Source organism: Gemmatimonadales bacterium (genome assembly GCA_036500345.1).
Taxonomy (GTDB): Bacteria; Gemmatimonadota; Gemmatimonadetes; order Gemmatimonadales; family GWC2-71-9; genus Palsa-1233.
Genome location: DASYCE010000007.1, coordinates 1 through 57,671, shown reverse-complemented (window position 1 = coordinate 57,671; position 57,671 = coordinate 1). Strand labels below are relative to the sequence as shown.

The following is a 57,671-nucleotide window of genomic DNA, read 5'->3' as shown; positions in this document are numbered from 1 at the left end:
CTTCCCGAGTTCCACGCCAGGTTGATCGAACGGATTGACGTCGTACCACACCCCGGCAAAGCCGGTGGCGGCCTGGAAGAACATCATCAGCTCCCCGACGTGCCAGGGATCGACCGTGTCGATCTGAAGAGTCCCGCTCATTCGGCCGCGCGACCGGAGTGCTTCCCGCGTCGCCTTGAGCTCGGCATCGAGGAGGGTGCCGATCGACTTCCCGGCCAGATACGCAAGCTCCTCGCCCATCGCGTCCCGGGCGGGAATTGGCAGCAGGCCAACGGTGTCGGCCACCCGGATGAAGGTGATCGTCTTGTCGAACGGCCCTTCGATGAAGAGCTGCACCTGCGAGTGCTGGTCGGTCGCTCCCACCGCCCCGACCGGCGTCGGGCCCCGGAATGCCTCCGTCCCTTCGCGGTCGAGCCGCTTGCCGAGACTCTCGGCCCAGAGCTGCCGATACCATTCGGAGAACTCCTTGAGCCGGTCGGAGTAGGGCATCACGACGTGCACGTTGGCGGCGCGGGTCTGCTGCGCATACCACTGCCATGCAGCAAATCGGGCCGCCTCGTTTGCCACGAACTCGGGATTGGCTGCGGAAGTCGCCGCCGACCTGGCGCCGGCCAGCAGCGCCGAAAGGTCCATGTCGAGCACGGCGGCCGGAACCAGCCCCACGGCTGTCAGCACCGAGAAGCGGCCGCCGACTCCCGGCGGCACGTCGAAGGCAATGATCGACTCGTCGCGCGCAATTGCCCGGAGCGCGCCCTTGGTCGGGTCGGTGGTGATGACGAGCTGCCGCCGCGCCTGATCATTTCCGACGGCATCCTCGAGCCACTTCCGGACGATCAGGTATTGCGCCAGCGTCTCGGCGGTGCCGCCGGACTTCGAGATCACGTTCACCAGCGTCCGCCGCGGATCGAAGCGACCCAGCGTCTCGCTGATGGTGACGGGATCGACGTTCTCCAGCACGGTCAGCGTCGGGATACCGTCACGTTCCGCCGTTGAACGCTCGTTCCACGCCGTCGGCTTGAGCGCGTTGACGAGCGCCTTCGCCCCGAGGGCCGAACCGCCGATGCCGAGGACAAGGAGGTGATCGAACTTTCCCTGGATCGTCTGCTTCCATTGGTCGAGTCGTGCCAGCAGATCGGCCTGATCTCCGAGCCCGAGGAATTCATAGTCACCCGACTTTCGGCGGCGTTCGACTTCCGCTGTCACGTCGGCGAATCGCGACGCCGTCTCGGCCCGAAGTTTGGGGTCGAGGCCGTGGACGTCGTCGAGCGCGTCGCGGAACATGTAGTTGTCATCGTAGGTCAGCATCGATCACCGATCTCCAGGGTCAGTCCGTCGTAGCCGGGTTCAATTCCCGCCGGGAGCCGTGCCAGCAGCTCGTGGTGCGCGGTTTCGTGCGTCAAGTGCGTCAGGAATGTCCGCTCCGCTCCAATCTCGCGCGCTGTTTCGATCGCCTCCTCGACCGACAGATGAGTCGGGTGCGGTCGCCACCAGAGCGCATTGAGGACCAGGACTCGCACCCCTCGCAGCTTCTCGATCGCGTCGCCTTCGATTCGCTTGGCATCCGTGACGTACCCGAGATTCCCGATCCGGTAGCCGAACACGGTGAGCCTGCCGTGTTCCAGCGCAATCGGCAGGACGGGGACGCCGGCGATCGTTACTTCGACACCGGCTTGCAGGACGTTGAGCGTCAGCCTCGGCTTGGACGTTCCGCGTTGCGGGACGACGCCGTCGTCAAAGATGTAGCGGAAGGAGCGATCAAGATGCGCCATCGTCGACGCCGGACCGTACAGCGGCAGCGCGCCCCCCTGCAACTGCGAGAACGATCGAAGATCGTCGATCCCGTGCACATGGTCGGCGTGTTCATGGGTATACAGGACGGCATCGATCCGCGGCACATCGGCCTGCAGCAACTGCAGCCGCAGCTCCGGCGGGGTGTCGATCAGCAGACGGACGTCATCGACTTCCACCAGTGCGCTCGTCCTCGTGCGGCGATCGCGGGGATCGTCGGACCGGCACACCGCACACCCGCACCCGATCTGGGGAACTCCCATCGAGGTCCCCGTTCCGAGCAGGGTGAGGCGCATGGGCTAGAGCGTCTCGACCTTGAGCAGGTTGGTCGTGCCGGGAATGTCGAATGGAACGCCACAGGTCACCACGATCCGCGAACCTTCGCGGGCGAGCCCGCGGGTGAGGATCTCGGTGCGGGCGATCGCCCACATCGGGTCGTAGTGCTTGAGGTGGGGCATCAGGACCGGGACGACTCCCCACGCGAGTCCCAGCTGCCGGAACGTCTCCGGCTCGGGGGTGAGCGCCAGGATCGGCACCTTCGGCCGGTAGGAGGAGACTGTCCGCGCCGTGAAGCCGCTCGACGTGAAGCAGACGATCGCCTGCGCGCCGAGCAGGTCCGCGGCAGCGGAGACCGCGACGGCGATCGCGTCCTCGGTCGGCGTTTCGCCTTCGGTGGTGCGGGCGAAATGTGGCGCGGGGATCTGCCAGCGGCGGCGCTCGCCTTCCGTGGGACGGTGACGATGCGCTTCGACCTCCCGGGCAATCCGATCCATCGCCAGCACCGCTTCGAGCGAGTACTGGCCCACCGCGGTCTCGGCCGAGAGCATCACGGCATCGGTGCCGTCGAGGATCGCGTTCGCCACGTCGGATGCCTCGGCGCGGGTCGGCCGCGGATTGTTCACCATCGACTCGAGCATCTGGGTCGCGGTGATCACCGGTTTTCCATGGCGATTGGCGCGCGCGATCAGCCGCTTCTGCACCAGCGGGACTGCCTCGAACGGCAACTCCACGCCGAGATCGCCGCGGGCGACCATCATCGCATCGCAGGATTCGAGGATCCCGTCCAGATTGGCCAGGGCAGTGTCCTTCTCGATCTTGGCGACGAGCTTGACGGTGCGGGGAATCAGCTTGCGGAGATCCTGCAGATCTTCCGGTCTCCGCACGAAGGAGACGCCGAGGAACTCGATCCCGAGGGCGACCACGCGTTCGACCTCTTCACGATCGTGCTCGGTGACCGCAGGTGCGCTGACCATCGAGCCGGGAAGGTTCATCCCCTTGTTCGACTTGACGGTCCCCCCATACCGGACCTTGCACTCGACTCGATCGCCGCGCACCGCGATGACGTCCACGGCGATCAGGCCGTCGTCCACGAGTATGCGCGATCCCGGAAGAACATCGTTGGCGAGCTCGGCATACGTGGTGGCGATTTCGTCTTCGCCGGCGAGTGCTTCGGGCGCAAACGAGAACACTTCGCCCGGCACCAGGATGCGCGGCGTCGCCAGCGTGCCGACCCGGATGCGTGGCCCGTGCAGGTCGATGAGGATTGCGGTTGGCGTCTGCCGCTGGTCGCGAACCGACTGGATCAGGCGAATCCAGCGCTCCCGGACCTCCGGTGTCCCGTGGGAGGCGTTGACCCGGATGATGTTCACGCCGGCGTCGAGTAGCGCGACGATTCGGTCCTCTGATTCCCACGCAGGACCAAGGGTGGCAACGATTTTAGTGCGGCGGACCTGCGTCAAAGGCATGAAATCGACTGGCTCCGAGGATCGGGTTCCAAAGGTATCCTGTTGGGGCCACGAGGGGCAGCTGCGGTGCGATTCTCTCCCCAGTCACCGCTCCACGTCACGGGGAGAGTGTGGAAGGTTTTTCCCACCCGCCATTTCGCCACGCAAGCCGCACCGCAGCTGGTTTTTGTGGTTTTTCCCCGCCCGTGAATCGACATTCGGTCCACACGAGAAGAAGTGGTCAAATGGTCCGCTTTTGGGACTCGCACATCTGTGGACGGGAAAACTCTTCCACATGTGGACGTGGTGAGAAGTTGGGGCCGAGGAGCGGAACTCCTTTCGGCATATGGGCATGGCGCCCCCGATGATTGTCCACTTGGCGCGCCGGTGCCAACTTTTCGGTCCACATTTCGTGCACACCATCGCCTGCTGTGGAAAACGACTGTCGTGACATTATACGCCTGATTTCATATCATTCCCGCCTGTGACCAACTCGAGGATTCCGCGTGTCGCTCACCCCTGATCCAGCCCAGATCGACCAACTGGCCTTTGACGCTGTCTTCGCGCCGGGTGATGCGCGGACCGGCGCCCGTTCAAAGCTGTGGGAACTCGGCCAGTCGGCTGGCGTACGCCCGGCATCGATCCATGATCTCTATCTCGCGCGCGGGCGCGGGGCGTGCGGCGGGTTCACTGTGCCGGCGATCAACGTCCGCGTCATGGCATACGACACTGCGCGCGCAGTCTTCCGCGCGGCTCGTGCCCGCGACGCCGGGGCCATCATTCTCGAAATCGCTCGTTCCGAGATTGCCTACACCGACCAGCGCCCGGCGGAGTACGTGGCGGTGATGCTGGCCGCGGCGTTGCGCGAAGGATTTCGCGGACCGCTCTTCATTCAGGGTGATCACTGCCAGGTCAACGCCAAGAAGTATCAGGCCGATCCCGAGGCCGAGGTGCGTGAGGTGAAGCATCTCATCGCCGAGGAGATCGCGGCCGGTTTCTTCAACATCGACGTCGACACCTCGACCCTCGTCGATCTGTCGTTCGCGACGCTGGACGAACAGCAGCGCGCCAATTACGAGCGCGCCGCCGAGATCACCAGGTACATCCGGTCGCACGAACCCGTGGGGGTCACCGTCTCGGTTGGCGCGGAGATCGGCGAGGTCGGGACCAAGAACTCGACGGTGGAAGAGCTGCACGCGTTCATGGATGGGTACAATCGAACACTGGCGGCGGGGGGCGGCGGAGAAGGGATCAGCAAGATCTCGGTCCAGACCGGCACGTCGCACGGCGGCGTCGTTCTCCCCGACGGGTCGATCGCCGCAGTCAAGCTCGATCTTGCAGCGCTCGAAGCGTTGTCGCGTTCGGCGCGCGACGACTATGGACTTGGGGGTGCCGTCCAGCACGGTGCATCGACGCTGCCCTCCAACGCCTTCGGCAACTTCCCGCGGATCGAGACTGCCGAGATCCATCTCGCGACCAATTTCCAGAACATCGTCTTCGACCATCCGGCACTGCCGGCCGAGTTGCGCCAGCGGATGTATGCCTGGCTTGATGTGAACGCGCAGGGCGAGCGGAAATCGGGCGACTCCGACGAGCAGTTCTATTACAAGGCGCGCAAGAAGGCGATCGGACCGTTCAAGCGGGAGATGTGGGAGTTGCCGGCCGCGATTCGTCAGCAGATTGGTGCCGATCTCGAAGCGACGTTCGGGTTTCTCTTCGATCAGTTGAAGGTGGGTGGAACGGCATCGGTGGTTCGCGACTTTGTCTCGGCGCCGGCCCTCCGGCACGATGCGCTGGTTCACGCGGGGGTCCAGGCCGAGGACGACCCCGACGCAGGCGAATAGACCGACAGCGAGGCGACACAATGCGAGAAGATCGTGATGTGACGGTGATCGAGACCGGCTCGGGATCCGGGTTCGGATGGTTCCTGGTGGGCGCCGCGCTTGGCGTGGGGTTGGGTGTCCTCTTCGCGCCGGCGGAGGGCGGCCGGACACGGCGCGACCTGGTGCGCCGCAGTCGCCGGTTCCGGGTGCGGGCCGGCGAGGCGCTGGAGGACATCAGCGACGGAATCCAGACCAAGGGGCGCAAGCTCAAGGAGTCGGTGGAAGACTTCGCCGACGAGGTCCTCGACGATGTGCGCGACGGAAAGCGCAAGGTCGAGCGCAACACCTCGCATGCCCGCGACGAGATGGAGCGTCGCCTGGCGGAAGCTCGTGCCCGGGCGCGCGCCGCGGTGGGCGGCGACGAACCCGACGAGGCCGACGACGAGTCTGAGTGAGCGGGCCCGGCGCTGATTCGGCGGGGCCGCCTGCTGGCGGCTCCGTGACCCCGGTCCCTCTCTCGCTGCACGCCCGTATCGCCGACACGCTCGAGCGCGCGAACCTTCCGCTCCTGGCATCGGCGCTGACCTTTGATGCCCTGCTCGCCATCATTCCGCTGGCGATCCTGCTGATCGCCTTTCTCGGCTATCTCGTCTCATCGAGCGCGGTGGATACCGCCTCGGCGGCCGATCTCATCGGACGCTTTCTGCCGCAGCATGGACATGGCTCGAATGCCGATCCATTCGTCCTCGTCGAGGGGCTCGTCGCCAAGCTGCAGGGGTATCGCAGCAAGCTCACCTGGTTTGCCATTCCGCTGTCGCTCTGGTTCAGCACCCGGGTGTTCGGCGCAGTCCGCGTCTGCCTGTCGCGGATCTTCCAGGTCCGGCAGCGGCCGGTGAAGGGTCACTTCGTCTGGAGCTACGTTGCCGGCTATCTCCTCGCCAAGGCGCAGGACACGGCCATGGTCCTGGTGGTGCTCGTGCTGGCGGTGGCCAACACGGTGACCACCACCGCGTTGACGATGACGGCAGCACGCGGCGTGCAGGTCGATCCTCGCTGGGGCTTCCTCCTCACCACCGGCGGCCGGCTGGCGGGGCAGGGGGTGGCATTCCTCTTCGGTATCGCGCTCTTCGTGCTGCTGTACCGGTACGCGTCGCCCAAGCGCCTGGCATGGCCGGGGGCGTTGCTCGCGTCGCTGGTCGGCACGGTCGGATTCGAGATCGCGAAGCGCCTCTACGGCCTCTATCTCGCGCACATCGCGCACGGCGGCCAGTTCTCGTTCGACGTCGACGTGGGCGCGGCGATGCTCTTCATCCTCTGGCTCTGGTACATGTCGCTTGTCTTCCTGATTGGCGCCGCGGTCGCGGACGTCTGGGATCACGCGCGGCAGGCGAAGCGGGTGGAAGGTGCGGTAGTCACACCGTGACGCCGATGGCTTGGCCGCGGAGTACCTTTGGCCGCATGCGGAATCTCATCCTCGCAGCGGCAGCATTCGGCACGATGGGGCTCAATCCGCTGCCGATGCGCGCCCAGCAGGCCGGCACATCGTATCTGCTCTTCGTCGCATCGCGCGCGACGGGGCTTATTTCGCTGGTCCGATTCACGCCGGCCGCAGGAAGGATCGAGCACAGGACGATGATGCGGCTCAATCCCGACGATCCGGTGGATCCGATCGCGATTGCGGCGATCCCGGATGGCCGCAGCTACTTCGTCCTCACCACCCATGCCTCGGGCCGCGGCGAAGTCGTGAAGGTATCGATTGCCACCGACAGTGCGCGCGGTGCCCAGATCTCCGACACCCTTCGTGGCGGAGAGCGCGTCGGCACGAATGCAGATGCCGTCGCACTCACGACGGACAGCAGCTACGCCTGGGTGATGAACGGCGGCGCCACGCCGAATCAGTCTCCGGCGTCGTCTTCGGTTTCCGTCGTCGACCTCACGTCGATGACCGAGGTGTCGCGGATCGCGACCTGCGCGGGCGGCCGCGGGTCGAAATTCAGCACCGATGGGAGTCGTCACTATTCGGTGTGCTCGCAGGGTGATTCGCTGGTTGAGATTGACCGCAAGTCGATGAAAGTCACGCGGAAGCTGGGAGTCGGCGCTGCCGGCGCGACGTGTGATCCGTCCTCGCTCGATCTCGCTGCCGCCGGCGCACGGGCGGTGATCGCTTGTGCACGGTCGGGCGAAGTCCTTGATGTCGACATCGGATCGTGGACGGTCGCGCGCCGGATCGCGGTCCCTTCGGCAGGATCGGCGATCGCCATCACGCCGGACGGTGCGACGGCGATTGTCGGCAGCAGCGACACGGTGGGCACCGGCAGCGCCACGATCGTCGATCTCCACGGCGGCACGATCGCCGGCACGATCGCGCTTCCCGGCACGCCCAACGGGATGGCGACGAGTCCCGACGGGCGATATCTGTTCGTCACGATGAACGGCAACAATCCGTCGCTTCCCAATGTGACGATGATCGACCTCGAGGCGCGAAAGGTCCTCGCGTCGATCTCGGTGGGAAACAGCGCCGACGCCATCACCTTCTGGAAGGTCTCGCTCCCGGCGAAATAGCCACCCCTTCCGCCGTCGATCGATCCACTATATTTGCGGTGCCCCAGGTCCGAAGGGCGCTGGCGCGCGAACCGCGTCAGGACCTCGCCGGTAGCAGCGCTAAGCGATGTCCGGTGTCGCTTCGGGGTGCCTGGGGCACTTTTCTTTTCCTCCCTGCGGGATCCGCACGTGACCATTGCTCTCGCCCGCCGTTACCGTCCGCGCCGCTTTGCCGATCTCGTGGTGCAGGATCACGTCGCGGCTGCGCTTCGCGGTGCAGTGGCGCGCAATCGCGTGGGCCATGGCTACCTGCTCACCGGACCGCGCGGCGTGGGGAAAACGACGGCCGCCCGCATCCTCGCGATGGCGCTCAATTGCGAAAATCGCGGTGCCGACGGCGAGCCATGCGGGCAATGCTCCTCGTGCCTCAAGATCTGGAACGGCTCCGCCGACCTCGACGTCGTCGAGATCGATGCCGCATCGAACCGCGGCGTCGACGACGCCCGCGACCTGCGCGAGCGCGCCATGTACGCGGCGTCGCAGGAAGGGCATCACAAGGTCTACATCGTCGACGAAGCGCACATGCTCACCCGCGAGGCGTGGAACGTTCTCCTCAAGATCCTCGAGGAGCCGCCTCCGGGGGTGGTTTTTGTCTTTGCCACGACCGAGCCGCAGAAGATCGCCAACACCGCAGCTCCCGTCCTGTCGCGGCTGCAGCGCTTCGACTTTCGACGTATCGGGCCGGCGGCGATTCACGACCGGCTCCGCCAGGTTCTCACGGCCGAACAGCTTGACGCCGAGGACGACGCCCTCCTGCTGATCGCCCGGCACGCCGACGGCGGTATGCGAGACGCCCTCTCGGTCCTCGATCAGTGCCTTTCGTTCGGAGAGGGTCCGCTTACGGCGGCCAGGGTGCGCCAGGCGCTCGGTCTGCTCGACGACGAATCGTACGGGGCGGTGCTGGGCGCCGTGGCCGCCCGCGATCCGGCCAGGATCTTCCAGATCATGGACCAGGTAGTCGATTCTGGCGCCGATCTCGCCGAGTTCGCCGGCGGCCTCGCCGAGATGCTCCGGGCGCTGGTGATGCGCCACTTCGGCGCCGAGCCTGAAGGGCTCGCAGAATCGACCAGGACCGTCCTGACCGAACTCGCCCCCGGGATCGCTGCCGAAGACGCCGTCAGGATGCTCAAGCTCCTCACCGAGGCGGAGGGGGCGATCAGGCGCAGTGCCAATCCGAGAATCGGGCTCGAGACGCTGATCCTCCGCTGGGCGATGATGGACCGTGCGGTAGACCTCCGCGAGCTCCTGGCCGGTGGAACCCCCTCTGGGGCAGCCCCGTCCAAGCCGATAACTGGTAAGGGGATGGGCGTTCCGGAGGCGCCACAAGCCGCTGCACCGGCTCCAGCGGCGGCTCGGGCGGCGACAGCACGGAAGGCGGCGCCGACTCCGCCGAAGCGAGTGGTCGAGGGGGGCGCAGGTCTCTCCGCCGAGGTTCTGGCGGCCGTCTGGGAAGAGGTCATTGCCACCGCCGGGCGGCAGAGCCCGCTCCTCGGCCAGGCGCTGTCGCACGCGACGCCGCAGGTGGTCGATGCCGGGACGCTCGGCCTCATGTTCGGGCCGGAGAGCGCGTTGTTCCAGGAGGGGATTGCACGGCAGCAGGCGACGGTGGAAACAATTGTGACGGCAGCACTGGGGTCGCCGGTGCGAATCGCAATCCAGGGCGCTGCGGCGCCCGCAGCCGCCGATGCGAAGCCGCGGCGGATGTCGGCGACCGACCTTCGGAACGAGCGGCTCACCGAGTTGCGACGCAAGGATCCGGCGCTGGATGCCGCAGCCGCAGCGTTAGATTTGGAACTGATTGACGATCAGTGATCGCCCGACGACGGAGGCGGCAGTTTTGGCAGATCCAACCAGGATTTCGCAGCGCGAGTCACGGCCGGACGCAGGCCGCGCTGATGCAGAACTTGCAGGGAAATTGGTGACGGCAGATGCAGGAGCGGGGCTGGTTCGCGCGACAGTCGACGGGCGTGGTGCGCTGCAATCGCTGGTGATTGCGCCAGAAGCGTTCAACGGGCGCGACGCCGATCTGCTGGCGGACCTGGTGATGGCGGCGATTGCGGAAGCGCAGCGCCGCCTCGATGACCACGGGTGAGCGCACTCGACGCGCTGATCACCGAATTCGCGCGGCTGCCGGGGGTGGGGCGAAAGACGGCGCAGCGCCTCGTCTACCACCTGCTGCAGCAGCCGACCGAGCGGATGTCGGCGCTCGCCGGCGCGATCGTCGCGGTGGCCGAGCGCGTCCATCCATGCTCGATCTGCGGCCAGCCGGCGGAAGAGGAAGTCTGCGCCATCTGCGCCGATCCACGTCGCGATGCCGGATTGATCTGTATCGTGGAAGAAGCCTCGGCCGTGGCGGTGGTTGAGCGATCGGCTGCCTTTCGCGGCCGGTACCTGGTCCTCGGCGGACGGTTGTCGCCACTCGATGGCGTGGGGCCGGATGCGCTGCGCATCGGATTGCTCGAAGCCCAGCTTGCCGGCGGAGCGGTACGCGAGGTGATCCTCGCCACGAACTCGTCGCTCGAAGGCGAAGCGACGGCGACATATCTCCAGCAGGTCCTGTCGGCGTATCCGGCAGTCCGGGTGTCGCGCCTCGCACGCGGGCTCCCGGTCGGAGGCGAACTGGAATACGTCGACGGAGTCACCCTGACCCACGCTCTCACCGCACGCGAGGAGCTGCGATGAATCGTCGTCCCCCTGCTGCAGCAATCTTTGCCGGAGCCGCGATCCTTGGCGTCGCCGGCGGCTGGCTGCTTGCGGGCGGATACGATCGGTCGCATCGCCACGATCTCTTCTCGACGCGGATGCACCGCCGGTTCGCAGCACTGGGATGGATCGAACGTCGGGGCGATCTCGAGCACGTGCCGCTGCTGCGCGACTATCTCGCGTGGGAACGGATCCCCGCGCTCAAGCAGCGGGCGCAGCGCGTGATCGACGCACTGGCGGCGACGGCATGACGGCACCGCGCGCGGCGTCGTGGTCATTCCGCGAAGAGGATTCGGTCCGGATTCGCGCCGTCCTGCTCGATTTTCTTCGCGACGCCTCGGCGCGGACTGCGCTCCTCGTCGACCGCGCCGGGCAGATGCTGATCACCGTCGGCGAACCGCCGTCATTCGATCCGACCGCGTTCGCGTCGCTCACGGCCGCAGACTTTTCGGCCAATGATCAGCTGGCGCGGCTGCTCGGTGAAGGAGATTTCGGCACCCTCTTCCATCAGGGTGAAAAAGAATCGCTGTATCTGGCAGACATTGCGCGTCGAGTGATCCTCGTCGTGCTCTTCGACAACCGCACCACCCTGGGGCTGGTGAAGCTCCGGATGCGCGCCGTCGTGGGCGACCTGACGGCGATCTTCACCGCGATGTTTACCCGTGAGACCGGCACGGCCGGTCACGTCGACGCGTCATTCGTCGGCGAAGCGGAAGACGAGCTCGATAAACTCTTCGGCACGACCTGAGAGGTTCGCCGGCATGTCCCTGGTCAACTATGCGTCGCGGGAAATCAACTGCAAGATCGTCTACTACGGCCCCGGCCTTGGTGGCAAGACCACCAATCTCGAGTACGTCTACGAGAAGGTCGCGCCGTCGTCGAAGGGGAAGCTGATCTCCCTCGCCACCGAAACCGAACGGACGCTCTTCTTCGATTTCCTGCCGGTCGACCTCGGCACGATCCGGGGATTCCGCACCCGATTCCACCTCTACACGGTGCCCGGCCAGGTGTACTACAACGCGTCGCGCAAGCTGATCCTCAAGGGGGTTGACGGCGTGGTGTTCGTCGCCGATTCGCAGATCGATCGTACTGAGGCCAACCTCGAGGCGATGCAGAACCTCTACGACAACATGACGCAGCACGGTTACGATCTCACCAGGCTCCCGTTCGTGATCCAGTACAACAAGCGCGACCTTCCCAACGCCGCGCCGATCGCGACGCTCGACGCCTCGCTCAACCCGGGGTGGCCGGTGGAAGACGGCGACCGCCAGAAGGTGACGCCTGATCCCTTCCGGCCCGGTGAGTATCTGGTGAAGGAAGTCGACGGAGTGTGGATCGAGCGCGTGCCCACGTTCGAAGCGGTCGCCGTCCGCGGCGAAGGGGTGTTCGATACGCTCAAGGCCGTCAGCAAGCTGGTACTCAAGTCGCTCGGATGAAGCGTCCGGCGTGGTGGACCCTTCCCAACATCCTGACCGTCGCCCGCATTGCCATCACGCCGGTCATCGCCTCGCTGCCGTTCATCAACGGGTACTGGCCGAAGCTGGCGTGTTTCGTCGTCTTCGTCGCGGCCGCCGTCACCGATGTCATCGACGGCCGTCTCGCCAGGCGGACCAATCAGGTCACTGATCTCGGCAAGATTCTCGATCCGATCGCCGACAAGCTCCTCCTCTTTGCCACGCTGGGGCCGATCTGGTGGATCTCGCGCGACCGCCAGGCGCTGTACGACATCCCGGTCTGGGGGAGCATTCCGCTCTGGGTCTGCCTGCTGCTGATCGGGCGTGAACTGGCGATGACCGTCTTCCGCGCGTGGGCGCAGGCGCGCGGCGTGGTGATTCCGGCGGGTCACGCCGGCAAGACCAAGGCGGTGCTGCAGAACGTCTTCATCGGCGGGACGCTCACCTGGTTTGCCTTTCGCGACGCCGTCCACCCCCTCGGCTGGGAACACTCACGCTTCGCGGCGTACTGGCACCAGTTCCACGGCGGGTTTGTGGCCGCCACGCTGGGGATCGCGCTCACGCTCACGATCTATTCGTTCGTCGACTATCTCGTCGAGTACCGCCGCCTCTTCACGCTGGGGATCTGAGTGGCCGCTGGCGAGCGGATCGAACTCGTCACCATCGGCACCGAGCTCCTCCTCGGGTTTACCGTCGCCACCAACGCTGCGTTCATCGGCCAGCGACTCGCCGAAGCCGGCGTCGCCATCTCCCGCCACCTGACCATCGCCGACCTCCCCGCCGAAATCCGCGCCGCAGTCGATGAGGGTCTGACCCGCACCGGTGCCGTCATCACCACCGGCGGTCTCGGTCCCACCCGCGACGACATGTCGAAGCAGATCGTCGCCGACCTCCTCGGCCTTCCGCTCGAATTCCGCGACGATGTCTGGGAAATGGTGCTGGCGCGCTATCGGCGCTTCGGGCGAACGCCGGTGGAGTCGAATCGTTCGCAGGCGATGGTCCCTCACGGCGGCACCTGGCTTCCCAACCACTGGGGTACGGCGCCCGGGCTCTGGCTCGACACGCCGCGCGGACTGGTGATCATGCTTCCCGGTGTCCCGCTCGAGATGCGGATGCTGATGGAGCACGAGGTGATCCCGCGCCTCGCCGCCCGGCAGACCGGCACCGTGGTGCGTTCGACCACGCTGCGTACCTGCGGCATTCCCGAATCGACGCTTGCCGAGCGGATCGGCGACGCCGAAGACGCGATCGCCCCGCTGTCGCTGGCATACCTGCCGAGCACCAACGGCGTCGATCTGCGGATCACGGCGTGGCACGTCGGTGCGACCGAGGCCGACGAAAAGCTTGCCGCCGCTGCCGCGACAATTCGCGCGCACTGCGACGACTGGATCTACGGCACCGACCATGTCGACCTCGCAGCGATCGTTCTCGATCAACTCCGCACCAACGGCGATACACTCGCCGTCGCCGAGTCGTGTACCGGCGGGTTACTCGGCGGGCGGGTGACCGCTGTCCCGGGCGCGTCCGACGTATTTCTCGGTGGCGCGATTTCCTATGCAGATGACATCAAGACCACGATCGTCGGCGTCGACCGCGAGTTGATCGCGCAACATGGAGCGGTGTCATCCGAAGTCGCCGCGGCGATGGCGCGCGGCGCCGCCGAACGATTCAACGCGACCGTTGCGGTGTCGATCACGGGGATCGCCGGTCCGAGTGGCGGAAGCGAAGAGAAGCCGGTCGGGCTGGTCTGGTTCGGTCTTTCGCGGCACGGGACGGTCACCACGCATCGTTCGGTGTTCGGCGGGACGCGCGACGAAGTCCGAGCGCGCGCGGTGCAGGGTGCCCTTCTCGGAATCTGGCGGTCGTGGCGCGGTACTACCTGACAAAGGGAACACGATGATGATCATGCTGATGGCGATCGCGATGCAGCAGCCGGTGCACCGCGCGACTCCCGGTCCCCGCTTCGAGATCTCCTTTCCGGCCGGGGCGCACGCCGGCCCGATCACCGGTCGCGCCTATGTTGCCGTCACCCGCGATTCGTCGCGCCGCTCACCGATTGACCAGACCGGCGAGACCGGTGTCCCGCTCTTCGGCGTGAACATCGATGCGCTCGCTCCAGGGAAGCCGGCGATCATCGACGCGAAGACCTTCGGCCATCCGGTGCAATCGCTGCGCGATCTCCCCGCCGGCGATTACTGGGTCGAACCGTTCATCAACGTTTACACCCGCTTCCCGCGCGCCGACGGGCATGTCGTCTGGCTGCACATGGACCAATGGGAGGGACAGGACTGGAAGCGCTCGCCCGGAAACATCGCAGGGAAACCGGTCCGGATTCATTGGAATCCAGCGTCATCAGTCCCAATCCGCCTCGTCGCCGATCAGGTCATTCCGCCGATCACGCCACCCGCCGACGATGCGTCGGTCAAGCACCTCAAGTTCAAGAGCACGATTCTCAGCAACTGGTGGGGCCAGCCGATCTATCTCGGCGCAACGGTCCTCCTGCCCAAGGGATTCGACGCCCACCCCGATGCGCACTACCCGATCGTCTATGACGAGGGCCATTTCTCCCTCGGCGCGCCAGGCGGATACGGACGAAACGCGGCGTTCACGAAATACTGGGACAGCGACACTGCACCGCGGATCCTCCTCGTCACCATCCAGCATCCGTCGCCATACTACGACGATTCGTACGGAGTGAACTCAGCCAACAACGGACCGTACGGCGACGCACTCACGCAGGAACTCCTGCCGATGGTGGAGAAGCAGTTCCGCGCGCTGGGCCAGCCGTGGGCGCGGTTGCTGACTGGCGGGTCAACTGGCGGATGGATCTCGCTTGCAAAACAGGTGATGTATCCCGACCTCTACGGCGGCACGTGGTCGCTCTGCCCCGACGGCGTCGACTTCCGCGCCTTCCAGATCGTGAATGTGTACCAGGATTCCAACGCGTACTGGGTCGATCACGGCTGGATGAAGGTCGAGCGTCCCGACGTTCGCCGCCCCGACGGCAACATCACGACGATGATGAAGGACGAGAACTGGTACGAACTCACCGTGGGCGATCACTCACGATCGGGCGGCCAGTGGGACATCTGGGAAGCGACCTATTCGCCGGTGGGCGCCGACGGCTATCCCCAGCGGATCTGGGACAAGACGACCGGGGTGATTCATCACGATGTCGCCGCCTACTGGAAGGCGCACTACGACCTCCGCAGCATCCTCGCATCGAACTGGGCGACGCTCGGTCCCAGGGTCGCCGACAAGATCAATGTGTACGTCGGGGATGCCGATTCGTACTTCCTCAATGATGGCGTCCATTTCCTGCACGACTTTCTGGTGACCACGAAGTCGCCGTCGTGGAATGGCGAGATCGTCTTCCAGCCGATGGCGCCGCACTGCTGGGGGCCGCCGCTCACCGACCTCCTCCCGAAGATGGTGCGCCAGGTCGAGCACAACGCGCCCGGCGGCGCGGACCTCAAGAGCTGGAGGTACTGACCATGTCTGCCACTCTGGCATTGCTTTCCGGCCCGTCGGTTGCATTCCTTTCCGCGAACCAGTTTTTGGAGCCCCGGTAGATGCGCGAAGACCAGCCGCCGAGAGACCCCACGGAGAAGCCGGACTCACTTCCGGCCGATCCGCGCCCGCTTCCCGACGACTGGGACGCCGCCGACAGCGCCACCGCGGCCGAAGCAGCCCAGGCCGTGGCGCAGGCCGAGGATCGTCTCCTCCGGCTGGCCGCGGAGTACGACAACTACCGCAAGCGGACGGCGAAGGAGAAGTCTGAGGCGTTCGACCGTGGAGCGACGTCGCTCGTCGCGCGCCTCCTCGACGTCCTCGACGACATCGATCGCCTCGGCACGAGCGACCCGGCGGCGACCTCCTACGAGTCGTTCCGGAGCGCGTTCGACGTGGTCCAGCGCAAGTTGCGCAAGGAGCTCGAAACAGCGGGTCTCGAGAGGATCGATCCCGCCGGTCACGTCTTCGATCCGACGCTGCACGAGGCGGTCGCTGCCATCGCTCCCGAAACGCCGGAGCAGGATCACACCGTCAAGGCGACCTTTCAGGCCGGCTATCGATTCAAGGGTGGAGTGATCAGGCCGGCGCGAGTGCAGGTCTACTCCGCCCACGGAGTCGCCTGAGTGGCGTCGCAGGACTTCTACGCAGTCCTCGGCGTTCCCGACTCGGCGAGCGCCACGGATATCAAGAAGGCGTACCGGAAGCTTGCCAAGCAGTTCCACCCCGACGCCAACCCGAACAACCCGCAGTCGGCGGAGAAGTTCAAGCAGATCTCCGAAGCGAACAGCGTCCTCTCCGACCCCGAGAAGCGCACCAAGTACGACCAGATGCGGCGGCTCGGCGCGTTCGGTGGATTCGCCAATCCGCGCGGACCGGCCGGACCGCGCGGTGGCCCGCGTCCGCAGACGGAAGAACAATTCGACTTCGGCGACGTCGGCTCGTTCGGGCTCGGCGACATCTTCTCGTCGATCTTCGGACGTAGTGGACGTCGGCCCGACAGCGAGCCGATGGCGCCGGAGCACGTCGAGGTCACCGTGTCGGTGCCGTTCCGGACAGCGGCAAACGGCGGCAAGGTCCCGCTGACGCTCGAGATGAACGACGTCTGCGCGACCTGCGGTGGAACCGGTGCCGAACCTGGCGCCACGATGTCGACCTGTCCCGAGTGCAAGGGATCCGGCTCGATTTCGTTCGGGCAGGGAGGGTTTGCCGTCAATCGCCCGTGCCCGGTCTGCCGCGGGCGCGGCAAGGTTCCGTCGAAGCGGTGTCACACCTGCAACGGAAGCGGCGAGCAGCATACCGAGCGGCAGATTCTCGTCGCTGTACCACCGGCGACCGATGCCGGGACGAGAGTCCGGGTGAAAGGGCAGGGACCTCGCACCCGCGCGGGGGGACCGGCGAGCGACGTGATCATCACCTTTCAGGTCGAGCCCGACCGGTTCTTCTCACGCAGCGGGCTGGATATCCTCTGCGAGATTCCGATCACGCTGACCCAGGCATTGATGGGTGCGTCGATTCAGGTACGCACTGTCGCCGGCGCGAAGGTCAAGCTCAAGATCCCGGTGGGGACGCAGCCGGGGCGCAAGTTCCGCATCAAGGGGCAGGGGCTCGAGAAGCAGGGACAGCGTGGCGATCAGATCGTGACGGTGCAGGTCAAGCTGCCGGAAAAGCTCACCCCCGAGCAGCAGGCGGCGCTCAACGAATTCGCGGGAAAGATGGGCGGCACGACCAGCGCTAGCTGATCACCCCTCCACCAAGCAGCTGCTCCTCGAACGAATAGATCGCTCCTGACTGTCCCGGTGCAATCGCACGCACCGGCGTCTCCAGATCGAGCACGCAGCGCCGATCAGTAATGGTGCGCACTGTCGCTGCCACTGCCCGTGCCCGGTATCGCAGCTGGACCTGGCAGCGGTCCCCTTCCACGAGCGGCTGATCGAGCCAGTTGCACTCGTCGAGTGTGGCGGTGTCGCCGAGGAGTTCCTCCGCGTCGCCGACGACCACTTCGCGGCGTGCCGGATCGATCCCGATCACATAGAGCGGGAGCGACCGTCCGCCGGGAAGTCCCTTCCGCTGACCGACAGTGTACCGGGCGAATCCGTTGTGCTCGCCGATCACCTTCCCTGACGTCGTCACGAATGCGCCGGGCGCGAGCGCCGGAGCATCGGCCGGGAGATGCCGTTCGAGAACGCCGACGTAGTCGTCGTCGGGAACGAAGCAGATCTCGACGCTTTCGGGCTTGTCGGCGGTCTCGAGCTGCAGCGCGCGCGCGCGCTCGCGTGTTTCGGCCTTGGTGAGTTCGCCAACGGGCGTGACCATCCGGGCCACGACGCGCGGATCGATCCCCCACAGGAAGTAGCTCTGATCCTTGTTCCGATCGAGACCGCGAAAGAGCTTGCCGTCGCGGGCGACCGCATAGTGCCCGGTCGCAATCGCGTCACATCCGAGCGAATCGGCGTGGGCCAGGAGGTCGCGGAACTTGGTGAACGAGTTGCACCGGACGCATGGAATCGGCGTGCGCCCGTGCGAATATTCGTCGACGAAGTTGGCGATGACCGTATCGGAGAAGCGGTCCTCGAGATTGACGACGTAGTGCGGCACGCCGAGACGATGCGCGACGGCGCGGGCGTCGGCGATCGAGTCGAGTGAGCAGCACGGCCGGTCGGGGACGTCGTCGCCGTAGCAGAAGAGCTTCATCGTGGCGCCGATCACGTCGTGACCGGCGTCGACCAGGAGCGCCGCCGCAAGTGATGAATCGACGCCGCCGCTCATCGCGACGAGAATCTTCTTCCGGTCACGCACGGCCGAGAGCAACTCCGAGCTGGCGCACGCGATCGACCACGGCGGGGAACGCGTCGGCAACCCGCTGAACGTCTGCGGCAGTGCTCTCGTGCCCGAGCGAAAAGCGGATCGTTCCCAGTGCGACCGATCGTTCGATGCCCATCGCATTCAACACATGCGATGGTTCGACGGCGCCGGTGGAGCACGCCGATCCGCCGGAGCATGCGATCCCCGCGAGATCGAAATGCATCAGGAGTGCTTCGGACTCGGCACCCGGAATCGAGACCGACAGGATGTGGGGTGCGCGGGTGGCCTCACGCGAGTTGACCACGAGATCGGGGACGGCGGCGACGAGTCGCGCTTCGAGGTCGTCGCGCAGCGCGCGGAGCCGCGGCATCTCGCGGTCGAGCTCTTCGCGGGCGAGACGCGCGGCGCGGCCGAGTGCCACGGCGCCGGCGACGTTCTCGGTCCCGGGCCGAATGCCGTATTGCTGGCCGCCGCCGTGAATGATCGCTTCGACAATCTTCCGGTCGCGAACGATCAGTGCACCGACTCCCTTCGGGGCGCCGAGCTTGTGGGCGCTGATGGAGAGGAGGGTACAGCCGGCGGCGTCGAGGTTGACCGGCACCTTGCCGAACGCCTGCACCGCGTCGCTGTGGAGTGGCACGCCGGCGGCGCGACATCGCGCGCCGATCTCCGCCATCGGCTGCACCACACCAACTTCGTTGTTGACCCACATCACCGACACGACGTTGGGATGATCAGCGAGGGCTGCGTCGAGCTCATCGAGGAGGACGGTGCCGTTCTCGTCGACGCCGAGGATCGTCTCGCGGCCACCGAGCTCGACGACGGCATGGGCTGCAGCGAGCGCCGCCTTGTGTTCGATCGCGGTGGTGACGACGTGCATCGCCCGGCCATGCGCCCGTGCCGCGAGGGCCGCGCCGATGATGGCGAGGTTGTCGGCTTCGGTCCCGCCCGAGGTGAAGATGACGTGGTTGGGTTCGACGTCGAGCGCCGTGGCTACCTCGCGCTTCGCCTGTTCGAGCCCGGCCTTGGCGGCGCGACCGAAGCGGTGCGCCGAGGACGGATTCCCCCAGGAGGCGCTGAGGAACGGAAGCATCGCGTCCAGCACTTCCGGCCGGACCGGCGTCGTGGCGGAGTGGTCGAGGTAGATCGGATCCATGTGGATAAATGTAAACAACGGGACCGGCAGCCGGGGGGCACCCTGGTGAAAATCGCCTACCAGGAGAATTCGGTGGCGAATAGCGGGAAAGTTCGTGCGGACACGCTCTCCAACCGGCGAACGGACCGCTCGAATCGTCCAACAGGACGTTCAAACCGACGAGCACAGCGTTCAAACTCACTGGTCCGGCGCTCAAACTCACTAGCACAGCCCTCCAACTCACTATCACGGAGTTCCAACTCGGAGACACGGCGCTTCAAGTCGGTCACACAGCGTTTCAACTCTGCGAAAGGGCGCTTCAACTCGGCAACACCGAGTTCCGCTGGCGATTTCGGCGCTTCATGACTGTCAAACAGCGTTCCAAGTGATCGTCAGCGCATTCCAACATGAAATCACCGCATATCAACAGAGAATCACCGCACATCAACGGAGAATCACGGCACATCAACAGAGAATCAGGGCATTTCGCGGTGGAGATAGTTCGTTCCGCGACTGGCAAACGGCATATCAAGGAATCGTCAGCGAGGACGATGGGGGACAAACAGCGTTTCGCCGACTGATCAGCATCGACGACGGCCCGCATCCAGCGCTTCATGGCAGGTGAACGCCGCATCGCGGCTGAGTAACCGCGTTCAGCGGATGGCAAACCTCGAAGGATGATTGTCGGAGGGCATCGCTTGGCTTCGACAGCTCCAGGCGCTGCCCGATTCCGGCGGTTCGATATCGGAGAAGGGCGGTTCGCTGGAGGATCCCGGCGGTTCGCGGGAGAATCCCGGCGGTTCGCGAATTCTGCCGACGCCGACGTGAGGCGGCCAGCGAAGTTTCTTCTGCCACTCAAACTTCGATGACCAGGACGAATGCCCGAACGAGAATGAGTCCACCAATGGCCAGCGCGACATAGATGTCAGCGCGGGTCGGCACGGCTCCGAAGGCAATGAGCGCACCGAGCACGGGCAACGCGGTGTTCTTGAACAAGTCGGTCAGCACGTGAAAATGGAGTCCCCGGTGCGCCGCATGTCGATGCAGCGAGCTCACACGCGACAGCAGCCGGTGCTGCATCATGTTGACCCCGGCGGCCGAGGCGGCGAACAGAAAGAGGAGCCACCCCCTCACATTGCGGTGTTGACCCTCCAGCAAGTCAGCGCGCGATTCCGCAATGATGTGGTAGCCGATGAAGGCGAGCAACAACGCGGCGGCCATTCCTGCAAGCCGGTTCAGCAGCCGATAGCTTCGTCCGCGTCGCGTGGCATAGGCAATGGACAGCGGCACGACTGCGAGCATCGTATCGGCGATGACGTGGCCCACGTCGGCCAGGAGCGCCAGCGAGCCCGAGGTGGCGGAACCCGCCACCTCGAGACCGACGATCACCAGCGTCAGCAGCCACGCACGCAGATAGATGGCCTGATTGCGCCGTGCGTCGTCAATGCCTATCGGTATCGCGATACCGGCGGGCACCGAGTTCACCTGGATCCGTCCCGGTCGGAGGGCATAGGATCTACGGCACCCATTTCTTGAAGATCCGCACGGCGTTCGCGATCAGTTCCTCTCCCTCGGCCTCGCTCCCGGCGCGCATGACCGACTCGGCGCTGGATGCGAGATAATCTTCGAGCACGATCGCAGCGACACCGTAGAGCGCCTCGCGAACCGACGCGATCTGGCCCAGGATTTCGTCACCGTTGCGGCCCTCGTCGACCATTTTCTGCAGGCCGCGCGCCTGCCCCTCGATTCGCCGAAGGCGGCGGATTACCGCCGCCCTCGAACGCGACCCTGCCGAGAGGTCCGGAACGCCCATGCGCGAACTCTCAAACGCTGTCACGGAGTCCTCCCGCATCATGGGCCACCGTCATATCCCGACCGTCATCCGGAGCGAGTACGTCCGCGGCCGCCCGAACGACGCACCGCTGAAGAACGCTCCCTTGAGCAAGTACTTCGAGTTGAAGACGTTGTCGACGAAGATCTGCGGCCGGAACGTGACCGTCCCCGAGGTAAAGGTGATGCCAGCCGATGCATCGGCGATGAAGTTCGGGTCGACCTTGAACGGCTTGTTGAAGTCGAACAGGCCCGTGCCGAGGACGGGTGTCGACGGTTGGGTGGGATCGAATCCGGGCAGCTCGGGCGCGTTGGGGGTCAGGCCATTGGTCAGTCCGCTTCCGTAGATCCCGGTGGCGGTCGCCAGCAGCTTCCCCTGCGACCAGGTGAGCCCCACGACACTGGAGAACCGCTGATCGTGGTCGAGATCGAACGCCTGCGCCGGCGGCGTCTCGGCGAGGAATGCGCCGGTGACGGCGCCTTCGCCGTAGGCGTGGTTGACGGACAGATTCAGGAATCCGGTCAGCGGTCCGCTGGGCCGCACTTCGAGCACGGCTTCGATCCCGGTAACGTGCACCTCGGCGATGTTGACGTCCGTCGTGATCGCCGAGCCCGGAATCTGGGTGTCATCGATCCCTGGCGAACTGTTCTTGCGGTACCCCGAAAGCTTCGCCACGACGTGATTGAACCGGTGGATCGCGCCGACCTCGAAGAAGTCGTCACGCTCCGGCAACGTCGGCGTCGACGCTTCGCCGCCGGTCGCGGCGGTGGTGATCGCCCGCAGGTCCTCGGTGTTGGTCGGCATGAACTGCCGCCCGTAGTAGAACCAGAACGATGTCGCCGAACTGGGGTAGAGGTTGATGCGGAATCGCGGGCTCACCTGGTCGACGGCGGTGTCGACAGTCGGTGACAGCGGATACGAGTGGCGGTCGTAGCGCACGCCGACCCGGAACTCGATCTTCTCGCTCGGTTGCAGCACCGACTGGATGTACGCTGCCTGGTCATTGCCGTTGAGAACGGAATTCGATGCCGGTCCGGAATTGCCGCCGGCGTCGAAGGTGCTGAACGCCTCGGTGCCGCTGGTCTTCGACAGGTCGGTCCCGGCCTTGAAGCTCACCTTCGGCGTGACCTGCAGCAGGTAGTCTGCCTTGAAGCCGATGATATTGAACGACCGCGCTTCGGCGATGTTGTAGAGCGTGGTATCTGGAGCGAAGGTGAAGGTCGGGTCGTCCGCGACGCCGGGGACGTAATTCAATGAGCCGTACCGGTAATACACGCCGGCGAAGGCTTCGGATCCGGCGTGTTGTCCTGCCAGCTCGCGGTGCTGCCAGGAAAGATTGACGAAATGATTGATGTCCTGCTGCCGGTCATCGATCCCCCCGGCAGACGAGTCAAATGGCGTAGCGAAGCGCGACCGCGAAAGGTTTACGTCGAGATTCAACAGGTCGTGATCGTTCGCCACGTACTGGATCTTGGCAAATCCGAAGAGATCCTTGCCGTCATTGGCGTAGTTACGGATGCCGGTGATCGATCCCAAGGCGGTCGTGTCGGCGACGACCGGCTCACGGCGCAAGTCGGTTCCCTGCTGCGTTCCGGCGACGAAGAAACCGAACTTTCCCGAGTTCGCGCTCATCGTGACCGTTTCGCCATTGCTGGCATAGTTTCCCGCATACCCGGTCGCCGTGAGATGGAACAGCCCCGAGGGGACCTTGGTCTGCACGTTCACGATCGCCGCGTTGCGCTTGCCGAACTCGGCGTCCCAACCGCCGGTCTGGAAATCGATGGTGTTGACCACCGACGGATCGAAGAGTTCGTTGAGGCTCCCGGAGATCCCCGGCGGAACCGGCAGTCCATCGATGTAGTAGGTGTATTCGGCGTGCTGGCCGCGGATGTGCACTTCGCCGGTGGGGGCGCGTGCAGCCCCGGCAATCGACTGCTGCAGGATCTGCGAAGTGGTCTGCGTAGGCGCCCCCTGGTAGTCGCTCTGCTTGAAGACCTGATCGCCGGTCCGGGTATTGAGCGCCAGCGGCGACGTGGTGACGCCGATCTCGTTGAGCTGCACCGGGGCCGGGACGAGGGTGATGTCAACCGTGATATCGGCGGTCCCGGTTCCGACGGTGACAGGACGCGTTGCCGGCCGGAATCCGATCAGCCGAGCCTCGACCTGGTAATCCGCCGGTGCGAGATCGTGGACGCGCCAGGCGCCGAATTCATCGGTTGTGACCCGCGACACGACCGTGCCGGCTCGCGTGATGACGATTTCCGTCCCCGCGAGCGGTTTGCCATAGGTGCTGTCCGTGACACGACCGGCGACATCCGCATTGCGTAGTATAGGTCCCGCATGCGGGCGCGGCGTGGCGAGGGCCGACGATGGTAGCGCGATGGTCAACGCCACCGCCAGCAACAGCTTGAAAGACATTCCCGACTCCGTCGAACAGAGGTGAGCCTCCGGCGCGGGTGGCGCCGATTGCTGAGTCCCGGGCGCAGCTGACGCCCGAAGGACTCGATTCACCGCGCGCGCAATCAGCGCGCGACGGCAGCTATGTCTGAGCGAATGTCAGGAGAAGAGCGGTGGAGCGCGGGAACCGACGGGAGCAGAGTGGAGGCAGCGGCGCGGAGGATTCGTCGGTGAGACGAACGCGACGCGGAACGAGACGAATTCGAAGCGATCGCCGAGATCGGGAGGCGCCAGCGGTGGCGGCGACGCGATGGTGGCACCGAGATCGCATCGTTCGGCGTGACAGTGCTGGCCGTCGTCGACCCCGACGATTTCGGTGTGGTACTGTCGCCCGGTATGGAAGAGAAGCGCATCAGCAAGCTGCGGTGCGCCGTCGCTTCCTGCGAAGAGCAGGATGGCGGCTAGTGCGCGAAGTCTATGCACCGTTCGGCGTACCATAGGGGGCTAAAGTTGCCTTGCCGATCGCGGCCGTCAATGCCGCGGCGCGCGGGCATAGTCCCCGGGCCCTATCGGGCGCGCGGAGTGTTACGTCGCCACACCCATCGTGACAATATCATCCACCGCCACCGTCTCGCGGGTCCAGAACGGCTCGGCATACCGCGTACGGATCAGCGACCCATAATGCGCGTTCTGCGTGGCAATCAAGTCGACGAGCGGCTGGCCGGTCGGATGGAGCTCACCAGCCTGCGTGACGCCTGTGAACTGCGATGTGAACGCCTGGACCGCCGCCAGCTTCCGCTCCATCTGGTCCGAGATGTCGACCACGAAGCTCGGCTTGACCTGATCCTCGCGGAACGAAATCGCAAAGCAGATCTTCGACGGACGGAACCTTTCGCCGCTCCCTGGATAATTCGCCAGCCCCGAGAGAAAACAGGCGTCGCGCGCCAGCTCCGACGCGATCCGGTGATCGGGGTGGCGTCCCTCGCTGTATTGCACGATCACGGTGCGCGGCCGCAGCCGGCGCAACTGCTCCACGACCGCCCGGCGCGTCGCATCGTTGTTGGCGAGATGTCCGTCGGGGAGGCCGGCGTTGACCCGTTCGCTCAGTCCCATGATTTCGCTCGACCGCGCCGCCTCCTCGGCCCGGAGCTCGGGCGTGCCGCGGCTTCCCAATTCACCGCGGGTCAAGTCGAGCACCGCGGCGCGGTGCCCCTGATCGACGGCGCGGATCAAGGTGCCGCCGCAGAGTAACTCGGCGTCGTCGGGGTGAGCCATGATGGCCAGGAGATCAACGGTCATGGACGGAAGATAGAACACTACTCGTACCGGAGCGCCTCCACCGGATCGAGCCGCGCGGCGCGGTTCGCGGGGATCACGCCGAACACCAGGCCGATGGCGATGCTGGCACCGGTCGCGACCAGCGCGCTCCAGAGCGGTGGCCCGCTCTTGATGCCGAGGAGCGCCTTGAGGAGTTCACCGCCAAGCATGCCGATCCCGATGCCGATCAACCCGCCGACGGCGGTGAGCGTCGCCGCTTCGACCAGGAATTGCAGCAACACCTCGCCGTGCGTTGCGCCGAGTGCCTTGCGAATCCCGATCTCGCGGGTGCGGTCGGTGACCGAGACCATCATGATCGCCATGACGCCGATCCCGCCAACGAGGAGCGCCACGCTCGACAGCGCGATCATCACCAGGAAGAACGCCGAGGTGAGCTTGTCGATGACCTGCAGGATCTGGTCCTGGGTCAGCAGATCGAAGTTGTTCGGTGCGCCCGGATGCAGCCCGCGGGAGACGCGCAGCGCGCTGATCGCCGCGTCCTTGGCAAGGTCGACGTTGACGCCGCGGTTCGGAAGCACCACGATCAACAGCGCGTTGGTTTCGTCGTAGTGGTAATTCTGCTGGGCGGCGCGGAACGGGATCACACCGCCGTCGGTCTGGCCGGGCGGCTGGAAGATGTTGTCGGGGGGCGCAAAGACCCCGATCGTCGTGAACGCCTTGCCGCCGATCCGGACGACGCGGCCGAGCGGGTCGAGCTGTCCGAAGAGTCGGTCCGCTACATCCCGCGCGATGATCACCACCTGCGCGCCGCCGGCGAGTTCACCGGTGGAGAACAATCGGCCGCTCAGCAGCGTCCCGCCCTGGACGTCGAGATAGGCGTTGTCGGCTCCCCAGATGTTGAGTTGCTGCGACCGGATTCCCTGGTATTCCATCCGTTGCGGAACCTGGACCCAGAGTCCCGCATGGCGGATGATCGGAATCCGCTCCAGCGCCTGGGCATCCCGCTGGTCGACCACCGGCCGGATCCGGACTTCGGCGGGGAGGTTGTTCGGGTTGACGGGGGTGGTCGAGAAATAGCGGATCACGTAGAACGTTTCGGGTGCCGAGTTTTCGATCGACGCGAAGATCTGTCCGCGAATCCCCTCCACCAGCGACGCCATCACCATCACGGTGGTGACGCCGATCACCACACCGAGGATCGTGAGCGCGGACCGCAGCTTGCTGTTCCGCATCGCGTCGAGTGCGAGAAGGACCCCTTCGCCGACGTTCCGGACCCTGAGCGGCATCGGCTACTCGGCCCGCAAGGCGGTGATCGGGTCGAGGCGCGCCGCCCGCGCCGCCGGGTAGACGCCGAAGATGATCCCCGTCCCCGCGCCGAGTGCCAGCGCGATCCCGACCGACCAGAGCGTCACCTTGGCCGGAAGCGGTGAGACCGCTGCGACGAGTTGCGCCAGCCCCCATCCGCTTCCCACGCCGATCAACCCGCCGAGCGAGCTGAGGAGGATCGTCTCGATCAGGAATTGGCGTCGGATGTCGCGCTGGTTGGCGCCGATCGCCTTGCGGATCCCGATCTCGCGCGTCCGCTCGCTCACCGACATGAGCATGATGTTCATGATCACGATCCCGCCGACGACGACGCCGATCCCGACCACCGCCGGAATGACCGCGAAGAGGAGCTGCGTGAGCTGCTTCCAGAAGGCGACCAGTGCATCGGCCTTGTCGACGGCGAAGTCATCCTCCTGTTCGGGGCGCAGATGATGGGCGATCCGCATCGCTTCTTCGGCGCGGTTCATCGCGCCCGGGATCGCCTCGGCATCGCGCATCTTCACCGAAACCACGGTCGTGCCGCGACGTCCCCAGAGTGATTCGAAGGTCGGCATCGGCATCAGGACGAACGCGTCGAACGACTGTCCCAGCGTTTTTCCCTTTGCGGCGATCACGCCCTTGATCGTGAACTCGTACCCGGCGATCCGGACTGTGGAACCGACCGCCGTCTCCGGCGAGGCGAAGAGCTTGTCGGCGATGTCGTAGCCCACCACGATGGCGAACTGGCGACCGCGCATGTCGGTCTCGGCGAGCGGATCGCCGGCAACGAACTTGTAGTCCTGCACCGACTGATAAGGCGGGGTCACGCCGAGGAGCCGCACGCCGCCGAGGGTGTTGCTGCGATAGGTGACGTTCTCGATCGGCGACGCGTTACCGGATTGCAGCGCGACCGCCTCGGCATCAGGAAGGGCGCGTTGAACGGCGAGCGCGTCGTCGTGCGAGATGATCGGCCGGAGATTGTAGCGACGAACCTGGTCGTCGTCGGCGAGACCGATCGAGATCGGCGTGCGCCGCACCTGGAAGGCGTTCGCGCCGATGATCGCGTCGGTGAGGTTGTCCTTCACGTAGAGGTTCATCCCCTGGATCACCGCGACCACGGTGACGAGGAATCCGACCGACACGATGATGCCGAGGAGGGTGAAGAACGAGCGGAGTTTGGCACCACGGATCGTGGCGATGGCGAGGCGGAAGGCTTCGCTGTAGGGCATTTATTCGAACTCTACGGGTGCGCCGGCGCGCTCGGGAAAAGCGCGCCGGCCTCTGTCGTCACTCGTACCGGAGGGCATCGACCGGGTCGAGGCCGGCGGCCTTGTTGGCGGGATAGAGGCCGAAGAAGATGCCCGTCACCGCCGAGGCCAGCATCGCCGCAGCCACCGACCAGAGCGGAATCGCCGCAGGGATCGGCGTGAAGTGGTTGACGGCGTACGCGATGATGGCACCGAGAATCAGCCCGCAAATGCCGCCGATCAGCGTCAGCGTCGCCGCCTCGACCAGGAATTGGAAGAGGATCTCGCCGTGAGTGGCCCCGAGCGCCTTGCGCACCCCGATTTCGCGGGTCCGCTCCGTCACCGAAATCATCATGATCGCCACCACGCCCACGCCGCCGACCATCAAGCCAACGCTGGACAAGGCCAGCATGACCAGGAAGAATCCCGAGGTGATGCTGTTGAACCCTTCGAGCAGCTTGTCACCGGAGACGAGGTCGAAGCTGTTGTCGTCCCCCGGCTTGAGACCGCGGCGAATGCGCAACGCGGTGGTGACCTGGTCCATCGCCTCCGGCTGCGAGACGCCGGGCTGCGGGAAGACGATGATCTGCATGGCGCCCCGGTCGTAGTCGGCCGACTTGACGAACGTGGTGTGCGGCACGATGAACCGGGGCGAGCTCTGGGAGAAGAGTCCGGACGGGTCCTGATAGACTCCCACCACCGTGAACGGCAGACCGAAGATCCGCAGGACCTTGCCGATCGGATCAAGGCCGGCGAGGAGCAGCTCGGCTGCCTTGTCGTTGATCACCACGACGTAGCTCAGCGCGGCTTCATCCACCGGCGTGAAATTGCGCCCCTCGATGAGCGTACCACCGCCGACCTTGAGCCACGGTGAATCCATGCCGGAGACGTTCACCGAACTCAGGTTGGTGCTGCGATAGCTGACTGACGACGAGGCGTTTTCCGACACGTTGACGTCGGCGACACCCGGCAACGTCCGGATCAGTTCCGCTTCGTCGCGGCTGATGCGCGGGCGATGCCGCCAGGCGGCGTCACGGTCGTCGAACACGATCCCGGTCTGGTAATGCCGCATGACGTAGAATGAGGTCGGGCCGGCGCGCGACACGACGTCGCTGACCGACCGCTGGATGCCGGTGATCGTCGACGCCATCGCGATGACGACCATGACGCCGATGGCGATCCCCAGAATCGTGAGCGACGCCCGGGTCTTGTTGGCCCGCACGGCGTCAATCGCGAGGACGACGCCCTCGAAGCCGCGAGCGAGCACGTTGCCCCGGCCGAGCGAACTCATTCGTGCCCCAGCGCGACAATCGGGTCGAGCCGCGACGCCTGACGCGCCGGATAGACGCCGGCAATCATTCCCACCAGGATTCCGAGTCCGACAGCGAGGCCGATCGACCACGGCGCCACGGCCGCCGGCAGCGGCGTCAACGCCCGCACGACGAAGGCCAGGCCGAGCCCGCTGCCGATGCCGAACACGGCGCCGGCCAGCGACAGCGTCGCCGACTCGACCACGAACTGCGCCAGGATATCCTGATTGCGGGCTCCGAGCGCCTTGCGAATGCCGATCTCGCGCGTCCGCTCAACCACCGACATCAACATGATGTTCATGATGACGATGCCGCCGACCACCAGCGAGATTCCCACGAGGCCCGGCAGCGCCAGAAACAGAATGTGGGAGATCTTGCCCCACTGATCGAGCGCTTCCTGCGCGGTATCAATGGCGAAATTGTCCGGCTCGTTCGGCTTGAGGCCCCGGCGAATCCGCATCAGCGTGGTGACCTCATCGACCGCCTGCGGCATCTGCGACGGGTCGTCGGCCTGGATCTGCAGGTCTTCGATCACATGCGGCCGGTCGATCAGCCGGCGGGCCGGCGAGGTGATCGGCACCACGGCGAAGCGGTCGAGCGAAATGCCGAACAGGGTGCCCTGCTTTTCGACCACGCCGATCACGCGATAGGGAATGCCGCCGATCGTGATGGTCTTTCCCACCGGCTTGACCCCCGCGGGAAAGAGTCCCTCGGCCAGGTCTGTGCCGATGACAACGACCGGCGCGCCGACGTCGACTTCCTGCGGCGCGAAGGCGCGACCGTCGTCGACATTCCAGTGCTTGATGTCGAAGAACTCCGCGTCTACGGCCTCGAGGTCGATGCCGGTGGCGTTCTTGCCGCGATAGCCAACGGCAATGTTGGTTTCCGCCTCGCGAGAGAAATGGACCGGGGTCCGCATCCGCGCTTCGACGTACGCCGCGTCTTCGACCGTGATCTTGGGACGCCGTTGCCACTCCTTCCACATCGCTTCGGTGACGTTGCCGAAGGTCATGCCCGGTCGGGACTGCAACTGGAAGGTGTTCACGCCGCCGATCGCGTTGGCGAACTTGTTGGTCATGTACACGTTCATCCCCTGAACGATCGACACCACCGCAATCAGGAAGGTGACACCGATCAGCACGCCGATCAGCGAAAAGAAGCTCTTGAGCTTCTGCGCGCGGATCGACGACAGGGCGAGGCGAACCGCTTCGAGGAGCGGCATCTCAGGCCGCCGCCGCGCCGGCGTGCGGTGGGTTGGTGCGGTCGGTGTCGATCCTGCCGTCGCGCAGCACGATCACGCGATGCGCGTGCGCCGCGATGTCGGGCTCGTGCGTCACGAGGACCACGGTCTGACCCTGTGCGTGGAGTGATCCGAAGACGCGCATGATCTCCTCGCTCGTGGTCGAATCGAGATTCCCGGTCGGCTCGTCGGCGAGGAGGATCGACGGTTCGTTGACCAGCGCGCGGGCGATCGCGACGCGCTGCCGCTGACCGCCCGACAGTTCGTTGGGTTTGTGGAGCATCCGTTCGCCGAGGCCGACGCGATGCAGTGCCTGTTCGGCGCGGCGGCGACGTTCCCGCGCGGAGGTGCCGGCGTAGACCAGCGGGAGTTCGACGTTGGCGAGCGCCGAAGCGCGCGGGAGAAGATTGAAGGTCTGGAAGACGAAGCCGATCTCCCGGTTGCGCACGCGGGCAAGGGCGTCGTCGCGCATCTCCGACACTTCGTGCCCGTTGAGCCAGTAGCGCCCGTCGCTCGGCGTGTCGAGGCAGCCGAGGACGTTCATCATCGTCGACTTGCCGGAGCCTGACGGCCCCATGATCGCGACGTATTCATTGCGATGGATCGCGAGGTCGACGCCGCGCAGGGCGCGGACATGCTCGCTCCCCATGATGTACTCACGGGTGATCCCCTCGAGCTTGATGATCACTTCGTTCATGGCTTCTTCACGTCGGCCGGCATCGCCGTGGCGGCCTTCACCTTGGTCGAATCCTTCATGTCGCGGATCGCCTGGTACGTTCCCGACACGACTGTTTCGCCTTCCTTGAGGCCGTCGAGCACTTCGAAGTACTCGTCACCGGTGATCCCGACCTTGACCGGCCGGAAGCGTGCCAGCCCGTTCTCCACCACGAAGACGCCGTCCTGCTCCTTCACCTTGTTGGCGGTGGTATCGCCCGGACTGGCGGTCAACGGTGCGCTCGGTCCCGTGTCACCGGCCTTGTTCGGCGCCGCGCGTGCGGTGAGCGCGATGATCGGGATGCTGAGCGCGCCCTTCCGGACATCGGTGATGATCCGCGCCGTCATGCTCAGGTCGGGGCGAACATCCTTGGGGGGATTGGCGAGCGTTACCTCGACATCGAAGTCGACAGCCTTGTCGGTTGAGCTCGTGGTCGAGGTACTCGCGTCGGTGGAGGCGCTGTTGCCGATCTTGGTGACGTGGCCGACGAAGGTCGTGTCGGGGAACGCATCGATCGACACCGAGACCGAATCGCCGTGCGCCAGGCGCACCACGTCGGTTTCATCAACCTTCACCTTGGCGAGGATCGTCGACATGTCTGCGATCCGCATCAGCAGCCCGGTCTCCTTCGAGAAGGTCCCGGGGACCGCGACTTCGCCCTCCTCGACCGCAAGACGAACGACGCGGCCGGCAATCGGCGAATAGATCATGGTGCGGGCGAGGTTGTCCTGCGCTTCCTTGAGCGACGCCTGTGCCTGCGCCATCTGCGCTTCGGACGACTTCACCAGGGCCTGCGCCACGGTGTACGCCTGCTGCGCCTGCTCCACCGATTCCTTGGTGATCAGTTGCGGCGACGTCTTCTGCAGTTCGGTCTGACGATCCAGGGTGCGCTTCGCCTGATCGCGATTGGCGACGGCCTGCAGGTTGCTGGCGTTCGCCTGTGCCAGCGATGCCTGTCCCACTTCGACCGCGCCCTTGAACTGCGCCTGGTCGAGTTCGACCAGCAGCTCACCCTCGGTCACCATGTCGCCTTCCTTCACATGGAGCTTGGTGATCCTGGCGGTTACATCGGCGGAGATGTCCACGTCGGACTTCGCCTCGATCTGGCCGCTGGCCGTCACGGCTGCCACGAGGTCGCGATGGCCGACCTTCTCCATCCGCACCTCGGTTCCGCGCTGCCCCTTTCGGTTGGCGCCAAGCATGACGACGCCGCCGATCACCGCCACGACGATCACGAGTCCAGCTGTGAGCCTTGCTCCACGCGACATCCGGTCATTCCTCTCAGCGAAGGGGTCGGCCGACCGCAGCCTCGAGGGCGACGACGGCGAGATGGTAATCGTAGATCGCGTTGACGTAATCGGCTTCGGCCTGCGTCATCGCGGTCTGGGCGGCAGAGACGTCGAGGACCGATCCGTTGCCGATCCGGTATTTGTCCTGCGCCAGCTGCAACTGCTGCCGGGCGGTCACCCGGTTGGAATCCTGGATCCCGATCCGCTGCCACGCCGTGGTGACGGCGAGGAGCTGCGATTGAATCTGCGCGTCGGTCGCCAGCTGCTGCGCGCGGAGTGATTCACGCCCCTCGTCGCGCGCCGCCTCGGCCTGCGAAATCGCCAGCGACCGCGAGTAACCGTCCCACAGCGGCAGCGAGAACTGCAGGTTGACCGACAGCGGATTGCGGGTGAACGCGAACGGGAAGACCGAGTTCTCTGCGTGAATCTCGTTGACAATGCTCGGCTGCAGCGCCGTGCCGGTTGCGTCGAGGCCGGAGAACGCCTTGCAATCCGGAATGATCGATCCCTGCAGGGGGGGATTCAACCCCAGGAGGATCTGATTCTGGAAGGCGCAGTTGGCTTCCTGCCCCTGGGCGCTCTGCAGCCGGTTGACGATGAGCGAGTTCTCATCGGTCGACTCCTGCGTATATCCGCTCAGGCCGGCGCTCAGCGACACGGTCGGGAGACGGGCCAGCTTCTGGATGTGCACGTTCACCGAATTGGCGTGATCCTGCGCCAGGAGCGAGCGGATGCTCGGATTGGCGGTGTGCGCCGACGCCTCGAGCTGGGCGAGATCGAAATGCGGCTCGGTGAGCGGATACGGCTCAGTCAATGCGAGCGAATCGACGTTGGCGTCGCCCGGCATCCCGATCATCTGCACCAGGGTGATCTTCGCCTGCGTGGCTGCCTGGCGTGCCTGCAGCAGCTGCACCTGATGATTCGCCATCGCCGTCTGGGCGGAGAGGACATCGAGCAAAGACGCCTGGCCGACCGCCTGCTTCGCCTGCGCCAGCCGGAGCTGCCCGCTGTCAGCGGTGATCTGCTGGATCGCCACGTTGACGGTGGCGAGGGCGCGGAGGACGGTGAAGTACTGGGTGCTCACGTTCGAGGTCAGCGTGACCCCCGACACGTTGATATTCTCGTCGGCGACCCGTTCCTGCGCCCGGTTGAGTGACGGCGTCATCCAGGTCTGCGGCGACAATTGCATCGACGCGTTGAATCCGTAGTTCGAACTCAGCAGCGACGAACTGGTGAAAACGGTTCCGCCGAAGGTCTGGCTACCGGAGCCGGTATATCCCATGCCGCCGTTGAGCGAGAGGCGGGGGAGAATCGCCCACTTCGCCTCCTTGACCGCTTCAGCGGCGGGATCGGCAGCGTCGACCGCCTGGCGGTAGGTTGGATTGTTCGCCTTGGCCAGCTGGAGCGCCTGCTGGAGCGACAATTGATGGGGCACTTGCGCCTGGGCGCCAAGGCGCGCGGCGGCCGCGACAAGAAGCGCGACAAGAAGAAGGACAGCACTGGTCCGACGCATCGGCATCTTCCATCCTCGAAAACAGGTAATGATTGAGCGACCGACGTTGGCTTCTACGCTGAGATCGCCGTGAAGTTTCAAGGTGCTACATCTCTGCAAACTGGCCGGACGCTCCTCTGGCTCGGAGCGGCGGCAACGGTCCTCTTTGCCGGCGAGGCAGCACTCCACGCCGGGTGGCCGCTGCTGACACTGCTTGCGCTGACAGCGGCGGGGTTCGCGGTGTTCGGGTGGCGGCTTGCCGATCACACCACCCGCGGAGCCGCCACCGGACTCGCGTTGCTGTCGCTCGCCGCCGCCATCGCGGCGGGGAAGATGGCGCACACGTCGCTGCACGCCAATCTGCTCCAGTCCGAAGCGGTTCGCGCGGCCAGGGCCGAGCGGGACCGCCTCCTCCGCTCGTCACTCGCAGCCGCCTCGCGTACCGCGCAGCTGGCGCTCGACCGCGTTGGCACCGCCAAGCCACAGAACGCCCCGACGCTCGACGACTTGCGTGCCGGGAGCGAAGTCGAAACGGCGATTGATATCACCGCCGGTGATACCATCGTCGCCTCGACCGGGCCCCACCGGATGCAGCCGTTGGTGGGTACCACCCCTGCAGCCCTGATCAGCACGCCGTTCGCCATCCTGCTCGTGGTCCGATCGCATCGCGGCGTCCGCCAGGCTGAAGTCACGCTCCTCCTTGATTCACTTCCCGGACTTCCGATCGCAGGACCGTCGCTCGCGGCGAGCGCCGGCGGCGGCCAGGGGGTGCGATGGACCTGGGCGACTTCGCCCGATCGACTCCTCGAATATCCGTCGCTTGATGCCGCGAGCAATGCCGTGATCACTGCGATGCAGCCGGTTCCGCCACCGGTCCCCGAGTTCGTCGCCGGGGAGGAGCGGGTCGCCCGGCTGATCGTGGGTGCCGGGATCCTGGTCCTCGCCCTGATCGTGCTCCTGACCGGTCCCACGCCTGCGATACGTGCGGGCGCGATTCTGGTTCCATTGTGGGCATTGGCACGAGCTGATCTGACCAGTACGCAAACTGGCCTCAATGCGATTCGAACCGCCCTCGCCGTCGCTGCATTGCTCTTTCTCGCGACGGCGTTGTGGCGGAGGCCCGCCCGCCGAAATGTGATCGGAATGGTCGCGGCGGTGCTCCTCCTCGCCACGGCGCCGCCGCTTACCGTCATCCTCGCGCGACTGGTCACACCGCCGGGGGCGCATTCGCTGATGGTCGAGTTCGGGTGGGAGTTGCTGATCGCCCTCGCGGCCGCCGGGCTGATCGCGGTCGCGGTGGCGCCTCTCCGCGCCCCCGGTGACGACGGCGCCGACCCGGTGTGGGGGTGGTTCGCGACCGCGGCGGTCGTCTTTGTCGGACTGGTCGGGATCGAGGCGTGGACGCCGGTTGGGTGGCAGTCGTGGTACCTCCCGCTCTGGCTCCTCCCGATCGTCTTCTTCCTGCCAGTCACGTCGCCGCGCATCCGGCTCCTCGCGGTGGCAACGACCGCAAGCGTGCTGGCGATCCTCGCATCGTGGTCGGTGTCGCTCGACCACCGGATGGATCTCGCCCGGGCCGACGTCAATCGTCTCAACTCGCCGTTCGATTCGACTTCGGCGATGGCGCTCGACCAGTTCGTGGCAACGGCCCGGGCAGCGCACGCGACGCGACTCGACCGGCTCTACGCCGCGTGGAGTGCCTCGCCGCTGGCGCAGGAAGGTGTGCCGACCTATCTGGCGCTCTGGAGCGCCGAGGGAGACCAGCGTGAAGTCGTGGCGCTCGACTCGCTGAGCGTCGGCTGGAGCGAACTCGCCCCGCTGGTGCGATTCGCAGGGCCCGATCCGAAGCGGATCGGCCTTCCGCTCGGCGCGGGCCATCACGAAGTGCTGATCCTGCCGCTGGCGCCCGACACGGTTGCGACTGTGACCGTCGGCCCGCGATCGCGATTGCTCGCGCCCACCACCTTTGGCCTGCTCGTCGGCTGGCGGCAACCGGAGAGCGATCCGCCGTACACCGTCGAGGTCAACTACGACGCCACGCCGACGCCGGACGGAATCTTCCGGCGCAATCATCGATTCATCTCGGCCGATCGCGTGATCACCTCGGGTGACATGCCGCCGAGAGTGGTTCGCGCCACCGTGACGATCGAGCAGCCGCAGCCATTCCTGGTGCGCGCGATGCTCGGCATCCTGGTCGATATCGGGGTGATTCTCGCCGTCTGGCTCGCGCTGCAGCGGATTCTCGGCCAGCCGCGCACTCTCGTCGGTCCGGTCTTCCAGCGCTCGTATCGCCGCACGATGACCGGCGCGCTGATCGTCTTCTTCATCGTTCCGGCGGCGCTGCTGACGGCGACGAGCGTCCTCCGATTGCGCGTCGACGCGACGCAGCAACGGACCGCGGAGCTTTCGAGCACCGTGCGCGAAGTGGCGGCCGGCGGTGGCCTGGCACAGGCGGAGCTGCGGCGCCCCAGCAACGACACCCTGGCGGTGATCGGTGACAGCGCCAATGCTGCCATCGGCATCTACCAGGAGGGGCGGCTCACCGCTGCGAGCGATCCGCTCCTCGCCGAACTCGGGTATCTCCCGCCGATCATCGATCACGGCACTCGCACGCCGGCGGGGTTGGACGCGATTGCGCTGCCACCGCCCTTTCCCGGCGCGCGCCTTCGCGTGGGGATGATCGGCACCGCGCGTCCGGGTGTGCTCCTGCTCACCGCGATTCCCGGGAGTGATACCGGGCTCGCCCGCGAGCAGATCGACCAGGCGTTGCGACTGCTCCTCGTCGCGCTGAGCGGGATCATCGCCTCGATTCTTGTTGCGGGCGCGATTGCGCGGGCACTCGGACAGCCGATCGAGATGCTCCGGCAGGCCGCCATCGCCATCGGTCGCCGGGAGCTCCCTCCCGGGGTCGGACTGGTGCCGGCGGAGTTCGCTCCGGTCTTCGGCGCGATCACCCAGATGGAGGATGATCTCCGCGCCACCGAAGCGGAGCTGCAGGCGGGGCGCGCGCGAACCGCCGCGATTCTCGCGACGGTGGCGACGGGCGTGATCGGTATCGACGCCGACACGGTCGTGACCCATGCCAATCCCCGCGCCAACGAATTGCTCGGCCGAGAAATCGTGATCGGCGCGCCGATCGCCCCGCAACTGTCGAGCGACTGGCGCGTGTTGAACATCGGGATCGAGCGATTGCTCGGGCTGCGTCATCACACAGCGGAGAATCGCGAGATCCAGTTGGGTGAGGCGCGCTTTGCCGTGACGCTGGCGCCCTTGAGCGACGGCGGACTCGTTCTCGCGATCACCGATATCACCGAGTCGTCGCGCGCAGCGCGGATCGTGGCGTGGGGTGAAATGGCACGGCAGGTCGCGCACGAGATCAAGAATCCGCTGACGCCGATGCGGCTGGGGCTGCAGCACCTGCGGCGAATCCGCGCCGACGGCGGCGGCGACCTGAGTCACGCGGTGCACGAGACGACCGAGCGGCTGCTCGCAGAGGTCGACCGCCTCGACCGGATCGCGAGGTCATTTGCACGCTACGGCGCGCCGCCGGAAGAGACGGCGCCGCTCGAGCCGATCGATCTCGCCGCGGCGGCGACCGAACTCGCGTCGCTCTTCTCGCTCACGGCGGAGCGACCAACGGTCGAAGTGTCCGGGAGTGCGGCCGGGCCGGTACTGTCGCGAAAAGAGGAATTGATCCAGGTCCTCCTTAATCTTCTCGACAACGCCCGACAGGCGGGTGCGTCGGTGGTCAGGATGGTGCTCGCCGGGTATTCGCTCAGGGTGACGGACGACGGGAAGGGGATTTCGGCCGACCAGATCGCCCGGATCTTCGAGCCGGCGTTCTCGACGACGACGAGCGGGACCGGTCTCGGTCTGGCGATTGTTCGGCGGCTGGTCGATGGGTGGGGGGCGACCGTTGCCGTCGAGAGCGAGCCGGGAAGGGGAGCGACCTTTACGATCAGGTTCGCAGCTGGGGGCGGGGGAGAAGAGGCGGGAGGGTGATCCGTCTCAACCCGGAGCCTCACCTTGGCGTACCTGTTCCAAGCCCGTGGGGCCGCTCCGGCCACCTATCGGCGGGCCAACCCGAGTACTGGAGAGCTTTCCCTATGAAGTCCCGTTTCGCACTGGTGGCGATGCTGGCGTTGGCGGCGGCCCCGCTCGCCGCCCAGGGTGGTGGTGGCGGCGGTGGTGGTGGTGGCCGCGGCGGCCGCGGTGGCGGCATGAACGTCGACGCCATGACGACGCTCTACACGCTCACCGACGACCAGAAGGCCAAGACCCAGACGCTCCTCGACGAGTACAACAAGAACGCGCAGCCGTTGATGCAATACACCCGGGCGCAGCGCCAGGCCGGGGCCACCGTTGATCCGGATTCGGCGAAGAAGTCGACGGATCTCCGCAACGATTTCAACGCCAAGTTCAAGGCGCTGCTGACTGCGGATCAGTCGAAGAAGTTCGACTCGGTCCAGACCGCGATGGCTGCACGCCGTGGCGGTGGTGGCGGCGGTGGTCGGTAACTGAACCTCCGGATCGCGGTTCTCGCGATCCTCGTCGCCGGGTGCCGGAACGGTTCCAAGCCGTCGTCGGCACCCGGTGACTCTCTCCCTTCGTCGATCGGTTCTGCGCCGGCCCAGTTCTCCGACCTCGCGCCAGGGGATACCAGCGCCGTGATCTCGATGATGCGCGAAACGATGCGGACCATCGACGGTGACCTGCCGCAGATGGTGCAGCACGACTCGGTCATCACCATTCCCGGCGATTCACTGCCGAGGCATCTTACCGTCTGGGTCCAGAACGATGTGATCCGGAAGCTGATGTCGGTCGACACCAATGCGACCGGCGTCAACAACGGCGAAACCGACATCTGGTTCATGGGCGGCGACGTCGCGGTGGTGCAGCAGGTGGCGGACATCTACGCCATCGACGGTGGGCGGATCGTGCTGTGGACCGATCAGTCGTTCGAGCCGAGGGGCGATATCACCCCGCAGCAGCTGATGGAACGGGAAACGAAGTTGATGAACACGGCGGCGACCTGGGCGGGCGTCTTCGGGATCACGCTGCCGTAACTTCGTCGCGCCCTTCGACTCGCGGTCCCGCGGCTTGCCGCGTCTGATCGGCCAGTCATTGCACTGAAACGATCAGGTCCCGCAACGCAGGCGCACCACTCTCCGGTACCTCGCTCCCGGAGCGTCTCTGCTCGCCCGTATTCATTCCGCCGCCGTGCTCGGCGTCGACGCCCTCGCAGTTGATGTCGAAATCGACATCGTCAGCGGGCTGCCATCGTTCACCACCGTCGGGCTTCCGCTGGGCGCGGTGAAGGAGGGTCGAGAGCGCGTCGCCGCGGCGCTCGGCAACTCCGGCTTCCAGCTCCCGCTCCGGCGGATCACCGTCAATCTCGCGCCCGCCGATCTGCCGAAACGCGGCAGCGCGTTTGACCTTCCGATCGCGATCGGAATCCTCGCCGCGAGCGGTCAGATCCCCGACGACAAGCTCGCGCGCACGCTCCTGCTCGGAGAGCTTGGCCTGGAAGGTGATCTCCGCCCGATTCGCGGGGCACTTCCGATCGCCCTCGCCGCACGCGCGCTTGGCTGTTCCGATCTGGTCCTGCCGGCGTCGAATGTGGCGGAGGCTGCGGTCGTCGACGGAGTCAACGTACGCGGCGCCGCGACACTCGCTGCCGTCTGCGATCATCTGAGCGGTAGTGTGCCGATCGAGCCGGCATCGGCGAATGCCGCCCATGGGAACTCCAGGCTTTCCCGGAACGCGGATGTCGATCTCGCCGACGTCAGAGCGCAGGTTGCCGCGAAGCGCGCGCTCGAGGTTGCGGCAGCTGGATCACACAATCTGCTGATGCTCGGTGCCCCTGGAGCGGGGAAGACGATGCTCGCTCGACGGCTTCCGACGATCCTCCCACCGCTCACGCGCGCGGAGGCGCTCGACGTGACGCGGATCCACAGCGTGGCTGGGCTGCTGCGCACCGGCGACGCATTGATCGACGAACGGCCGTTTCGGGCGCCGCATCATACGGTGAGCTACGCGGGGCTGATCGGGGGTGGTGCGATCCCGCGGCCGGGTGAGGTGTCGCTGGCGCATCACGGCGTACTGTTTCTCGACGAGGTCGCGGAACTGCCGAATCATGTGCTGGAGATGCTGCGGCAACCGATGGAGGACGGTGTCGTCGTGATCTCGCGCGCCTCGATGTCGCTCACCTATCCGGCGCGCTTTCTCCTGATTGCCAGCATGAATCCGTGTCCGTGTGGATACCTCGGCGATTCTTCGAGACAGTGCGCCTGTGCGCCCGCCGCGGTCCAGCGATACCGGGCCAAGGTGTCGGGGCCGCTCCTCGACCGGATCGACATTCATCTCAGCGTGCCACCGGTTGCGTACGACGATCTCGCCGCGCGCACGCCCGCGGAGTCGAGTGCGACAGTACGCGGGCGCGTCGAAGCGGCACGAGACCGGCAGCTCCATCGGTTCCGGAGGTCACCGGGAATCTTCGCCAACGCGCACATGGGGCCGCGCGAGGTCGGGCGACACGTTCGCATTGACGCCGAGACTGAATTGGTGCTCAAGGGTGCGGTCGCCAAGCTCGGGCTTTCGGCGCGGGCGTATCACAGGGTGCTGAAGCTGGCGCGGACGCTGGCGGACCTGGCGGGAGTCGATGCGGTCGGGCCGGCGCACGTCGCGGAGGCGGTGCAGTACCGGGTGCTTGATAGGGGAGGGTGAGAAGGTCACAATGTGTGACCATCGCTTGCATTGCCGGGTCAATCGCGCTTAGCTGGTCGGCATGACAAACAATACCCCGAAGACCGCGCTGCTGGTCATGGATGTGCAACCCGGGATCGTCGACCGGATTGGCGACAAGAGCAGCTACCTCCCGCTGGCGCAGAAGGCCGTCGATCACGCCCACGCCCGCGGCCTCCTCGTCATCCACGTCGTGGTCTCGTTCCGGCCGGGCGCTCCGGAGGCGAGCGACTATTTCAGGCAGCACGCCGCCGGCCTCGTCAACGTGCAGCCGGCCCTCACTCCTGCGGAAGGCGACGTCGTCGTCGTGAAGAAGCGGATCAGCGCGTTTGCCGGGAGCGACCTCGAAGTCCTGCTGCGAGCCAACGATATCCGGCAGCTGGTTCTCTGCGGCATCGCCACCAGCGGCGTCGTGCTCTCGACGTTGCGCGAAGCGGCCGACAAGGACTACGCCATGACGGTGCTCTCTGATCTCTGCGCCGATCCCGATCCTGAAGTCCACCGCGTGCTGCTCGAGAAGGTCTTTGCGCGCCAGGCGAAGGTGATCACGGCGGCCGAGTGGATGGCGACACCTGCAGGACCTTCCTGAGCGTCGAGTCGATCAGGAAGATTCGGGGGCCATTGGCAGAGCCGTCGTCGGTGACGACACGGAGATCTCCGACGACGATCACCTCGACGAGGCGTTGCGTGAACCGCGGCGTTCCGTCGTGCTGATTGATCGTCTGTCCGGCGACGGCGCAGAGTGAGTCGACTCCGTTGAGGCGAATGCGACTGCTGTCACCGGTCGGCAACGTCACCCCGTGAACGGTGTGCGCCGTCGTCCCGGCGACGGCGACCTTGATGGCAGCGATCAGAGCTTCGGTACTTCGCAGGGCGCGCTCCGGGCACCGCATTGACTGACCGTAGGTTCATGTCCGAAAGTCTACTCCAGCGGGCGCCGAGTGCAGGTACATTGTCCTTCCCCATGACCGCCTCCGACGCTCCATCACTCCTCCTCGTCAACCTCGGCACTCCCCAGGCGCCGACGACGGCGTCGGTGCGCGCCTTTCTCGCCGAATTCCTCGGCGACCCCGAAGTGGTCGACCTGCCGCGGTGGATCTGGCTGCCGACGCTGTACGGTATCGTCCTCCGCACCAGACCGAAGCGTGTGGCAGAGCAGTACGCATCGATCTGGTCGCCCGCCGGTTCGCCACTCCGCGTCGGCACCGAGGCGATCACCGCGCGCGCCGCGACACAGGCATCGGACCACTCGGTGCGATGCGCGTACCGCTACGGTGCCCCGTCGATCGACACAATGATCCGGCAGATGGCGAACGAAACGCGCGGGCAGATCGTCGTGGTCCCGCTCTTTCCGCAGCGCACCGACGCAACGACCGGGACGGTCTTTCGGCTCGCACGGAAGGTCGCCGCTCGCGCCGGCGTCGGGCCGCGCATCGTCGAACGTGCCATTCCTGCCGACGATCCCGGCTACATCGCAGCATTGGTGGAACGATGGCGCGAAGCACTCGCGGCCGCGCCGACCGCGCCTGACCATCTCGTCATATCGTATCATGGCCTTCCGGTGCGATACGACAACCGCGAAGGCCACGTCTACACCGGCGATTGCGAGCGGACCACAACCGCTTTTCTCGCGGCGGCTGGCTGGCCGCGTGACCGCACCACGGTCGCCTACCAGTCGAAGTTCGGCTCGGAACCGTGGCTCACGCCGGCGACATCCGACGTGATCGCGGAGCTTCCCGCTCGCGGCGTGAAGCACCTAGCAGTGATCGCGCCGGGATTCGTGACCGAAGGGCTTGAGACTCTTGAGGAGCTCGGGATACGCGCGCGGGAGACATTTGTGGCCGCCGGCGGCGAGTCGTTTACCTATGCGGGAGCGGTCGGCGACCACCCCGCTTTCGTGCAGGGACTCGTCAATCTGGCGCAGCGCTAGGCGTCCACCTTCGGGCCTCCCGACCGGGCACCGTGGCTGCAGGATACCGCCGCGGCATTTGCAATGACACAACCATGACACAGTAAACAGCGGTCGTGGTAAGATGGGGGCCATGGATCGGATCGGCGTGGTGGGAATCTCCTGGCGGCAAGGTCTTCCCGACCTGCTCGCCGAGTTCACTATCCCCAGAGAGACACGCCAGAGCCGCCTGCCGGAGCTCGCCGCGACGATCGGTGTCACGGAGCTCGTCTACCTCGCCACCTGCAATCGAGTCGAGATCATCTTCGCCACCGACGGGACGCTCCCGATCGGGGCGGTGCGGCGGCGCGTCTTTGCTGCCCTCGCCGGGCGCGAGGCCCGCGCGGGCGAGCCGGAACACGCGCTCCGCGGCTGGCAGGGGGAGGGTGCCGCCGAGCACATCTTCCTCCTCTCGGCCGGGCTCGATTCCGCGCAGGTCGGCGAACTCGAAATCGCCGGTCAGGTGCGCGAGGCGGTCGATGAATCGCGCGCTCTGGGGTTGTTCTCGCCGCGGCTCGATCGCGTCTTCGAGGCGGCGCTCAAGGTTGCGAGGCGGGTGCGCCCGGTGACCGACCAGCGGACCGGTCGAGTCTCGCTCGCCGACGTCGGATTGCGGCACGTGATCGACCGCATCACGCGTACTCCTGGCGGTGTCGCGGTGATCGGCATTTCGGCGATGACCGAGCGCTGCGCGCACGGTCTCCACGCCGACGGCGTGCCCGTGGTCGTGGTCAATCGGACGATTGAACGGGCGCAGGCGCTTGGCGTCTCGTGCGATGCGCCGGTGATGTCGCTCGATGAGTTCCGCGCGCAGCCGCCGGCAGTCGAAGCATTGATCGTCTGCACCGGATCCCGACTGCCGCTCTTCAATCGCGGTGATCTCGAACGGATCGCCGCGCGGTCGCCCTCCGGGGAGTCGCCGCTGGTCGTCGACTTCGCAGTTCCGCCGAACATCACCCCCGAAGATGCCGAGGCGGCCGACGTGCCGAGAATCGGGATGCGCGAGATCAACGCGGATGCGGCGGCGCATCGCGAACGGCTCCTCGTCGAAGTGGCCGACGCTCGCGCGATCGTCGACGAAGCGCTGATCGAACTGCGCCGCCAGCTCGCCGAGCGACTGGTTGGGCCGCTGATCGCGCAGCTGCGATTGCGGTACCGGCACACGGCGCTCGAAGGGATCGATCGCCTCTTTGAACGCGAGCTCGCAGGCCTGGGCGAGCCGGAGCGTGACGCCATCCGGCGCTGGGCGGAGACACTCGCCCGCCGGTTTGCGCACGTGCCCTCGGTGGGGCTTCGCGATCTCGCGTTCGAAGTCGGCCCGGGCGCCGTCGAAGCGTTCTTTGCGACTGCCGACCCTGAGCTCGCGCTGGCATTGCGTTCGGCGACCGACGCCTCGAATGCCGAATCGTTTGCGGGATTGGACGAGGGATGAAGCTCACGATCGGGACGCGCGGATCGGCACTTGCGCGCGCGCAGGCGAATGACGTCGCGCGCCGCCTCACCGCGGCCGGGCATCGCGTTGACGTTGCCGTGATCAGCACGCTGGGTGATCGCGCGGCGACCGAACCGTTCGCCGACGTCGGTGCATTCGGCATCTTCGTGCGGGAGATCGAAGCGGCACTGATCGCCGGCGACATCGACATCGCAGTGCATTCGTACAAGGACATCCCGTCGACGAGCCCGCAGAGCCTGGTCATTGCATCGGTACCGGAACGCCTCGATCCTGCGGATCTCCTGCTCATTTGCCGCGACGCGACCGACGACAGCGCGGCGCACTTTCCGCTGCGCAACGGTGTGCGGGTGGGAACTTCCGCGGCACGGCGGACGGCGTGGCTGCGCGCCGCACGTCCCGACCTGGTGACACTGCCGTTGCGCGGCAATGTGCCGACGCGCGTCGCGTCGCTCTGCGACGGGAAATACGATGCCATCGTCCTCGCGGCAGCGGGCATCGCTCGACTGGAGCGGCTCACCGACGGCGACCGCTTGGAGTTGCCGCCCACGATCACGGTGGTGCGGCTCGATCCGACCCGATTCGTTCCGGCGCCATCGCAGGGTGCGATCGCGCTGCAGGTGCGCGCCGATCGGAGCGCCGTGATCGCGGCGGCCGGCGGGATCAACGATGTCACGACTGCGCGTGCGCTTCGTGCGGAGCGCGAAGCACTCCGCCTCGCCGAGGGCGGATGCACCCTCCCGTTCGGGGCATGGTGCAGCGGCGTCGACGGACAGCTCCGCCTCACCGTCGCCCTCGGCCTGGAGGACGGGACCATTGCGCGCGGAGCGAAGACCGGCACCAATCCCGACGCACTTGCTCGTGCGGCGTGGGCCGAGCTGCGAGCCACGGCAGGCATCGACGCCGTCGAATCACCATCGGGCCCGGCTCCAGTCGCGGCATCGGCGTCGGGCCTGTCATGATGCGCCATTCGCTGCAGGGTCATCGCATCCTGGTGACGCGTGCGGTTGACGACTCGGCGCGCTGGGCGTCGCGCTTCGCCGAAGCGGGCGCTGAGACCGTGATTCTCCCGTGCCTCTCCTTCGAGTCGATCGCTGACGACTCAACTCGCGCAACGCTCGTCGACGCTGTGCAGCACACCGACTGGTTGCTGCTGACATCCCCGCGCGGCGCGGAAGCGACGGCGCAGCTGCTGGGATCGGAGCGGCTTCCGAGCACAGTGCGCGTTGGGGTCGTCGGCCCAGCCACTGGGCGTGTGGCGGCGGCGCGTCTCGGTCGCGTTGACCTCGTGGCGATGCAGCAGTCCGCGGCAGGTCTGGCGCAGGAACTCGTCGCGCTCCACCGCGCGGGGGCTCGTGGGCCGCGTGGCGTGATCGCGACCAGCGCCATCGCGACCGACGCTGCACCGGCGATCCTTCGCTCGGCCGGTTGGGAGGCGCGTGATGTCGTGGTCTATCGCACCATTCCGGCGGCGCCGACGGCCCCGCGCCGCGATCTGGCGGCCGATCGGATCGACGTCATCGTCCTCGCGTCGCCGTCAGCGGTGACCGGCCTGCTGCGGGTCGCGAACGTGCCGACCAGTGCGCGCATCGTTACGATCGGTCCGACGACGTCGCAAGCGGCGGTGGCGGCAGGACTCACCGTTGCGCGTGAAGCGAACGAGCCGACATTCGAGGGGATTCTGGAGGCAATCGGATGAGCATCGATTCCGGCGGCGTGGGGCGGATTCGGCCGCGGCGCCTGCGGCGGACAGCGGCGCTTCGTGACCTCGTCGCCGACACCTGGGTACGGCCACAGCAGTTGACCATGCCGCACTTCGTGCTGCCGGTCGAGCGCGGCGACGAACCGATTCCTTCGATGCCCGGGCTGTCGCGCCTCGGCACGGACGACCTCGTCCGCGCCGTTGCCGGCGATCGCGCGCTCGGCATCGCCACCGTGCTCCTCTTCGGCTCGCCGCCCGAAGGGAGCAAGGATGCCACCGGTTCATGCAGCTGTAATCCCGACGGTGCGGTGCCCCGGGCCATTCGCGCGCTGCGCGGTGCGCTGGGATCCGATCTCGTGATCATCACCGACGTCTGTCTCTGTGCCTATACCGATCACGGTCATTGCGGTGTGCTCGCCAACGGAGAAGTCGACAACGATCGATCGTTGCAGTCGATCAGCGAGATGGCGGTCGCGCATGCCGCTGCTGGTGCAGACATCGTCGCGCCCTCGGATATGATGGACGGACGAGTCGGTGCCATTCGCGATGCCCTCGACATCGCGGGTCACATCGATACAGGAATTCTCTCCTACGCGGTCAAGTATGCGTCAGCGTACTACGGGCCGTTCCGCGACGCCGCCGATTCGGCGCCGCAGCACGGCGATCGTCGCGCCTATCAGATGGATCCGCGCCGTCGCGACGAGGCGATTCGTGAAGTGCAGCTCGACGAAGCAGAAGGTGCCGACATGGTGATGGTGAAGCCGGCGCTCGCCTATCTGGATGTGGTGCGTCAGGTGCGCGACGCCACGACCCTTCCGCTCGCCGCCTACAACGTGTCGGGCGAATACTCCGCGGTGAAGGCCGCGGCGATGCAGGGATGGCTCGACGAGCCGGCGGTCGTTCGCGAGAACCTGCAGGCGATGGTCCGCGCCGGCGCCGACATGGTGATCACGTATCACGCACGCGACGCCCTGCGTGGCGACTGGTTGTGAGCGCCGGCCGGGAATCCGAGGAGTGGATGGCGCGTGCCGAGCACGTGATGCCCGGCGGCGTGAGCTCGCCGGTGCGGGCGTTCCGTGCCGTAGGCGGGACGCCGCCGGTGATCCGGAGCGGGGCGGGCGCCGAGGTTGTCGACGTCGACGGCAATCGGTACGTCGATTTCGTCGGATCGTGGGGACCACTCATCCTGGGCCACGCACATCCGGACGTCGTCGCGGCGATCACCGACGCCGCGTCCCGCGGCACGACCTTCGGCGCCCCCGGTGAACGCGAAATCGAACTCGCCGAGCGGATCGTCGCCGCGTATCCCGGGATTGAGCAGGTACGCTTTGTCTCGTCCGGCACTGAAGCGGTGATGAGCGCAATTCGTCTCGCGCGCGGGGCGACGCATCGGGACAAGATCGTGAAATTCGCCGGCTGCTATCACGGGCATGCCGATCATCTACTCGTTGCTGCGGGCTCCGGGCTGGTGACCTTTGGCCGTCCGTCGTCGGCGGGGGTGCCGGCGGCCTTTGCGGCGGAGACGATCGTCCTCCCGCTCGACGACGAAACGCAACTCACCGAAGTGCTCCGTCGCGACGGCGACAAGATCGCCGCGGTGATCATCGAGCCGGTCCCTGCGAACAACGGCCTGCTGCTGCAGCGCCCCGAATTTCTCGCGACCCTTCGGCGCGAAACCGGGCGCGCCGGGATCGTGCTGATCTTCGATGAAGTGATCTCGGGATTCCGCGTGGCCCGGGGCGGGGCTGCGGAGTATTACGGGATCGTCCCCGATCTCGTCACGTTCGGAAAGATCATCGGCGGCGGGCTGCCGGTGGGCGCTTTTGCCGGCCCGCGACGGCTGATGCAGCACCTCGCTCCCGATGGTGCGGTCTATCAGGCTGGCACTCTCTCCGGCAACGCACTGGCAATGAGCGCCGGTCTTGCCACGCTCAAAGTGCTCGAACACGGCGACGCGTGGCCGCGGCTCGAACAACTCGGTGCGACGCTCGCCTCGCTACTGGAGCCGGTGATCTCCGATTGGGAATCGCCGGCGACGCTGGTGCACCTTGGTTCGCTGTTCTGGCTCTCGCTGCAGGCGGGCGATCCGCCACGGAGCGCGGCCGCAATCGATCCGGCCGCCGCGACGCGCTATCGCGCGCTCTTTCATTCGCTGCTCGATCAGGGGATCGCGATGGCCCCGTCGGCGTTCGAAGTCGGCTTCCTTTCGCTGGCCCACGAACGGCGGCACCTCGAACGGCTTCGCGACGCACTCATCGTCGCTGCGCGCGCGGTCCCCACCGAGGCGCTCGCCTCGTGAACGGCTGGCGGCTGACGCGCTCGTTGCAGGTCGGATTCCTCGTCCTCCTCGGCATCTGCACTGCGCAGTTGGCGTACTGGCTTGCCGACGAAGTGTCGTACACCGCCGTGGTGCAAACCGACCTGCGCGAAGCACACCACGCCGACGCCGAGGCGGCTCAGCTGATGCTCCGCGCCGGCGCAAACTGGGGAACGATCGCTGCCACCTATCCCGACCTGACCCTTGGCCCCGACTCCATGGTTTCGATCAGGCCGGAAACGCTGGCCGCGCTCGACGCGCAGCGCTTTCACCGACTGAACCGGTATGCCTGGGAAGGAGGATTCTTCCTGGCGGTCCTCCTCGCCGCGATGGCGGTGGTCTATCGCGCCTTGCGCAACGAGGCAAGGCTGCGAGCGCGGCAGGAACATTTCCTCGACGCAGTGTCCCACGAACTGAAGAGTCCGCTCGCGTCGCTCAAGCTTTCGGCCGAAACGCTGGCGCTCCGCGATCCGCCACCGGAGCGGCGCGCCGAGCTCATTCGCCGGATGCTGGCGGACCTGAATCGACTCGAACGGATGGACGCCAACGTCCTCGAGGTGACGCGTCTCGACGCCGGGGATGCCGTCGAGCATCGCGGACCGGTCGCGCTGGCGGCGGCGGTGAGCTCCGTGGTGGATGAGCTGAGCGAGGTCGCGAATGACGCCGCGGTGACTGTTACCACAAACGTACCGGTAGCGCTCGTGGCGCTTGCGGACGAGGACCGGGTGCAGACCGTGCTCCGGAATTTGCTCCACAACGCGATTCGCGCGGCAACGCCGGGCGGAGATGTCGAGATCCACGGCACCGTGTCGAAGGGACAGGTCGAGCTTCAGGTGCGTGACAACGGGATCGGATTTCCATCCGCCGCGGCGCCGCGGCTCTTCACGAAGTTCTATCGAGTCGAAGGGAGCGAGCCGGCGCGGATGGGTGGTACCGGCCTTGGTCTCTATCTGGTGCGGCGGTGCGTCGATCTCGATCATGGTGCCGTGACGGCGAGCAGTGCCGGGACCGGCCATGGCGCGATTTTTACCGTGATCTGGCCACTGGCGGTGGGATCGACAGCGTCGGCCGCCGCAGCGAAGGCGTTCGCATGACCGCGGCGCGAATTCTTCTGGTCGAGGACGAGGTGAACCTCGCGCGCGGCATCCGCGAAAATCTCGAAGCGGAGGGATATCTCGTCGACGTGGCAATCGACGGCGAGACTGCGCTCAATCGGATCCGGAAGGAAGAGTTCGGGCTGGTGATTCTCGACGTGATGTTGCCGAGAATGGACGGCTACACCGTCTGCCAGACGGCGCGCCGCGAGGGGCGCGATACCCCGATTCTGTTCCTCACTGCGAAGGGGAGCGGGCCCGACCGGATTCGCGGGCTCGAAGCAGGCGGCGACGATTATCTGCCGAAGCCGTTTCAGCTCCGCGAACTGCTCCTGCGAGTCGCCGCCATCATTCGCCGCCGCACGCGTTATGACGCGATGACTGCACTCGAACCGGTCGTGCGCTTTGGCGACAACGAATTCGATTTCCGATCGTTCCGCGGGCGTTCGTGGGATGGCGCCGACCAGATCCTGACGCAGAAGGAAGCGATGATCCTGAAGCTCCTCGCCGCGCGGCAGGGCGAGGTTGTGTGGCGCGACGAGATCCTGGAGAAGGTCTGGGGCGACGATGTCCTCCCATCGTCGCGGACGATCGACAACTTCGTCCTCCGGCTCCGCAAGCGGTTCGAGCCCGACCCCGAGCATCCAGTGTACTTCCACACGATCCGGGGAATCGGGTACCGCTTCACCAGCGAGGCGGAGGCCGAAGGGTGAGCAAGCTCCTCCTCGAGACACTGCACGGGAAGGCGACGCCGCGTCGTCCGCTCTGGATCATGCGGCAGGCGGGGCGCTATCTCCCCGAATATCGCGCGCTGCGGGAACGGCATTCGTTCGAGGAACTGTCGCGCAACGCGGAACTTGCGGCTGCGGTGACGCTGCAGCCGCTGGCGCGCTTTCCCCTCGATGCGGCGATCATCTTCGCCGACCTCATGAGCCCGATCCCGGCCACAGGCCTCGATGTCCGCTTTGCGCCGGGCCCCGTGATCGATCGACCAATTCGCACGGCGTGCGACGTCGATGCGATTCGGATCCCGTCCGGCGGCGAAATCGCTCCCGAGGTCGCCGCCGCGCTCAAGACCGTGCGCTCGGCGCTCGCCGACGACACTGCGTTGCTCGGATTTGCAGGATCGCCGTGGTCGCTTGCGGCGTACCTGGTGCAGGGGAAGAGCGCTCCGGGATTTCCGGCGCTGCGCGCGATGCTGGCTCGCGATCCCGGACTGGTGCGGGCGCTCCTCGATCGCCTTTCGACGCTCGTGGTCGAGTACATCACCGCGCAAGTCGCGGCCGGTGCCGATGCGATACAGATCTTCGATACCTGGGCCGGTGTCCTCTCGCTCGCAGACTGGCGGTGTGCCGTCAAGCCGCATCTCGAACGGATCCTGCGCGAGACCGCTCCGCTCGGCATCCCGCGCATTCTCTTCGTGCAGGACGCGTCACACCTGGTGCGCGAGTGCGCGGCCCTCCCCGCCGAGGCGATCGCGGTGGACTGGCGGGAAGATCTTGCCGCGCTCCGGTCGGACCTGGGGCCGCGCTTCGTGATGCAGGGGAATCTCGATCCGGCCATTCTCCTCGCCGGCGCGGACGCGACGCGTGACGCCGCCTCGTCGCTCCTCGCGCGCGTCCCGGCTCACGGCCACATCGTCAACCTCGGCCACGGCATCCTGCCGGAAACGCCGATCGAAAGCGTGCACGCATTGGTCGACGTGGTGCACGGAGAGGGGCAGCAATGGGTGACTTGAACCGCGCCGCTGAAGGCGTACGGCCAGTCGAACGGAGCGTCACCGCCGATCTTCTCGCGCGGTATGATCGTCCCGGCCCGAGGTACACGAGCTACCCGACTGCCGTCGAATTCCACGACGGCATCACCGCGGCCGAGTACGCCGATCGCCTGGCGCGCGCCAACGCGCTCGGCGACGCACCGCTCTCGCTCTACGTGCACCTGCCGTTCTGCGAGGAACGCTGCCTCTTCTGTGGCTGCCACGTCATCGTGACGAAGCAGCGAGAAGCCACCAAGCCGTATCTCCAATTGCTGAAGCGCGAAATCGACCTCGTCGCGGCCCATCTGCCGGACCGTCGCTCCTTCGCACAGCTCCACCTCGGCGGTGGCACGCCGACGTACTACTCACCCGATGAGATGTCCGGGTTCCTGCGGCATCTCCTCACGCAATTCCATCCGCTCCCCGGGGCGGAGCTGGCGCTCGAGGTCGATCCTCGCGTCACGACGGCGGCCCACATCGACGCGCTCGCCGATCTCGGCTTCAATCGCGTGTCGCTCGGCGTCCAGGACCTCACGCCGGTGGTGCAGGAGGCGATCAATCGCATTCAGTCGCTGGAGCAGACGGCGGCGATCATCGACCACGCGCGACGCCGCGGTTTCCGCGGGATCAACGTCGACCTGATCTATGGACTGCCGCTGCAGACGCCGGAGAGTTTCGAGCGCACCGTCGACGCCATCATCGATCTCGGCGTCGACCGGGCGGCGGTGTATTCGTTCGCATTCGTGCCGTGGGTACGTGGTCACCAGAAGAAGATCGAAACGGATCAGCTCCCTGCGCCCGACGTGAAATTGTCGCTCTTCGCGATTGCCCGGGAAAAGTTCCTCGCCGCGGGGTACGAGGCGATCGGGATGGACCACTTCGCGCGCCCCGACGACGACCTCGCCCGCGCCAGGCGTGAGGGAAAGCTCCGTCGCAACTTCCAGGGCTACGCGGTGATCCCCGGCGACGATGTGATCGGATTCGGGATTTCCGCGATCGGCGATGTGCGTGGGGCGTACGTCCAGAACGAAAAGAAGCTGTCGGTCTACGGTGATCGCGTGACAGCCGGCGAGTTGCCGATTGCGCGCGGCGTGGGCCGGAGCGACGACGACGAGATTCGCCGCGACGTGATCCATGAACTGATGTGCAACTTCAGGATCGACTGCGCCGAAGTCGAGCGGCGGCACGGAATCGACTTCGCGCGCTACTTCGCGGAGGATCTTGCGCTCCTGGCCGAGCACGAACGCGAGGGAATGGTGCGAATCACCCCTGCGATGATCGAGGCAACGCCGATCGGCGAACTCTTCGTCCGGAATCTCGCGATGTGCTTCGACCGGTATCAGCGCACCGCGCACGCCGCCGAGAGTGCGCCGCTCTTTTCCCGTACCGTCTAGCGTGAAGCGGCTCGCGATCATCGGCGGCGGCATCTCGGGACTCGCGGCCGCGTGGGCGGCACGCGCGGCACCGCAACCGTCCGACGGTCTCGAGATCATCGTGCTGGAGCAGGGCAGCGCACCAGGTGGCGTGGCGCAGTCGATCGGGCGCGACGGCTGGCTGGTCGAAAGTGGTCCGAACGGATTCCTGAGCGGATCGCCGGCGATCGAGCGGCTGATCGACGCGGTGGGGCTGCGCGACACGTTGCTCGCGGCCTCTGCCGTCGCAGCACGGCGCTACATCTACTGGCACGGACGGATGCGGCGGGTCACACCGAGTCCAATCGGGCTGGTACGGTCAGGATTGCTCAGTCCCGCTGGCGCGGCACGGCTGCTCGCGGAAGTCGGAGTCCCCCGGCGCGAGAATCCGGACGACGAATCAATCGAACAGTTTGTGGCGCGACGATTTGGGCGGGAGGCCGCGGAGCGGCTGGCCCGACCGATGACGCTCGGTGTCTTTGCCGGCGACACCCGCGCCCTGTCGGTTGCTGCAGCGTTTCCGTCGCTTGCCGAGCTCGAGCGCAGTCACAGGAGCGTGATTCGCGGATTCTTCGCGCGACAGGGGACGCCGCGCGGAGCGCTGACGTCGTTCGCCGGCGGGATCGGCGCGCTGGCACAGGCGCTGGCGGCGCGCGGTGCGTTCACGGTCCGGTGCGGCGCGCGGGTTACCAGGGTGACATCGGCAGGCGTCAGGTGGCGGATCGACCTGGACGGTGGCAATGCGGTTGACGCTGATGCATTGGCGATCGCCGCCGGTCCACGCCCGGCGTCTGATTTGTTTCGATCGATCAATACAATCGTCGCCGACAACCTCGCCGCGATCGCGACACCGCCGGTGAGCGTCGTGGCGCTGGGCTACGACCCGCGGGCCGCATCAAGGGTGCCGGCCGGCTTCGGGGTTCTCATGGCACGTGACGCTGGATTCCGGATGCTGGGCAACCTCTGGGAGAGTCAGATCTTCCCGGATCGGGCGCCGGCCGGTCACGTCCTGATTCGCGCGCTCTATGGAGGTAGTGTCGATCCGGAAGCGGCACTGCTGGGGCGGGGCGAGCTTGCGGCGCTTGCCCGAAGCGAGATCAGCAGATTGTACGGCATCGTCGAAGAACCAGTCTTCGAGGAGCTGGTACAATGGTCGGACGCGATTCCGCAGTATGCAGTCGGTCACGGCGAGCGGGTCGATCGGATCGAGGGAGCGATGGCTTCCATTCCGGGATGCGCCCTGGCCGGGACGGCGCTCAATGGGGTGTCGTTCCCTGCAGCGGCCGCGGCGGGGATCGCGGCTGGTGAACGGGCCGCCGCGTGGCTGGTGAGGCAAACCGGGACCGCCGTACCGTTCCAGTGAACCGCGAGCGCGGCGGACCGTATCTTTCTCGCCCACGCCCGAAGGCCAACCGCAGGAGGAGGACCATCATGTCACGGTCGCTGTCGAGTCTCGCGCTCGTTCCGCTGCTCCTCCCCGCAACGGGACTCGCCCAGCGACCACCGAAAGTCGGGCCGGCGCATGGCACGGTGATCGTGGTCGGTGGCGGCGCCATGGGCCCCGAGGTCTACCAGGCGTTCATCGCGGCCGCTGGCGGCCCTGATGCCCTGATCGTCGACGTTCCCACCGCCGATGGCGGTGCCACATATGCGCAGGACTATTCCGGAGCGCGCGCGTGGCGCACCGCGGGCGCGCACAACGTCGTCGTGCTTCACACCACCGATCGCAAGATCGCCGACTCCGACTCGTTCCCCGCGATTCTGGCGAAGGCGGGAGGCGTCTGGTTCGACGGCGGACGGCAGTTTCATCTGGTCGATGCCTACGCCGGAACGAAGACCGAACAGGCCTTCCATGACCTCCTCGCACGCGGCGGAGTTGCCGGCGGTTCGTCCGCCGGTGCCACGATTCTCGGCGACTTCCTGGTGCGCGGTGCACCGTCGAACGACAACATGATCATGGACGATCCGCGCTACGAGAAGGGATTTGCCTTCCTCCGCGGTGTGGCGATCGACCAGCACGTTGTCGCCCGCTCGCGTCTCGCCGATCTCGCCGACTCGATCATGCCCAGGCATCCCGAGCTCGTCGGCATGTCGGAGGATGAGGGAACGGCGTGGGTCGTGCGCGGCGACACGGCGCAGATCATCGGACGAAACAAGGCGTTCGTATACGGTGGTATCGCGACTGACGCAGGGAAGCCCTTCCTTACCCTGCATCCGGGCGATCGCTACAATCTTGGCTCGCGCACCGTAATCCGCCGGGCGATCGACGGATCGCCGCTGAAGGAATCGTTCGTTGATGGGCTCTTCGCCAAATACGTCGATGGCAAACTGGGCGGAGCCACGGTGCTGGTGGCGCGCGGTGGCGAGGTACTGGTCAACAAGTCGTACGGCGTGCCCGATCAGCCGAAGTACCTCCCCACCACCACCGAACCGCTCTTTCCGATCGGCGAAATCGGCACTGCGTTCAGCGCACTTTGCGCACAATTTCCCTCGGTTCCCGCGGGGCGAGGGAACGGCGCCGGCAGCGCGGCGGCGGATTCGACCGGTCAGGCGCGGGGAGGCCGCGGCGGGCGGCCGGTGTCGCCGCTGGAGAATTGCGTGACCCGCAGAATTTCGACGCCGATCGGGATGCACCGCACGGCCGCCGGTGCCGGCGACAGCATCCGCTCCGATGTCGACGAACTCTATCGCTTGTCACTCGGGCTCGAGCATCCGACCACCTTCTCTCGCGACTCGACGCACCCGCTCGACTACACCGCGGGGTGGGTGGCCTCGAAATGCGGCGAGACGACATGCTACGGCGCGTACGGCACGGCGTCGGGAAAGCGCGCGGCGTTCGTCCGGGTCCCCGATCGGCAGGTGAGCGTGATCGTTCTCACCAACGACGATGCGGTCGACGCGAAAGCGATCGCCGGCCGCATCATCGAACGGTTGTTGTCGAACTAGCAGCCACCGGCGCTGGGCTCGCCGGTTAGTATTGATCCGGATCCCAACACAACGAGTCTCTCGATGACGCCGATTCGCTGGTCTGGCGCCGCTATCGCGGCTCTCTTCGTTCCGTTCGTCGCCGCGGCCCAGGGGCGCAACGCCGATTGGCCGGTCTACGGCGGCAACAACGACAATTCGCACTACACGACACTCGACCAGATCACGCCGGCCAATCTGTCGCAGCTGCAGGTGGCGTGGACCTACGACACCAAGGATGCCTTCAAGGGATCGGAGATGGAGGCGAATCCGATCGTGGTCGACGGGGTCCTCTACTCCGAATCGCCGATCGAGCGGATCTTCGCACTCGACGCGGCGACCGGGAAGGAGCTCTGGACCTTCGATCCCGGGAACGGCCAGCGCGCCCACGTCCGGCATCGCGGCGTCGTGGTGACCGGCGATCGCGTCCTCTTCACCTACCGCAACCGGCTGTACGCCCTCGATCGGCTGACCGGAAAACCGATCCCATCGTTCGGCACTGAGGGTGTCGTCGACCTGCGCGAGGGGCTCGGACGTCCGGCGCAACAGCAGGGCGTGAGCGCCAGCACGCCGGGTGTGGTGTACAAGGACATGCTGATTCTCGGCAGCGCTGTCGCCGAGGCGTTGCCGAGTTCGCCGGGCGACATCCGGGCATACGACATCCACAGCGGTGCGCTGCGGTGGACCTTCCACACGATTCCTCATCCCGGTGAAGCGGGTTACGAAACGTGGCCACCCGAGGCGTGGACCTATTCGGGGGGAGCCAACGCCTGGGCCGGCGTCTCGGTCGACCAGCAACGCGGGATCGTCTTTGCCGCCACCGGCTCGGCGGCGATGGATTGGTACGGCGCCAACCGCACCGGCGACGACCTCTACGCCAACACGGTGCTGGCACTCGACGCCAACACCGGAAAGCGAATCTGGCATTATCAGGTGGTGCATCACGATCTCTGGGATTTTGATCTCCCCACGCCGCCCACACTGGTCACGGTGACCCGCGACGGCAAGCGCGTCGACGCCGTGGCGCAGATCACCAAGACCGGGTATGTGTACGTCTTCGATCGCGTCTCCGGAGCGCCGCTCTTTCCGATCGGCGCGCGCGCGGTACCGACCGCCGGAATGGAGGGGGAGCATCCGTCGCCGGTGCAGCCCTATCCGATGAAGCCGCCGGCGTTTACGCGTCAGCAACTCACGGCGTCGATGCTGACAACGCGGACGCCGGAAGCACACGCGGCAGCGCTCAAGGATTTTCAGACGATGAAGAGCGGCTTCTACCAGCCGGCCTCACCGGAAGGGAACATCCTCTTTCCGGGGACCGATGGTGGCGGCGAGTGGGGCGGTCCGGCGTACGATCCGGGCACCGATCTGCTCTTCGTCAACGCGAACGAGATGCCGTGGACCGTGCACCTGGTGCCGCGCAGCGATCACTCGCTCTACGCCAACGTCTGCGCGACCTGTCACGGCGAGAACCTGCGCGGCACGCCGGCGGCGCCGTCGCTCGTCGACATCGGACAGCGGCTCAATCGCGATCAGTTGCGGACGATCATCTCGCAAGGAACCGGCCGGATGCCGGCCTTCGGCGCGACCCTTGGCAACGGCACCATCAACGCGCTGGTGAATTTTCTCCTGACCGGCAAGGACTTCGCCGATTCCCTCTCGACGCTGCCGACCTATGTGAAGTACCGCACCACCGGCGTGAATCTCTGGCTCGACCCCGATGGCTACCCGCCGATCACGCCGCCGTGGGGGACGCTCAATGCGATCGATCTCGACAAGGGGACGATTCGCTGGTCGATTCCGTTCGGCGAGTATCCCAAACTTGCGGCGCAGGGAGTCACCAACACCGGCACCGACAACTATGGCGGCGCGATCGTCACGGCAAACGGACTCCTCATTATCGGCGCCACGACCTACGACCGGAAGTTCCACATCTACGACAAGCGGACCGGCAAGCTCCTCTGGGAGACGCTCCTTCCGGCGAGCGGCAGCGCCACGCCGTCGATCTACATGGTGAACGGCAAGGAATACATCGTGATTGCGTGCGGCGGGGGAAAGAACGGGGCGGAGTCAGGCGGGAGCTACGTGGCGTTCGCGCTCAAGTGAGCGGTCTCGCCTTCGGGGGTCGCCGGGCGCATCGGTTCCCCTGTCCTTCCCATTTCCCCGCCGTCGTCTCCCTGCTGATCCATTCACCAGATGGATAAAGGAGAGAGACGATGCAGCAGTTCGTGCCGTTTTCCGACATCAGCACCCATTCGATCGGCGTGATGGCTGTCACTCAGATCAACGCCTGATCGCCGGCGCCGCGATTGGGACGGTAGTGCGCCGGGTTTGTCCGAGCTCGAACGAGGGCGCGAAACCGCCGGTGGCCCGCCGACGTTAGTTTGCAGTCGCAATACACCTCTCTCGAGGATGTCATGTCAATTCGGGTATCCGCCTGGCGGCGCTGGTTGCCGCTGCTGCTGGTTGCGATCGCCACACCCCTCGTCTTCGGGGCGTTCAAACGTGCGCGCAAGGAACCGAACGGCGCCACGGTCCTCGGCCAAGTGTTGCAGATCGTCACGCAACGAGCGCTCGATTCGCTCCCCGATGACTCCGTATATATCCGGGCCGCGCGCGGCCTGGTCAATTCGATCGACG

52 protein-coding genes and 1 other RNA gene (1 of these 53 running past the window's edge) are annotated in these 57,671 nt (G+C 66.2%); 35 read left to right on the top strand and 18 right to left on the bottom strand.

The features are described 5' to 3' along the window. The 3 genes in view from VGM20_02855 to pyk are tightly spaced (at most 3 nt apart) and all read right to left on the bottom strand, a layout consistent with a single transcriptional unit that may run on beyond the window. Positions 1-1,305 carry the 5' portion of a glucose-6-phosphate isomerase gene (locus tag VGM20_02855; protein HEY4099798.1) on the bottom strand. 39 nt of this gene lie to the left of the window's left edge, so only the first 1,305 of its 1,344 coding nucleotides appear in the window; the start codon lies at positions 1,303-1,305; its stop codon lies beyond the left edge, outside the window. After that, positions 1,299-2,084 (bottom strand): MBL fold metallo-hydrolase, encoded by a 786-nt coding sequence (locus VGM20_02850; protein HEY4099797.1) that lies wholly within the window; start codon positions 2,082-2,084, stop codon positions 1,299-1,301. The genes VGM20_02855 and VGM20_02850 overlap by 7 nt, the downstream gene beginning before the upstream one ends. Before the next feature lie 3 nt (positions 2,085-2,087). Continuing rightward, complete coding sequence (pyk, locus tag VGM20_02845; protein HEY4099796.1) at positions 2,088-3,533, bottom strand: pyruvate kinase; 1,446 nt, start codon at positions 3,531-3,533, stop codon at positions 2,088-2,090. Positions 3,534-4,018: 485 nt separating this feature from the next. On the opposite strand from pyk, the gene VGM20_02840 reads away from it, so the two are divergent. From VGM20_02840 to VGM20_02765, 16 genes are all read left to right on the top strand, one after another. Beyond that, positions 4,019-5,356, top strand: coding sequence for a class II fructose-bisphosphate aldolase (locus VGM20_02840; protein HEY4099795.1), 1,338 nt, complete (start codon positions 4,019-4,021; stop codon positions 5,354-5,356). A 20-nt stretch (positions 5,357-5,376) separates the two neighbouring features. Next, a complete protein-coding gene (locus tag VGM20_02835) occupies positions 5,377-5,790 on the top strand; it encodes a YtxH domain-containing protein (GenBank protein ID HEY4099794.1) in 414 nt (137 codons plus the stop codon). A 44-nt stretch (positions 5,791-5,834) separates the two neighbouring features. Then, positions 5,835-6,758: a YihY/virulence factor BrkB family protein gene (locus tag VGM20_02830; protein HEY4099793.1), complete on the top strand. Its 924-nt coding sequence runs from the start codon at positions 5,835-5,837 to the stop codon at positions 6,756-6,758. Between the two features lie 35 nt (positions 6,759-6,793). Then, the gene (locus tag VGM20_02825; GenBank protein ID HEY4099792.1) at positions 6,794-7,897 is read left to right on the top strand and encodes a hypothetical protein; all 1,104 of its coding nucleotides are present in this window, start codon (positions 6,794-6,796) and stop codon (positions 7,895-7,897) included. Positions 7,898-7,937: 40 nt separating this feature from the next. Continuing rightward, positions 7,938-8,037: signal recognition particle sRNA small type (ffs, locus tag VGM20_02820), an RNA gene on the top strand. Between the two features lie 28 nt (positions 8,038-8,065). Continuing rightward, positions 8,066-9,748: a DNA polymerase III subunit gamma/tau gene (gene dnaX, locus VGM20_02815; protein HEY4099791.1), complete on the top strand. Its 1,683-nt coding sequence runs from the start codon at positions 8,066-8,068 to the stop codon at positions 9,746-9,748. After that, positions 9,735-10,028 (top strand): YbaB/EbfC family nucleoid-associated protein, encoded by a 294-nt coding sequence (locus VGM20_02810; protein HEY4099790.1) that lies wholly within the window; start codon positions 9,735-9,737, stop codon positions 10,026-10,028. Before dnaX ends, VGM20_02810 begins: the two co-directional genes overlap by 14 nt. Continuing rightward, complete coding sequence (recR, locus tag VGM20_02805) at positions 10,025-10,618, top strand: recombination mediator RecR (GenBank protein HEY4099789.1); 594 nt, start codon at positions 10,025-10,027, stop codon at positions 10,616-10,618. The genes VGM20_02810 and recR overlap by 4 nt, the downstream gene beginning before the upstream one ends. Beyond that, positions 10,615-10,890 carry a hypothetical protein gene (locus tag VGM20_02800; GenBank protein ID HEY4099788.1) on the top strand — a complete coding sequence of 92 codons (276 nt, stop codon included), beginning with the start codon at positions 10,615-10,617 and terminating at the stop codon, positions 10,888-10,890. The genes recR and VGM20_02800 overlap by 4 nt, the downstream gene beginning before the upstream one ends. Further along, the gene (locus VGM20_02795) at positions 10,887-11,387 is read left to right on the top strand and encodes a roadblock/LC7 domain-containing protein (GenBank protein HEY4099787.1); all 501 of its coding nucleotides are present in this window, start codon (positions 10,887-10,889) and stop codon (positions 11,385-11,387) included. Before VGM20_02800 ends, VGM20_02795 begins: the two co-directional genes overlap by 4 nt. A 13-nt stretch (positions 11,388-11,400) precedes the next feature. Beyond that, positions 11,401-12,075, top strand: coding sequence for a gliding-motility protein MglA (locus VGM20_02790; protein ID HEY4099786.1), 675 nt, complete (start codon positions 11,401-11,403; stop codon positions 12,073-12,075). Then, a complete protein-coding gene (locus VGM20_02785; protein ID HEY4099785.1) occupies positions 12,072-12,722 on the top strand; it encodes a CDP-alcohol phosphatidyltransferase family protein in 651 nt (216 codons plus the stop codon). The genes VGM20_02790 and VGM20_02785 overlap by 4 nt, the downstream gene beginning before the upstream one ends. Continuing rightward, the gene (locus tag VGM20_02780) at positions 12,723-13,976 is read left to right on the top strand and encodes a competence/damage-inducible protein A (GenBank protein ID HEY4099784.1); all 1,254 of its coding nucleotides are present in this window, start codon (positions 12,723-12,725) and stop codon (positions 13,974-13,976) included. It abuts the gene before it with no gap. A 13-nt stretch (positions 13,977-13,989) separates the two neighbouring features. Then, a complete protein-coding gene (locus VGM20_02775) occupies positions 13,990-15,585 on the top strand; it encodes an alpha/beta hydrolase-fold protein (GenBank protein HEY4099783.1) in 1,596 nt (531 codons plus the stop codon). Between the two features lie 80 nt (positions 15,586-15,665). Continuing rightward, positions 15,666-16,229 carry a nucleotide exchange factor GrpE gene (locus VGM20_02770; GenBank protein ID HEY4099782.1) on the top strand — a complete coding sequence of 188 codons (564 nt, stop codon included), beginning with the start codon at positions 15,666-15,668 and terminating at the stop codon, positions 16,227-16,229. Beyond that, entirely contained in the window at positions 16,230-17,345 is a 1,116-nt protein-coding gene (locus VGM20_02765) for a DnaJ C-terminal domain-containing protein (protein ID HEY4099781.1), read from the top strand. Here the strand turns inward: VGM20_02765 and mnmA are convergent. The 14 genes from mnmA to VGM20_02695 form a co-directional block, all read right to left on the bottom strand. Further along, positions 17,338-18,402, bottom strand: coding sequence for a tRNA 2-thiouridine(34) synthase MnmA (gene mnmA / locus VGM20_02760; protein ID HEY4099780.1), 1,065 nt, complete (start codon positions 18,400-18,402; stop codon positions 17,338-17,340). The two genes, VGM20_02765 and mnmA, sit on opposite strands and share 8 nt — an antisense overlap. Beyond that, positions 18,395-19,564 (bottom strand): cysteine desulfurase family protein, encoded by a 1,170-nt coding sequence (locus VGM20_02755; GenBank protein ID HEY4099779.1) that lies wholly within the window; start codon positions 19,562-19,564, stop codon positions 18,395-18,397. The genes mnmA and VGM20_02755 overlap by 8 nt, the downstream gene beginning before the upstream one ends. An 834-nt stretch (positions 19,565-20,398) precedes the next feature. Continuing rightward, positions 20,399-21,028 carry a cation transporter gene (locus tag VGM20_02750; GenBank protein HEY4099778.1) on the bottom strand — a complete coding sequence of 210 codons (630 nt, stop codon included), beginning with the start codon at positions 21,026-21,028 and terminating at the stop codon, positions 20,399-20,401. Between the two features lie 31 nt (positions 21,029-21,059). Next, positions 21,060-21,380, bottom strand: coding sequence for a metal-sensitive transcriptional regulator (locus VGM20_02745; GenBank protein HEY4099777.1), 321 nt, complete (start codon positions 21,378-21,380; stop codon positions 21,060-21,062). Between the two features lie 27 nt (positions 21,381-21,407). Further along, positions 21,408-23,792 (bottom strand): TonB-dependent receptor, encoded by a 2,385-nt coding sequence (locus VGM20_02740; protein HEY4099776.1) that lies wholly within the window; start codon positions 23,790-23,792, stop codon positions 21,408-21,410. Between the two features lie 138 nt (positions 23,793-23,930). Continuing rightward, a complete protein-coding gene (locus VGM20_02735) occupies positions 23,931-24,254 on the bottom strand; it encodes a hypothetical protein (protein ID HEY4099775.1) in 324 nt (107 codons plus the stop codon). Between the two features lie 102 nt (positions 24,255-24,356). Further along, a complete protein-coding gene (bshB1, locus tag VGM20_02730) occupies positions 24,357-25,070 on the bottom strand; it encodes a bacillithiol biosynthesis deacetylase BshB1 (protein ID HEY4099774.1) in 714 nt (237 codons plus the stop codon). Between the two features lie 17 nt (positions 25,071-25,087). Beyond that, the gene (locus tag VGM20_02725; protein HEY4099773.1) at positions 25,088-26,335 is read right to left on the bottom strand and encodes an ABC transporter permease; all 1,248 of its coding nucleotides are present in this window, start codon (positions 26,333-26,335) and stop codon (positions 25,088-25,090) included. 3 nt (positions 26,336-26,338) lie between these two features. After that, positions 26,339-27,583 carry an ABC transporter permease gene (locus VGM20_02720; GenBank protein HEY4099772.1) on the bottom strand — a complete coding sequence of 415 codons (1,245 nt, stop codon included), beginning with the start codon at positions 27,581-27,583 and terminating at the stop codon, positions 26,339-26,341. 58 nt (positions 27,584-27,641) lie between these two features. Beyond that, entirely contained in the window at positions 27,642-28,892 is a 1,251-nt protein-coding gene (locus tag VGM20_02715) for an ABC transporter permease (protein HEY4099771.1), read from the bottom strand. Next, positions 28,889-30,133 carry an ABC transporter permease gene (locus tag VGM20_02710; protein HEY4099770.1) on the bottom strand — a complete coding sequence of 415 codons (1,245 nt, stop codon included), beginning with the start codon at positions 30,131-30,133 and terminating at the stop codon, positions 28,889-28,891. The genes VGM20_02715 and VGM20_02710 overlap by 4 nt, the downstream gene beginning before the upstream one ends. A 1-nt stretch (position 30,134) precedes the next feature. Next, positions 30,135-30,848 carry an ABC transporter ATP-binding protein gene (locus VGM20_02705; GenBank protein HEY4099769.1) on the bottom strand — a complete coding sequence of 238 codons (714 nt, stop codon included), beginning with the start codon at positions 30,846-30,848 and terminating at the stop codon, positions 30,135-30,137. Next, positions 30,845-32,134: an efflux RND transporter periplasmic adaptor subunit gene (locus VGM20_02700; protein ID HEY4099768.1), complete on the bottom strand. Its 1,290-nt coding sequence runs from the start codon at positions 32,132-32,134 to the stop codon at positions 30,845-30,847. Before VGM20_02700 ends, VGM20_02705 begins: the two co-directional genes overlap by 4 nt. 13 nt (positions 32,135-32,147) lie before the next feature. Then, on the bottom strand, positions 32,148-33,674 hold the full coding sequence (locus VGM20_02695) for a TolC family protein (protein HEY4099767.1): 1,527 nt from the start codon (positions 33,672-33,674) through the stop codon (positions 32,148-32,150). Between the two features lie 63 nt (positions 33,675-33,737). On the opposite strand from VGM20_02695, the gene VGM20_02690 reads away from it, so the two are divergent. The 5 genes from VGM20_02690 (at position 33,738) to VGM20_02670 (ending at position 40,980) form a co-directional block, all read left to right on the top strand. Next, positions 33,738-37,649 carry an ATP-binding protein gene (locus tag VGM20_02690; GenBank protein HEY4099766.1) on the top strand — a complete coding sequence of 1,304 codons (3,912 nt, stop codon included), beginning with the start codon at positions 33,738-33,740 and terminating at the stop codon, positions 37,647-37,649. A 104-nt stretch (positions 37,650-37,753) separates the two neighbouring features. Beyond that, the gene (locus tag VGM20_02685) at positions 37,754-38,164 is read left to right on the top strand and encodes a hypothetical protein (GenBank protein ID HEY4099765.1); all 411 of its coding nucleotides are present in this window, start codon (positions 37,754-37,756) and stop codon (positions 38,162-38,164) included. Positions 38,165-38,314: 150 nt separating this feature from the next. Further along, positions 38,315-38,713: a hypothetical protein gene (locus tag VGM20_02680; GenBank protein HEY4099764.1), complete on the top strand. Its 399-nt coding sequence runs from the start codon at positions 38,315-38,317 to the stop codon at positions 38,711-38,713. Between the two features lie 127 nt (positions 38,714-38,840). Beyond that, positions 38,841-40,373 (top strand): YifB family Mg chelatase-like AAA ATPase, encoded by a 1,533-nt coding sequence (locus tag VGM20_02675; protein HEY4099763.1) that lies wholly within the window; start codon positions 38,841-38,843, stop codon positions 40,371-40,373. A 61-nt stretch (positions 40,374-40,434) separates the two neighbouring features. Further along, positions 40,435-40,980, top strand: coding sequence for an isochorismatase family cysteine hydrolase (locus tag VGM20_02670; GenBank protein HEY4099762.1), 546 nt, complete (start codon positions 40,435-40,437; stop codon positions 40,978-40,980). Here VGM20_02670 and VGM20_02665 read toward each other — a convergent pair. Continuing rightward, positions 40,937-41,284 carry a hypothetical protein gene (locus VGM20_02665; protein HEY4099761.1) on the bottom strand — a complete coding sequence of 116 codons (348 nt, stop codon included), beginning with the start codon at positions 41,282-41,284 and terminating at the stop codon, positions 40,937-40,939. The genes VGM20_02670 and VGM20_02665 overlap by 44 nt on opposite strands. Before the next feature lie 71 nt (positions 41,285-41,355). On the opposite strand from VGM20_02665, the gene hemH reads away from it, so the two are divergent. From hemH to VGM20_02595, 14 genes are all read left to right on the top strand, one after another. Then, the gene (hemH, locus tag VGM20_02660) at positions 41,356-42,321 is read left to right on the top strand and encodes a ferrochelatase (protein HEY4099760.1); all 966 of its coding nucleotides are present in this window, start codon (positions 41,356-41,358) and stop codon (positions 42,319-42,321) included. A gap of 112 nt (positions 42,322-42,433) precedes the next feature. After that, on the top strand, positions 42,434-43,771 hold the full coding sequence (locus VGM20_02655) for a hypothetical protein (protein ID HEY4099759.1): 1,338 nt from the start codon (positions 42,434-42,436) through the stop codon (positions 43,769-43,771). Further along, entirely contained in the window at positions 43,768-44,751 is a 984-nt protein-coding gene (hemC, locus tag VGM20_02650; protein ID HEY4099758.1) for a hydroxymethylbilane synthase, read from the top strand. Before VGM20_02655 ends, hemC begins: the two co-directional genes overlap by 4 nt. Continuing rightward, positions 44,748-45,488, top strand: a complete 741-nt coding sequence (locus VGM20_02645) for a uroporphyrinogen-III synthase (GenBank protein ID HEY4099757.1) — start codon at positions 44,748-44,750, stop codon at positions 45,486-45,488. The genes hemC and VGM20_02645 overlap by 4 nt, the downstream gene beginning before the upstream one ends. Next, the gene (gene hemB / locus VGM20_02640; GenBank protein ID HEY4099756.1) at positions 45,485-46,483 is read left to right on the top strand and encodes a porphobilinogen synthase; all 999 of its coding nucleotides are present in this window, start codon (positions 45,485-45,487) and stop codon (positions 46,481-46,483) included. The genes VGM20_02645 and hemB overlap by 4 nt, the downstream gene beginning before the upstream one ends. Continuing rightward, on the top strand, positions 46,369-47,790 hold the full coding sequence (locus VGM20_02635) for a glutamate-1-semialdehyde 2,1-aminomutase (GenBank protein ID HEY4099755.1): 1,422 nt from the start codon (positions 46,369-46,371) through the stop codon (positions 47,788-47,790). Before hemB ends, VGM20_02635 begins: the two co-directional genes overlap by 115 nt. Continuing rightward, entirely contained in the window at positions 47,787-48,902 is a 1,116-nt protein-coding gene (locus VGM20_02630) for a HAMP domain-containing sensor histidine kinase (protein HEY4099754.1), read from the top strand. The genes VGM20_02635 and VGM20_02630 overlap by 4 nt, the downstream gene beginning before the upstream one ends. Further along, positions 48,899-49,615, top strand: a complete 717-nt coding sequence (locus tag VGM20_02625) for a response regulator transcription factor (protein ID HEY4099753.1) — start codon at positions 48,899-48,901, stop codon at positions 49,613-49,615. Before VGM20_02630 ends, VGM20_02625 begins: the two co-directional genes overlap by 4 nt. Beyond that, positions 49,612-50,640 carry a uroporphyrinogen decarboxylase gene (hemE, locus tag VGM20_02620; protein HEY4099752.1) on the top strand — a complete coding sequence of 343 codons (1,029 nt, stop codon included), beginning with the start codon at positions 49,612-49,614 and terminating at the stop codon, positions 50,638-50,640. The genes VGM20_02625 and hemE overlap by 4 nt, the downstream gene beginning before the upstream one ends. Beyond that, entirely contained in the window at positions 50,628-52,052 is a 1,425-nt protein-coding gene (gene hemN, locus VGM20_02615) for an oxygen-independent coproporphyrinogen III oxidase (GenBank protein ID HEY4099751.1), read from the top strand. The genes hemE and hemN overlap by 13 nt, the downstream gene beginning before the upstream one ends. Before the next feature lies 1 nt (position 52,053). Then, positions 52,054-53,433, top strand: coding sequence for a protoporphyrinogen oxidase (hemG, locus tag VGM20_02610; protein ID HEY4099750.1), 1,380 nt, complete (start codon positions 52,054-52,056; stop codon positions 53,431-53,433). 68 nt (positions 53,434-53,501) lie between these two features. Then, complete coding sequence (locus tag VGM20_02605) at positions 53,502-55,016, top strand: Type 1 glutamine amidotransferase-like domain-containing protein (GenBank protein HEY4099749.1); 1,515 nt, start codon at positions 53,502-53,504, stop codon at positions 55,014-55,016. Positions 55,017-55,079: 63 nt separating this feature from the next. Next, the gene (locus VGM20_02600) at positions 55,080-57,137 is read left to right on the top strand and encodes a pyrroloquinoline quinone-dependent dehydrogenase (protein HEY4099748.1); all 2,058 of its coding nucleotides are present in this window, start codon (positions 55,080-55,082) and stop codon (positions 57,135-57,137) included. Positions 57,138-57,448: 311 nt separating this feature from the next. Next, positions 57,449-57,671: hypothetical protein (locus VGM20_02595; protein HEY4099747.1), on the top strand; the 223-nt coding region annotated here is incomplete at its 3' end.

Excerpts from the sequence above, each read along its gene's own strand:
- VGM20_02850 (HEY4099797.1), bottom strand. The coding sequence starts at position 2,084 with ATGCGCCTCACCCTGCTCGGAACGGGGACCTCGATGGGAGTTCCCCAG.
- pyk (HEY4099796.1), bottom strand. The coding sequence starts at position 3,533 with ATGCCTTTGACGCAGGTCCGCCGCACTAAAATCGTTGCCACCCTTGGT.
- VGM20_02835 (HEY4099794.1), top strand. The coding sequence starts at position 5,377 with ATGCGAGAAGATCGTGATGTGACGGTGATCGAGACCGGCTCGGGATCC.
- VGM20_02825 (HEY4099792.1), top strand. The coding sequence starts at position 6,794 with ATGCGGAATCTCATCCTCGCAGCGGCAGCATTCGGCACGATGGGGCTC.
- VGM20_02800 (HEY4099788.1), top strand. The coding sequence starts at position 10,615 with ATGAATCGTCGTCCCCCTGCTGCAGCAATCTTTGCCGGAGCCGCGATC.
- VGM20_02795 (HEY4099787.1), top strand. The coding sequence starts at position 10,887 with ATGACGGCACCGCGCGCGGCGTCGTGGTCATTCCGCGAAGAGGATTCG.
- VGM20_02790 (HEY4099786.1), top strand. The coding sequence starts at position 11,401 with ATGTCCCTGGTCAACTATGCGTCGCGGGAAATCAACTGCAAGATCGTC.
- VGM20_02785 (HEY4099785.1), top strand. The coding sequence starts at position 12,072 with ATGAAGCGTCCGGCGTGGTGGACCCTTCCCAACATCCTGACCGTCGCC.
- VGM20_02775 (HEY4099783.1), top strand. The coding sequence starts at position 13,990 with ATGATGATCATGCTGATGGCGATCGCGATGCAGCAGCCGGTGCACCGC.
- VGM20_02770 (HEY4099782.1), top strand. The coding sequence starts at position 15,666 with ATGCGCGAAGACCAGCCGCCGAGAGACCCCACGGAGAAGCCGGACTCA.
- VGM20_02755 (HEY4099779.1), bottom strand. The coding sequence starts at position 19,564 with ATGGATCCGATCTACCTCGACCACTCCGCCACGACGCCGGTCCGGCCG.
- VGM20_02740 (HEY4099776.1), bottom strand. The coding sequence starts at position 23,792 with ATGTCTTTCAAGCTGTTGCTGGCGGTGGCGTTGACCATCGCGCTACCA.
- bshB1 (HEY4099774.1), bottom strand. The coding sequence starts at position 25,070 with ATGACCGTTGATCTCCTGGCCATCATGGCTCACCCCGACGACGCCGAG.
- VGM20_02725 (HEY4099773.1), bottom strand. The coding sequence starts at position 26,335 with ATGCCGCTCAGGGTCCGGAACGTCGGCGAAGGGGTCCTTCTCGCACTC.
- VGM20_02720 (HEY4099772.1), bottom strand. The coding sequence starts at position 27,583 with ATGCCCTACAGCGAAGCCTTCCGCCTCGCCATCGCCACGATCCGTGGT.
- VGM20_02715 (HEY4099771.1), bottom strand. The coding sequence starts at position 28,892 with ATGAGTTCGCTCGGCCGGGGCAACGTGCTCGCTCGCGGCTTCGAGGGC.
- VGM20_02710 (HEY4099770.1), bottom strand. The coding sequence starts at position 30,133 with ATGCCGCTCCTCGAAGCGGTTCGCCTCGCCCTGTCGTCGATCCGCGCG.
- VGM20_02705 (HEY4099769.1), bottom strand. The coding sequence starts at position 30,848 with ATGAACGAAGTGATCATCAAGCTCGAGGGGATCACCCGTGAGTACATC.
- VGM20_02700 (HEY4099768.1), bottom strand. The coding sequence starts at position 32,134 with ATGTCGCGTGGAGCAAGGCTCACAGCTGGACTCGTGATCGTCGTGGCG.
- VGM20_02695 (HEY4099767.1), bottom strand. The coding sequence starts at position 33,674 with ATGCCGATGCGTCGGACCAGTGCTGTCCTTCTTCTTGTCGCGCTTCTT.
- VGM20_02685 (HEY4099765.1), top strand. The coding sequence starts at position 37,754 with ATGAAGTCCCGTTTCGCACTGGTGGCGATGCTGGCGTTGGCGGCGGCC.
- VGM20_02670 (HEY4099762.1), top strand. The coding sequence starts at position 40,435 with ATGACAAACAATACCCCGAAGACCGCGCTGCTGGTCATGGATGTGCAA.
- VGM20_02665 (HEY4099761.1), bottom strand. The coding sequence starts at position 41,284 with ATGCGGTGCCCGGAGCGCGCCCTGCGAAGTACCGAAGCTCTGATCGCT.
- hemH (HEY4099760.1), top strand. The coding sequence starts at position 41,356 with ATGACCGCCTCCGACGCTCCATCACTCCTCCTCGTCAACCTCGGCACT.
- VGM20_02655 (HEY4099759.1), top strand. The coding sequence starts at position 42,434 with ATGGATCGGATCGGCGTGGTGGGAATCTCCTGGCGGCAAGGTCTTCCC.
- hemC (HEY4099758.1), top strand. The coding sequence starts at position 43,768 with ATGAAGCTCACGATCGGGACGCGCGGATCGGCACTTGCGCGCGCGCAG.
- VGM20_02645 (HEY4099757.1), top strand. The coding sequence starts at position 44,748 with ATGATGCGCCATTCGCTGCAGGGTCATCGCATCCTGGTGACGCGTGCG.
- hemB (HEY4099756.1), top strand. The coding sequence starts at position 45,485 with ATGAGCATCGATTCCGGCGGCGTGGGGCGGATTCGGCCGCGGCGCCTG.
- VGM20_02635 (HEY4099755.1), top strand. The coding sequence starts at position 46,369 with ATGGCTCGACGAGCCGGCGGTCGTTCGCGAGAACCTGCAGGCGATGGT.
- VGM20_02625 (HEY4099753.1), top strand. The coding sequence starts at position 48,899 with ATGACCGCGGCGCGAATTCTTCTGGTCGAGGACGAGGTGAACCTCGCG.
- hemN (HEY4099751.1), top strand. The coding sequence starts at position 50,628 with ATGGGTGACTTGAACCGCGCCGCTGAAGGCGTACGGCCAGTCGAACGG.
- VGM20_02605 (HEY4099749.1), top strand. The coding sequence starts at position 53,502 with ATGTCACGGTCGCTGTCGAGTCTCGCGCTCGTTCCGCTGCTCCTCCCC.
- VGM20_02600 (HEY4099748.1), top strand. The coding sequence starts at position 55,080 with ATGACGCCGATTCGCTGGTCTGGCGCCGCTATCGCGGCTCTCTTCGTT.